Source organism: Legionella drozanskii LLAP-1 (assembly GCF_001467585.1).
In the GTDB taxonomy this organism is placed as follows: domain Bacteria; phylum Pseudomonadota; class Gammaproteobacteria; order Legionellales; family Legionellaceae; genus Tatlockia; species Tatlockia drozanskii.
Genome location: NZ_LNXY01000027.1, coordinates 1 through 57,671, shown reverse-complemented (window position 1 = coordinate 57,671; position 57,671 = coordinate 1). Strand labels below are relative to the sequence as shown.

The window sequence follows — 57,671 nt, the reverse complement described above, 5'->3', positions numbered from 1 at the left end:
CAATGTTGTTGGCTTTACCAATATTATCGAAGCCTGCCGTCACCATCAAATCGAACACTTGATCTATGCTTCAACGAGCTCGGTTTATGGAGCAAATGGCTCGCAGCCTTATCGAGAAGAGGACTCTGTGAATCATCCTCTGACAATCTATGCTGCAACTAAAAAAACCAATGAACTCATTGCACACGCTTATTCACATCTCTACCAATTAGCAACCACTGGTCTGCGTTTTTTTACCGTCTATGGCCCTTGGGGTAGACCCGATATGGCTTTTTTCTCTTTTACTCGCGATATTCTCGCAGGTAAAACGATTAATGTTTACAACCACGGTCAGATGGAACGGGATTTTACCTACATTGACGATATCGTTGCCGGTATTTCTTTAGCGATTGATCAAATAGCGACAGCCAATCCCGAATGGTCAGCTTTAGAGCCTGATGCTGGAAGCAGCAATGCGCCTTATCGAATTTATAATCTAGGCTGCGGCAAGCCAGTCAATTTGCTGGATTATATTCAAGCAATCGAAGAAGCAACCGGCAAAAAAGCGAGCAAAGAATTCTTAGCCATGCAGCCAGGGGATGTGCTATCGACTCATGCCTCGACGCAGCGTTTGCAGGCAGATTTCGGTTATGTGCCAAAAATTGGTTTTCGCGAAGGCATAGGGCGTTTTGTTAGCTGGTATCTCGGTTTTTATTCTTAGTCTTTATTTATTTGTCAATCTGTCCAAGAAAATGACAAACTATCCTTGCTAATGATATAATCCGCCACTTTCACTTAATCACTTCGTTAAACGTTATTCGGAGAAATTCCATGCCAGCACAAGTTAAACTAATTAACTCTGGGAATCGACTTTTGGGTAACAAAGGAATGTCCTTACAACTTAATAAAAAGGGAATTTGTGCTGGTTTAGCTAGCCTTTATATTAAATACTTTTTAGAGGGAAGAGCCCCCGAATTTTTCCGTTTATCTAAATTATTAGCGTCCCCACCAAAAGATTATAAAATAGGTCAAGATGAAAATTTTGATAAGTTTATCCAAGAAGTTGAGATCACATTTAACCCCAATCGTTATAATAAAAATACCGCTCAAGGGGATTTAGAAAAAACGATAACAATTGACGGTAATTTTGTTAAAAATGAATATAATCTTGGCTTAGTGGATAATGAAATTGAATGGGCAAAAATTCTGGAGCAAATTCGTAATAATGGACGTGCTTGCTACGTTGGCTCAAACAACCACGCGGTAGGATTATCTTTTGAAAATGACCAATATATCATCTTTGATCCGAACTATGATGAAGATGAAAAAACAGGTGAAAAAGAATTAAAACTTAATATTAAAGAATTCAATTCTGCCGCAGATGCAATTGCAGAGTTAACGAATTGTTTTTCATATCAAAGAAGCGATCTTGGATTAATAATACGTGTATTTGCTAAACCCAATGCCAAGACCGATCATAAATACCCTGATAAACCAACAATTTGGTCAGCTAGACTTAAAGATCGGACTGATTTTGACAGAAAAATTGCTGAAAAAGAGACTCCATTTAATTCAACAATCTTCGCTATTTGTGCAAATGACACTGAGACTTTGCAATATTTATTAAATCAAAATCAAATAAAACCCGAAGAAATTTTGAGCGCAATTCAATTCCATCGTGATGAAATCGTCTGGAAATACTACCTTAATTTAAATGATTTTGAACAAAAACTGACTCTCCTTAGTCACGCAGCAATTAGTGGATCAACTAGTTTGCTGAATAGAATGTTAGTTAATTTCGAAGATAGTATTAAGACTGGTACGATTTCGGAAGAAGGGTTTAAATCAGCAATTAATACTATCGAACCCTCGTTATTTGAGAATGCAGCCTTATCAGGTAATCTAGGCAATGTAATAGCTGTTACTCAATTATATACAAAATACTCATTAAAGCCCGAATCTCCTGGTTTGGCTGAACGATTGTTTACAGCTATCACAGAAACAGGAAGCGAGGAAATTTTATCCTTCCTCACTAAAACAACGTCCGTTTTAAAGATTAGCTACGATCGGGCGCTGACAATGGTTGGAGAAGCAGCTAAATGGGGTAATGTCAGTAGTTTGCAGTTTTGGTTAAAAGCGGTAGCGGAACTAGAAGCAAAATCAGAAGCAGCGATTGAAACCCAGGACAGGCTGCCCGCTGGAAGTAAGCAGAAGAAAGCGGCTGTTCTTAGTCCTGAAATAATGGCAACCATTACGCCTTACAATCTAAAGAAAATAATACAAGCTGAAATACCGATTAAACCAGGGCTACTTCATGCCGCTTTAGAAAATCCAAACGTAGATATTTTTCAAATCGCCTTGCAAGAACAAGAGGATAATGAATGGACTCGATTTTTAAAAGCGGTTGTTGAGGACGAAGCTCTTAATGGATTTACACAATGTGCTTCTTTATTTGATGAGCATGAAGGAATAAATGCATTTGAGGTTTTAGCTCGTTTTGGCAAATTTGCCCAAATTCGAGACAATTGGCCAGAAGATTTGAATCCTGAAGCAAAAGAAAAGGCTTTAAAATTTGCTTGTAGAAACAGCAGCGCAGAGCTAGTTCGCTTTTTAGTTAATATGGGCTGTGAAGTTTCGGAAGAATTTAAAATCGCAGAATTGAAGTTAGCTGCAGCTAATGGAGATAAGCAAAGAGTCGATGCTATTCTAGCTACCAAAATCAGTATAGAAACGATTTTTCCAAAAACCGCTAAAGGTGGTAAGGTCGAGGTTGAGCTACTTAGTAATCTCATTAACTTAAATAAACACCGTTTTATTACCGACCGCTGGTCTTCGTTAGATACCAAACAGCAGAAATTCTGTTTAAAGGCAGCATTGGTACTCGGTCATCATGAATTAATTGAGAATATTTTTAATCAGATAAATCAATCATCTAATAAAACGCTTTGCCATAAAACCATTTTAGAGCACTTGAAGTTTGCTTATAAATATAAACAACCTTCCTATTTAGCCGAAATTACTCCCCTTATTAAACTGCTTAATAAAGTGGATTTAGTGATTTTTTGGAGAAGAGTAGCTGGAATTAAGGCATATAAAGCTAACCCAACTGAATATACAAAGCTTATTGGGTTTATCTTAAGATATGCAGTTTTAAATCATAATTTTGAACTGGCTGAAAGAACTGCTGAATGCGTTCAGCTCTCCCAGGAGCAATGCTATGACCTATTCGTAGAAGCCTCTAGAACTAAAAATCAAAGAGCTCTTGATTTTTTAACGACACACTATGCGTTCCATCTTACTAATCCTAAAACGTATAAACGCCTAAACATAGAAGGGCATCTCGATTTACTCGAAGTAGCCCTTGCACAAAGTAGTCAACTCCCTAGTCGAGAAATTTGTTTTGAACTATTGGCTAATGCGGTAGAAAAGCATAATAGAAAAATTATTTCTCGCTTGAAATCGTTTATTAATGACTATTATAGAGTAACTGCTGCCCCCCTTAATAAAGCCTTAGATGAAAAAAATGAAGTTGGCGTGCAATTATTACTAGCTCACGGTGCTAGTCTTAGCGAGCGTAACTTCCCGGCTAGAGTTTTTTCACTAGCTTTAGCAACTAATTCAGAAGAATTATTCTTAACAGCATTAGAGAATAAGGAGTTTAAAGCTTATTTTTCCGCTGATCTTAATGAGAAAATTAAAGAGATTTTAGCAAAAGGGCGTCCTAATTTAGTTTATGCCCTCGCTCTCAAGATATCGCTTAATGATAATTATGAGCAATTTATGGCCTATGCAATTCGACATAATGACAGCCGCTTATTCCAGATTCTGCGGCAGATGGATCAATATGTTGAGCAGGATAAAACTAAACTATTTCTTAGAGCCTGTGTCCATCAAAGTGTCGATATAGCGAATGAGGTATTACGAGATCCAATCGATTTGGATGATGTTGAAAAGCAACAAGAATTTGCGGAAGAATTATCGCAAAAACTTCCGTTTAAAAAAACAATACAGCATGAGGCTTTAGGCGCTTTATTTGGTCAACGTTCGGCCCACGAAATTTATGATCTAGTCTATAAAAGTGCTTTAAATCGTCTTTATCTCTATGTAAAAGAACATAATTTTCCGAGCGCTTTATCTTCAATTTATCGTTCTGTTGATGAGTTAATTTTTGATCCAGGTTTGATGAGAAAATCACAAACTAACTCCGAATTAAGAGATAGATTAATCATTCGCGCGCTGGGCGAAGGTAATACCCAAATCTTAACAAAATTAATACAAAGCGAAAAACCTTCATTATCAAACGGCGGATTAGAATTATTTACCGATTCTATTGATCAACCCTTAGTTAGAAAAATATTGCTTGAACATTATAATTTGCTCAATGTCATTAAGGCAGCAGTTGATGCTAAAGAATGGCAAACGGTTTTGGCTTTAATCATTGATCGAAAAAAAGATGAATTAGATGAAGAACTCTTCTCTTCACTCTCTGAATTTGACACAGAACTGATGGAAGCTTTAGCCGTTCATGCACAAAGAGAATTAGCTAATGATCCACGTCAGAAACTTAATGGGCTATTACTTTCTGACAGTACTGAAGTACTTGCTGCTATTTTGCAGAGTAAGAAAGATGAAATTAGTTCCTTAATTATGTCGGTCCAAGAGCAAATGGTTGAAGCAAAAATTGATCTAAAGCGACAGTTTTACGAATTTGACCTTTATCATCAATTTATTAGAGAGGAAGAAGCTTTAGAAGCAATCAGACCTAGAGTAACTGACTTCTTTTCAAAAAAACTGTCTCTAGAAACGATCTTAGAGGATAAGGGATCACTTATTGAAATTAGAGAAATAAAAACAGCTATTGAGAAAAATAATTTAGTGCCTGGCTATTTTGAGGAAAGGGATAGTCTCGTAGAACTATTTGATAAGCTTGATCGAATTGAAGAGGTAGATCGTAAACATTTAGAAATTGAAAAGCGTAGGGAAGAAGGCGAGCGCAAGCGTCAAGAACAGGAGGAAGAGCGAAAGCGTTTAGAAGCCGAAAAGCACAAAGAAGTAGAGCGTATGCGCCAAGAGCAAGAGAAAGAACGTAAACAGGTAGAGGATGAAAAGCGTAGGGAAGAGCAACGCCTGTTACAAGAACAAGAAGAAGAACGTAAGCGCCTTGAGGATGAAAAGCGTAGGGAAGAAGAGCAACGCCTGCGTCAAGAACAAGAGAAAGAGCGTAAGAGGTTAGGGGATGAAATGAAATGCAAACCTCAGGAACAAGAGGGAGAAATACAGGAGTTAAATAAGCATTTTCGCCTATATCAAAATGGTTTGTCATCAATTATAGAGAATTTGAGAAATCCAACTCATTTAGCAGAAATACGTCGGCAACAACAGGTTGAGAAATATCACCTAGAGCCTATTGCATTACTTAAGAAAGAGATAGAAAACTATATGCGCCAACGTGAAAACGAGCCTGAGGTTTGGTTTAGCTTTTTCCAATATACTCAGAAAGAAAAATTGGGTGCAGCTACCCATTTTATTAATGCATTACTAAACACTAATCGATTTATCTCAGAGGAAGATCGAGGTGCACTTAATAATCGTCGACTTTCTGAAAAGATTGAGCAATTTCTTCAACTACATGGGAACCAGCTTCAAGCTGCTTTGGGTGCTACTAAGAAATTCAATTCGGTAGATGATCTAATCGATTTTCTGAATCAACGAGATCCTCTTAATACACTAATTTGGATTCTTCATAAATATGAAAAAAAGCGATCCAAAGGCTATGGGTGGTCTATATTCGACCAATATACTAGGGATGATAAAGTGGGTGGGGCAAAAAATTTAATTAGTCTTCTTTGCCAAGCTAAAGGCTCATTGAAAGAAGCTATGAGTGCTTTGATGCCAGGATCTCGGGCTTTGGGGGCCTTGCAGGAAGGGTCTTTGGGAGATTCTATTCAAGCTTATATCGATAAATATGGTGCTTCACTAGCAGCAGAATTAGGGATAAACCATAAAATTCACAATGTGGAAGAGTTAGTTAATGCTTGTATTTCCTTGAATGCACAGAGCTTTGAAATGGTATAATGAATAATGCCATTCTCGCCCACACTACTGCGAATCCCCGTGGCTTGACCGCGGGGGTCCAAACAGTGGTCCTGCCAGAAAGCCTTGAGTCAGTTGCTACAATCTCCCTGCCTTAGGCTTTGAAGGTACTAACCCTTCAAACTAGCGATTAAATTATCTTTTTCGTGCCAATTACCATTTAGCCAATTCCTAAATTCTAACTGAGTCTCGTCATCCTCGATTAAATTTGAATGCGCAAATTGAGACGGGATGGGTAATTGCCGAATATGTACTTTAATTGACTCGACTCTTCGACAAAGAAAATCCCAGAGTGAATGTTGTTTTCCCGAGTAAATAATGGTCACGTCGAGTAAACTATTAAATTGTTGCCCCATGGCAGAGATAACAAAGCTAATTCCTCCTGCTTTGGGTTTGAGCAAATGTTGATAGGGCGATTGTTGGTGTTGGTTTTTTTGCTGACTATAGCGAGTGCCTTCAACAAAACTCATAATTGTCGCTGGGGAATGTTTAAATCGCTCAATTGCTTTACGTGTGGCTTTTAAATCTTTACCTTTTTTATGTGGTTTTTTTAAAAGATAGTCTTTCGAATAACGCTTCATAAAAGGACAACCCATAGCCCACCAAGAAAAACCCAGCAATGGAATCCATTTTAGCTGATCTTTAATGAAAAATTTCAGTGTTGGTATTTTTCGATTAAAAAGACGCTGCAAAACAACAATATCAAGCCAGCTTTGGTGATTAGCTATAACTAAATACGAATTTTTAAGATTTAAATTTTCTAAGCCACTCACCTGCCACTTGATTTGCTGGGCACGTCCAATATAAGCATTGTTCGAATCGCACCAGAGGGTCGCTATTGTATCAACGAGTCGGGTGCAAATTGCTTGCCAACGACGATTGGGAATTAATTTTAATAAGCCAATAAAAAGAATTGGAATAAAACAGAGGCTAGTTACTGTGATTAGAAACATTAATGCGGCCAAACCATGAAGCTGGCCACCTGATTTTCTTTCTGTGGACATAAATTAACTCCTGATGACTAGTCTAAAGCGTAATTTAAATCAGCGATGAGATCATCGATATGCTCGATTCCCACCGATAACCTAACAAAACCGTCCTCAATGCCAAGCTCTCTACGTGTTTCCGCAGGGATAGAAGCATGAGTCATTATTGCGGGATGCTCAATCAGACTTTCAACTCCACCTAAACTTTCGGCTAAGGTGAATAATTCACAACGAGATAAAAAGCGAGTCGTAGTAGCCAAATCACCTTTGATTATTATCGATATCATGCCACCAAAATCATGCATTTGCTCTTTGGCAAGATGATGTTGTGAATGGCTGGCAAGCCCAGGGTAGATAACTTTTGCAACTTTGGGATGTTTTTCTAACCAACTGGCTAATTGCCCTGCATTTTCACAATGACGTTGCATACGCAGAGGGAGGGTTTTCAAACTGCGAAGCACCATAAAACTATCAAAAGGACCAGCGATCCCACCACAGGAATTGTGTAGGAAAGCTAATTTTTCGGCTAATTCTGGTTTGTCACCAATAACCACTACACCGCTAATTACATCCGAATGACCATTTAAATATTTAGTGGCAGAATGTAAAACAATATCAAAGCCCAACTCCAAAGGTCTTTGAATCCACGGTGTGGCAAAGGTATTATCCACAACGGTAAGTAATTTATAACGTTTCGCTAATGCAGCAATGCCGCTTAAGTTAGCGAGTTTTAACATGGGATTTGAAGGGGTTTCAACCCATAGCATGCGAGTTTTGGAGGTAATTGCAGCTTCAATATTCCGAACATCAGTCATATCGACAAAAGAAAAAGAGAGATTTGATGTTCTGGTTTTTACTTTGTCAAATAATCTAAAACTACCCCCGTATAAGTCATCCATAGCAATGACATGATCACCTGCATCAAGAAGGTCGATAACCGTATTGATTGCTGCCATCCCGGATGCAAAGGCAAATCCACGCTGGCCTGATTCAAGGCTTGCTATACAGCCTTCGTAAGCAGCGCGAGTGGGGTTATGAGTTCGTGAATATTCGTAACCTTGATGCACTCCAGGTGCTGATTGACGATAAGTGGATGTTGCGTAAATTGGTGTCATAACAGCGCCAGTACTGGGATCGGGTTGTTGCCCGGCGTGAATTGCTCTAGTATTGAAATGAGTTTTGTCCATTGTCGTGTTCCTTATTTGAAAAAGCCTACCAGGCAAAAGTCCTAGGAGCAGTATATAATAATCTTAATGAGTCTTAGATGCATAAGTTGGGTAAAAAAATAAATTGCTTCATAGGGAAGTCAATTTTAGTGAGGGACCAATGAGTAGGCAAGAAATTGATTACGAAAAAGTTGCCTCAGCAGCTGAATCTGTAAAAAAAGTGGCAAGGAGCCTTCAATAACAAACGTTTGCGAAGAATTAGGAATTATCTCCTTTACACCTGAATTATCCACATTGCTCGAAAAATGGTATCACAATCAACCTGAATTTCAGCGCTTGAACAACGCCCCACTTTCTGAAAATATTAAGATAGAAACCGACATACTTGAAAAAAATACTGAACTTGAGAAATCCTTATCGCTACTGCGTGCGACCTTAGAGTCTACTGCGGATGGAATAATGATGGTCAATGGCAAAGGTCAAGTAGTTGACTGGAATCAAAAATTTGTGGAGATGTGGCGTATTCCTTCCCACATGCTTGAATCAGGCACAGAAAGTATTGGTTTTGAATATATTTTGGAACAATTAAGTAATCCTGCCGCTGTTATAGCCGATGTGCAATATCTTTATGAAAATCCAGATTGGCAAGGTGAATTGCCTTTATTGCATTTTAAAGATGGTCGTATTTTTGAACGATTTACTCAACCACAGCGAGTTGGCAATGAAATTGTAGGTCGAGTTTACAGTTTTCGCGATGTAACCAGGCGTTTGATGTCTGAAGATGAGCTTCGTATTCGTGAAAGAGCGATTGAAGCAAGCACTCATGGTATCGCAATAGTTGATATTACCAAGCCCCATCAGCCGATCATTTATGTGAATAAAGCATTTAAGCGAATAACAGGATACACCGAGCAACTGGCTATTGGTCAAAATTTAGCACATTTACAAGGTTCTAAGACTGACCAAGTGAACCAAAAACGTATTTTATTAGCGATTAGAGAACAGCGAGAAGAAACCGTTGAACTTGAAAGCTTTAGACGTAATGGAGAATTGTTTTGGTGTGAGCTCAGCGTAGCACCAGTTAGCGATTCGTTTAATAAAGTCAGGCATTATATTTGTATTGTTAACGACATCACGCAGCGAAGAGAAATGGAGAAGCAACTCGTTCGCCAAGCAACGCATGATTCGCTAACTGAACTCCCCAATCGTGTTTTGCTCATGGATAGGGTGGAGCAGGCGATTTTACAAGCGAAGAAAAAAAATACTCTTCTTGCTTTTCTTTTCTTGGATTTAGATCGTTTCAAAATGACAAATGATACCCTGGGCCACAGCGTCGGTGATAAGCTATTGCAAGCGGTTTCAAATCGTCTACTCATTGCTACTAATGATTTTGATACTGTGGCAAGGCTTGGTGGTGATGAATTTGTGATTCTACTTCCTGAATTAAATAGCGAACAACAGGCTCAGCAGATGGCCCAAGAAATTTTACATCTCATTGAAAAGCCATTTCAAGTTGATCAACATAGTTTAAAAATTACCGGAAGTATTGGTATTAGTTTTTATCCCAAAGATGGTCTTGATTATGAATCCTTGATGAAAAGTGCTGACTTATCGATGTATCACGCAAAAGATAGTGGGCGTAATAATTATCGTGTTTTCGAACAAGAAATGAATAGACGCGTTATTAACCATATGCAACTTGATAACGCCTTGCGTGACGCACTAAAGAAAAAGGAATTTTATCTTGTTTACCAGCCACTTATTGATTTAAAGAAAAATTGCATCATTGGTTTTGAGGCTTTAATACGATGGAATAGTCATTTATTAGGCCAAGTATCGCCCATGGAATTCATTGGTATGGCTGAGGAAAATGGATTAATTATAAGCATTGGTAAGTGGGTGTTGGAACAAGCCTGCACTCAAGCAATGCGCTGGCATAAAGAAGGTTATAAAGATTTAAGTATTGCTGTGAATATTTCAGGCCGACAATTCCGGCAAACTGATCTTCCTGAAGTGATCACTGAGGTGTTGAAAAATTCTGGGCTAGCAGCGAAATTTTTAGAACTAGAACTAACAGAGAGTTTACTGGTAGACGATTTAGATCATGCTGTTGAAACAATGTATAAATTAAAGGACATGGGTATCAAGTTAGTGATCGATGATTTTGGTACAGGTTATTCAAGTTTGTCTTACTTAAAACAATTCCCAGTCGATAAATTGAAAATCGATCGCTCTTTCATTAATGAATTAGTCAATAAAGAAAATGATGCGGCAATCGCGCGTGCAATTATTAATCTAGGCCATAGTTTAAATCTAGAAGTATTGGCAGAAGGGGTTGAAACCGAATTACAAAAAGATTTTATCATTGCTCATGGCTGCGACTACGCTCAGGGTTATTATTTTAAACCTCCGAATGTACCTGAAGAGCTACGGGATTATTTGCTTAATTTTCCCGCACCTGGTTCTAGCTAGCATGGTCAAGCGACGTGGATTCGCCTGATTGTAAGGGTAAACTTGGTGAGTTGGGGGCCAAGTCCCCTGAGGTATTGTCACTTTTTTTTGAATAATATTTCGAGCCAAATCCAGTGTTTTACTGAACCGTTCAGCCTGAGGAGGAGCGCCAGCACGTCTCGAAGGCCTGTCCTGAGGCACCTCGAAGGGGCTTTGCACCAAGGCTTCGAGACAGCGCTACACGCTTCCTCAGCCCGAACGGGTCGAGCTGCTGATAGGAGCAACACCTATTTTTGTTCAAAAAAAAAGTGAAGATACCTCAGGCCAAGGCCCAACCGTTATTTAGTCTTCGCAACCAATTTTACATCAACATTCCCATGTATTGCCTTTGAATAAGGGCAAACAGTGTGTGCTGTGTCAACTAATTCCTGAGCAGTCTGCTTATCTACCCCCTCAACTTCGACTTCTAAGAGAACAGAAAGAAAAAATCCTTTTTCATCCGTTGAATTAAGATTAACGGTTGAAACGACAGAGGATCCTGAAATAGGAATTTTTTTATTTCTAGCAACCAGACGTAGTGCACTCTCGAAACAAGCAGCATAACCTGTAGCAAAAAGTTGTTCAGGATTAGTTGCACCACCTTGGCCTCCAAGCTCTTTTGGCGGAGTTAACTTAAGATCCAAGATCCCATCAGCCGATTTAGCATGACCTTCACGACCCCCAGTCACAAAAACTTTAGTTGAATAAAGCACGCCCATTGTAATCCTCCTTGTCAGTACGCTTCTAACATAAATTTTCAGCCCCTATCTTGTCAACTTATTAAGGAAATTTCGCAGACGGGTATGATTTATGCTGAGAGAATTATAAGAATGTATATTAATTAGGTGGTTTTAAGTAAAAAAATTTAACCCACATAATTGCCAATGAAAATTTTAGGGATAGCTCATCTTAGCAAGCTAGGTTAGTGATCGCACTAATTGGTTTGGTTGAGATGAAAGGCAAGGGAGATAAATGATGAAAACTGTAACCATTATTGGTTCTGGTTTAGCAGGAGCTTTGTTATCGCTCTACTTGGCTAGACGTGGCTACCAAGTGGAGCTATTTGAAGCTAGGCCTGATATGAGAATTAAGGAGATCAATCAAGGACGCTCTATTAATCTTGCTTTGTCCTGTCGTGGAATTACGGGCTTAGCCGGAGTGGATTTGATGCGAGAAGTGAAAGACATCATAGTCCCCATGCGGGCTAGAGCCATTCATTTACAAAATGGTGAAATAAAGTATCAAGCATTTGGGCGTCATAAGGAAGAATATATTAACGCGATTTTACGTAATGAACTCAATGAGTTACTACTGAATAAAGCAGAAATGGAAGCGGGAATACGATTGCACTTTAATATGAAACTAGTAGGAATTGACGTGCATAATAAAGTAATTAATTTTGAAGACAAGGATGGCAACCCTATAAACAAGGCTTATCAATTATTGATTGGCGCGGACGGTGCTGCCTCAATTGTTCGAGAAACCCTAGTCGACGAGCAATTAATTCATGCGAAGCGTGAATTTCTTCCGCATGGCTACAAAGAATTATCTATCTCTAAAAATCATACAAAAGATTTTGTTCCAGAACATCTGCATCTTTGGCCAAGAGATTCATTTATGTTATTGGGCAACCCTAACCGCGATCGGTCGATTACGGGTTCGCTATTCTTACCCAAAGAAGGTAAAAACAGTTTTGCTCAACTTGAGGACGAAGATAGCATCCATGCCTTTTTTAAAGAGAAATTTACAGATGCCTATCACGCGATGCCGAATTTAATTCAGGAGTTCACAGAACATCCGATGGGCCATTTGAGTACTATTAAATGCTCCCCTTGGTATTTCGAAGATTCTTGCTTGCTTATTGGTGATGCCGCGCATGGATTAGTGCCTTTTTTTGGGCAAGGGATGAATAGTGCTTTTGAAGATTGCCGTATGTTAAATGAGTTTTTAGATCGCTATCATGATGATTGGCAGCAAGCGATTCCTGCATTTTATGCGTCGCGTAAACTTAATACTGATGCCGTAGCTGAAATGTCGATGGATAACTATCAGGAGATTCAATCGAATATACGTGATGAGAAATTCAATTTAAAAAAACAAACAGAGCAAGAGTTGATGCGTCGGTATCCTCAAAGATATGTTTCTAAGCATGTATTAGTCATGTTTACTAACACGCCTTATGCAAAAGCAAAGGCTCATGGGGTCTTGCAAACTGAGTTATTAAACGAAATTTGTACGAAAGTGAGGTCTGTAGATGAGATAAATTGGAATGAAGTGGATAAATTAATGAAATCATATGACAAAAAATTGGCGAATTTAGGTTAGTTTTTGCAGAATTCGTTAGAATTGAAAAGGTTCGTGGTCATTTTTTTGTCAAAAAAACCGAAATCGGAGCCATTTTTTTGGCGCTATCCGAGCTGTTATGATGTAAAAAACCAAGGAAAATCACAAAAAGTGGGGTGTTTTGAGGCGGCATTGACTAAAAAATTGGCACAATGGGTGCAATACCTAAAGTGTCCTGTCAATTTTTGAAGCCTCGGAGGCTACTATGAAAACTATACAAGCATACATCGACTCAAAACAACAAGAGTTTATGAATCATCCTTTTTTTGAAGTTCTCACTCATTTAGATAGTTTAGAAGAAATTAGTTATTTTGTTCCTGAATTAACCTTTTGGGCAATGACTTTCCAAGACATCTTGCGCCTCAACGAAGAAAGAGTTACCAATCCTTATTTGAAAAAAGTTGCACGTCACCATCGTCTTGAAGATGCTGGCCATGAAAAATGGTTTTTACATGATAAAAAATACATGGGTGGCTTATGTAATGACAAATCATGTGATAAAGATGACGTAGCTTGGCTTTATAGCAAAGAATCACAACTCACACGAGATGCAGCTTATTCAATCATGTCTGAGATTTATAAAACCGATGACGAGATATTAAATATAGCTCTATTACTTACCCTTGAATCTTCAGGCCATGTGTTCTTTGAGAAAGTCGCTAAGCAAGTCAAAAAAGCGGGTGAGGATCAAAATCTCAAATATTTCTCATCTAATCATCTTGATGTTGAACTTGCTCACGCATTATTTGAAGGTGAAATGGAAAGCAAATTATTCGCAATGCAGGTGCCTATCAATGTAAGGCGTGAGGCTTTAAAGATGATAGACCGTTGCTATGATGCATTCAACAAGATGTTTGATGGATTACTTCTTGCATGTAATCGTCGATTGGAGTTAGCAAAACAAAGGACTCAAAATGCAGCAAACGCCTTGGAGTATGCAGCAAATAAAGCAGTGTGAAAAAGAAACAGGACAAGCGATGCTCAGCGATGAGCATACGCTTGTTTTTTATGCCCAAGATTTTGGAAAGCTGCTGCAATCTAGACCTGCGGCTGTATGCACCCCACCCTCAGTAGAAAAAATTCAATCGGTTGTTCATTATGCGAATCAGCATAAACTTCCTATAACCGTCAGAGGAAATGGTTTGAGTCAAAGTGGTCAAGCTCTTTCTAGCAATGGCTTAACCCTACATTTGGAGCAATTAACCGAGGTGCTTGATAAAGAAACTGAGGCAATTTGGGTTGAAGCCAATACGAGTTGGGCTGATTTATTAGAAGTTTCTTTAAAATCATCACAAATCCCCTATGTGCTTCCCTATAATTGCAATTTATCCATTGCGGGTGTGCTTTCCGCCGGTGGAGTAGGGGCATCATCTTTCAAATATGGTTCTATTACAGCGCATGTAGAAGCGCTTGAAGTGGTGCTGGCTAACGGTGAGATTCGCATCGTTGATTCAAGCTCCCGATTATTTCAAGCCTGTCTTTCGGGGCAAGGACAATTTGCCGTTATTACTAAAGCATGCATCAAACTGCGACCCTGCCAAAAACAAGTAAGAACCTTTTTCTTAACTTACTTGGATAAAGAACAATGGCTGCATGACCTAGCTGAAGTAAAGGCAAAAGCTGATTACATCGAGACCTTTTGTTCGCCTTCTATACAAGGCGCTAAATTAGTTTCAGGAAGACGGGTGCCTTTTGCGCAATGGCTTTTTGCGATTCATGTTTCTATAGAATATGAAAAGGAGGCGCCTGAATTTACAAGTTTTTCTAAAAATCTGAAACCCTGGCAGTTACTGCACAAACAAGATGAGTCCATCCACTCCTATCTTCATCGCCATGATCCGCGTTTTGAAATCATGAAACTGACTGGTCAATGGGATTTATTTCATCCCTGGTACGAATGTTTTATACCTGGTAATATTTTAGCGAATACCCTTGATGAATTATTGGCCGAATTGCCATTACATTATGCGACTGTAGTGCAAATAGTGCCGCTGGCAAACCAGCACCAAACAGGCTTTTTGATGCTGCCAAAGACAAAAGACTTTTTTGCTCTCATGATTTTAAACCCTGGAGTGAATTCCGTATTGCTGCCAAGTTGTTTACAAGCAATAGAAACATTAGATGCACGATTCTTGAAGCAGGGAGGAAAACGTTATCTTTCCGGATATTTAGGCCGCGATTTACCACAAAGTTATTGGGATAATCATTTTGGATCTCTTTATAAAGATTGGATAGCTTTGAAAAAAGAGTTTGACACCCATCATGTTTTTAGTTCATTACTGTACTGTTTTTAATAAGGTTGGCGTCATTGCGAGTATCAGCAACTCAGAGCAGAGTTCTAACAAAGCATCAATCTGGGTTGCTTCACCTTGTTCGCAATAACGAATTAGACACGATATTATTTCTTAGGCTCAAAAGCCATCAAAGTAAAAAGCGTGTTCGTTTTATAACTATCCACATAACGAAACCCCGAAGGTTCGATTGATTTTTGCCATTCACCAATCGTTCGCTGCCGTCCTCCTAGAAGAACCATCATCACAATATCCATGGTTTTATTAGGATGCGGAAGCTCATGATCAGGCAAAACTTGTTCAGCGATAAAAAGGGTTGAATTGCGAGGCATTTGCTTATGGCAATTACTCAAAATATGGTGCATAAATTTGTCATTAAAATCGTGCAGAACTCCTTTAAAAAGGTAAGCATCTGCTTGAGGCACATGAGCAAGAAAATCGCCTGCAGCTAACTCTACATTTGCGGGAAAATCATTCTGATTAAGTTGTTCAATCACAGCGGGTGTGTCAAATAGGGTTAGCTGTAAATCTGGATAGTTATGCGCAAGGGCTTTGATTAATCCTCCGCGCCCGCCTCCCATATCAATGACCTTTGAAAATTGAGAGAAGGGATAGACTTGCGCAATTGCATTGTCGTCAAAGGTGGATAATTTAGCCATTCCTTTGTCAAAATTACTTTGTTTTTCTGGATGTTTGCTTAAATAGCTGAAAAAATCATCGCCATGCTCAAGCGTAAACGCCGAAATACCTGTTTTCAAATTTGCGTCAAGCGAGGAGAATGCTCGCCACCAGCTATCATCGACCATACATAAAACATCGCGAATCGAATTGGCTGCATCGTCACGCAGAGGCATTGACAATTCAGTGAGCGCATAAGCATCATTTTCACGTTTAAAAAGATTATAAGCACTGAGAAATTTTAATAAACGCTCTAATAATTCAGAGTTAGTGCTTGTCATTTCAGCCAAATCGTTTATTTTTGTTGGTTGCAATGACATGTGGTTAGCAAGGCCAAGCTTTGCTACAGTATGGATTGCTCGAGAGACAACGTACCAACGTGACATGATCGCTAGTTGTATATGAGGTTGTTCTTGGTTTACTTGCATGTTGTTTCCTCGAATTGATTGTTATACTCAAGCAGCCTAAGTATTAAGTTGTAGGCAAAAATCATGCTAACTTGAATATTGGAACAATGAAACAGACAAAATTTTTTCTATTAGATTTTAACGAACCCAAAAAATTGGCTGCAAGTCTCGTTTTTTTGTTAGCTTTTTTTGCTTTTATCTGGGAAATTATTTATGGGTTTCGCTCTACTGAACAAGCAAAAATCACCAATCAACCTGCAAAAATCGTCACTCCACAAAATTTAATTCAGCCTAATTCGCCTCTTTTTACTGGCGCGTTATTTGGTGATTATGTGCCAGCGAATTTATCCGATGCTGAGATAAAACAATCCATGCTTGATGTGCAAGTGGTTGGGATCATGTTTTCTGATAAAGAAGAGAATTCACAGGTTATTATTCGAACAAATAACGGAGAAGAAAAATATTACGTTGTGGGTGATACCCTACCTGGGGGGGCTTTAATTAAACATATTTCTGCTCAAGGTGTCGTTGTTTTACATAATGGTGCTCTTGAGAGTTTAAGTTTGCCCAAAAATGAATTAATCTTCGATGGTCCGGCGAAGCCTTTGATTGGGGAATAAAATCTATGCGTTTTGTGTTGCAGCTGGCTTTGTTGTTATGTCTGACCTTGCCCGAAGTGGCTTGTGTGATGAGAATTAGAGATTCCAATTTTAGACAGGGTATAGAATGCTTTCGCGTGCAAAACTATCGAGAGGCTTTTATTCATTTAAAGCCAGAAGCAGATAGAGGGCAGCCCGATGCACAATATGCAATAGGCTATATGTATTATTATGGTCAAGGAGTTATCGAAAACAGAGAGCAGGCTTGGCTTTGGATCAAGCGCGCTGCCAAAGCCGGACAGCCCGATGCAATTAAAGCAGTTAAAATTTTAAGACATCCACCACCACGCAACGTTTCAAAAGATCCTTTGGATGCCTTAATTTATCAAGATGTTCCTGGCGAATATTAAAATTTGGTAATTGCTCAGGTTTCCTAGATTGATATTTATTCGTATCAAATACGGCCTACCCTCGTTAGGAGCTGGATGCACTGATAAGCAATGAGAGCATATAGCAGCAGTAGACGAGAACTAAAACCCCTCCATGCCAACGCGAGATTTTTTGCTTATTGTGATAATTGATCCATAAAAGCACCAAAGTGGTAATAAACATTGCGGGTATATCGCGCCATAAGACAGCGTGACTAATAGCTGCGGGATGAATAAGACTTGGAAAGATCATTACCGCAAGTAAGTTAAACATATTCGAGCCAAGAATATTTCCAACGGCAATGTCGTCAGCGCCTTTCGCGGCAGCTACAATCGAAGTGACCAGTTCAGGTAAACAAGTACCAATAGCGACCACCGTTAACCCCATAAATAAATCACTGACGCCAAGCCAATGACCTAATGCGACGCAACTATTAACTAGATATCGAGAACTAATTGGCAAAACAATGATACCAACAATAAGACTAGTGAGATGAAGCCTAAAAGAACGTTTGCGTAGATTAGCGTTTTTAAACTCCACCGCTAATTGTTTTTGCGGACGATGTTGCCGAGTGAGAAAAATAAAATAAAGAATTAAAGCAATGCATGCTAGCAAAAACAAACAACCATCCAAAACATTAAGATAGCCATTGAGCATTATCGAATAAGTAAAAAGCATCACCAAAAAAAGCAAAGGAAATTCACGGTGAAATAGCGATGATTGTATTTTTAGCGGTTTTAAAAGCGCGGTTAAGCCTAGCACTAAGCCAATATTAGCAATGTTAGTTCCGATTGCATTACCAATAGCAATATCGGTATAACCCTCAATAGATGCACTAATAGCCACCATAATCTCGGGTGCAGAAGTGCCTAAAGCGACCAAAGTTAAGCCTACTAACAAAGGCGGAAGATTGTAATACAGGCCAACACCTGAAGCACCGGAGACAAGATGATTCGCTGACCATAATAAGGCAATAAGACTTAATACAAGGGTTACTATAATCATAATGCCGTATCTCAATAATTATTAGCAGTAGGATAATACTGGATTTAGCTTTTAATACAATAACAAAGCAAGGTTTTTTAGTGTTCAAAATATTTTCATATTGTTGGCTATGTGATATGATGTGAGCATCACAAGATGGAGTCTAGAGATGAATTTTTTCTATTTTAAGCCCGGTTTATTGCCTTCTATGACCAAAATATCAGAGACCCAGGCGTCTAATTCACTTTCCCTTATCTAGTTTAGTATCGCGTCATTACCCATCGCTTTGCTAAATAACTTTTAAGATGATTTATTATGTTTAGCAAACAATACGACCTTTTTCGACATGCCGCATTTAGACACTTCACACTAAGCTGTGCTTTGGCCATGTTTGGTAATGGTCTTACTTACATTATTATGATTTGGGCATTGATGCGCTTTGATGCCTCAGTAGTTTCCACAGCTATTTTAATGGCTTGTTTTTGGCTGCCAAATGTTCTACTTGGTCCATTTCTAGGCGTAATTGCTGATCGCTGGAATCGCAAATTATTATTACTGGTTACAAATGGCTTGCGGGCAATCTGTTTATTTAGTTTCGCCTTTATTGCTTATCAAAATCAAATAAGTCCTTTCGCTATTTATTGCTTGGCCACTGTACTCGGGACTTTATTGGCTGCTTATATTCCAGCAGCGATGACGTTTGTGCGCGAAATTGTTAATACAGAAGATGATTTGCTTTATGCGAATGCTATGGTGGATACGGCTTATGAAATAGGGGCTGTATTAGGAATGGGAGGAGCAGGGTTAATTCTTGCTGGAACTTCTTTTGCCACTTGTTTTGCTTTAAACGGATTAACCTATTTATTTGCTACGCTTTTCCTTTGGCGAATTTCTTATCGAGCGGATAAACAAGAAGAGCAGCGCGAATCTTTTTTCCAACAGTTCTTACAAGGCGGACGTTACATTTTCGAGCGTGTTCCTGTGCTGTTAATTTATTTAATTCAAGGGTTATTCTTTATTTGCTATATGACAGCACCCGTACTGCTCGCTCCTTTCGCAAAATCAGTGCTACACAGTTCTGTAGTGCAATTTGGTTGGCTAGAGGCTATGCTTTCTGCTGGAATTGTAGTGGGTGGATTTTTGAGTCCATGGCTAGCAAGTGTTTTTTCTCTTTTAAGGGTCATTTTTGCTCAAGTTTTAATAGGAATTGTTGCGTTTTACTTATTTAGCCACACTCAGAGTGTATCCTGGGCCATTTTTTATCATTTCTTCATTGGATTTGCCTTTTCTTCTTGGGCATTATTGACAACTCTTGCCCAAGAAATGACGGAGCTTGATTACCAAGGTAGAGTGCAATCATTGTTCAACTCTATGTCGGGAGCGATAATCATTATGTTCTATTATATTTTGGCTCAATGGAAAAATGCGCCTGTGACTCAATTGTATGTAGGTGAGATTTGTTTATTACTCATAGCAGGTGCATTGTTGATAGTCATGGCCATGAATAACCGTCGTGAAGAGGATGAATTAGAGAGCGTGGAGCTATCGTAGCAACTATCTTTGAAAGTCAGTTGCTTGCTTTGATTCAATCATGCAACGTCCAATCTTCAAAAAATTTTTTAAAGACTAAAAAAATGCTTGATGATACTACTCACCGGTTTAGAAAGCCCTAACTCACCAATTTCCGCAGCGGCAAACCATTTACCTGGCTGCTCAGCTATAAGGTTGCTATTGCAGACTGTTTGAAAAGCTAATGCTTTAATGTCTAAGTGAAAATGACTGAAAGTATGTCTCATAGTAAGCAACTCTTGTGCGCCTAGACTATGCACTGCATAATTTTTTTCAATATAATCTTTGGGGCAAGCTTCAACATCTATAGCCGGCAGACACCAAAGTCCGCCCCAAATGCCAGTAGGTGGTCTTTTTTCAAGGTAAATTTGATTTTCCACATTGTGTAACAGCAAAAATTGTTGTTGCTTTATTGGTATGGTTTTTTTTATTTTTTTATGTGGATAGAGCATGACCTTATCTTGGAGTTTGGCTAAACAGGTTTTTTGCAAGGGGCATTGAGTGCAGTTGGGATTTCTAGTTGTACAACAAGTAGCCCCTAGATCCATAATTGCTTGCGTATAATCAGCACAGCGTTCTGTCCTCATACATTGTTCAGCGAAGCGCCACAATTTTTGCTTCACTGCACTCTGTTCGGGCCAACCATCGACTAGGAAATAACGACAGAGTACACGTTTAACATTCCCATCTAATATAGGAGTAGGTTGCTCAAAAGCTTGTGAAGTGATCGCTGCAGCGGTTGATGGGCCAATTCCTGGTAAGAGTAAAAGGGTTGGTAAATGAGTGGGAAATTCGCCTTGATAATTTTCACAAATAATTCTAGCTGTCTTATGGATATTACGAGCCCGACTATAATATCCAAGTCCAGACCATAGCGCTAAAACCCTATCTTCATCAGTATTCGCAAGCTGTTCTATATCAGGAAAATTGCTTATAAATCGATTAAAATAAGGGATGACCGTTTTAACTTGAGTTTGTTGCAACATAATTTCAGAAATCCACACTCGATATGCTGTGCGGGGATGTTGCCAGGGTAAATCTTTGCGACCATAATGATCAAACCAGTTAAGTAAAGGGATTGTGAATTGCTCTTCCAGCATTAATTATTCCTAGACGTTATTTTTATTCGGTATAGGGTTGGGGCTTGGCCTCAGGTATCTTCATTTTTTTTGAACAAAAATAGGTGTTGCTCCAATCAGTAGCTCGATCCGTTCGGGCTGAGTCCTTCGAGAGCCTCAGGACAGGCCTTCGAGACGTCGCTGGCGCTCCTCCTCAGGCTGAACGGTTCAGTAAAACACTGGATTTGCTCGAAATATTATTCCAAAAAAGTGACGATACCTCAGGGCTTAGCCCAACCAGAATTAATAGGATACACCTCATTAGGCAGCAGAGACTTTGTTGGGGTGATGATTGTCTTTATCGTTTTTTCAATTGTTTTCACAGGCTTAGTGAGGGTATTTGCGAACCAAGCTTTGTTAAGTAAAGGGTTAATTTTTTGAAGATCAGGTGAGACCGTTGGTTCGGTTAATGTGCCTTTAACCAGAATCGGGAAATTACCACCTAGCATTAGTTGAATTTTCTCTATTTGGCTATCTTGAGTGATAACTTTTGCAAATAAACGACTATCCAAATTCTCATCTTTTAAATTTAAGTATCCTTCACCTTTTAACTGTAATTTATCAGTTTGTAGAACTAACGAATTACTTTCCAATTTTGAATTTTGTAAAAGATATTGAAAGGTCAGTAAATTAAAACGTGTGCCACCTTTAAAAAACTCGGGATTATTAAATTGCCCTAACTCTAAAACATGCTGCATGTCCGCTTCGTTGGTAGCCAGTAAATTGGCTATCTTATTGTTGGTTTCTTCGATAACTTTATCCAAATTAATGGCTTCAATAATTCCATCTTTAATGGTTAAACTACCGTTTCCAGTGAGGTGATCTAGCCAATCTGGATGTTGTAAATTTGCTTGGGCATGGATTGAAAAATCAAGGCTACCTTTAAATAAGATTTTATTGAATAAATCTTTAATAAGTTTGGAACTTTCTAAATTTGTAGCCGTTTGATTTAGAATAAGTTTTTTACTAGCAAATTCATAATGAAGATCACCAACGGATTCACCATTGTATAAATTAAAAGTTAATGGGTTTAACAATAATACGCCAGGTTTCGTTCTAGTACGCGCGCTAATTTTAGCTATTTTAAAATGCTTTAACCTAGTATTTTGCAAAGATAATTGCCCATCTAAAGGAGTATTTTGCAGCGACATTAGTGGATTAGAGAATAAACTAAGCGATAGACTGGTACTTCCTTTAAAATTAATTTGTGTTTTTAATACCTTTTCTTGCGATTCGGTAATTTCGAGATTGGTTTTAAATTGCAAGGGAAAAGTGGTGTGTTGAAAGTTGAATTGTTCTGCACCAATCTGTAATCCTGAGAGGGTAGTTATTTTTTGATTTTGCTGAATAACCACTTGCCCATGACTTAACATGAAACGCTCTATAGCAAACTGCTCGGCAAGACTATTTTTTACTTCACCACTATTCTCTTTGGGCTTTATAGTTTTGACTGCGGATGAGGTTGCTTCTGGATTGACATAGATTTTAAACCCATCTACATTTAGCTCGTTAAATACCAGTTTTCCACGCAATAAAGGGGTAATTTTTAAGTTAAATAATAAATTTTCTAATTTTGCTGAATAGCTAGTTTGATCCTGCTCGTTTCCAATTAATACTTGGGTGATTTTGATTCCAGGACGCGGAAATACTTGCCAGGATATTTCACCCTCAACCTTAGTTTCTTGCTGGGTTAAGCTACTTAACTGAGAGCTAACATAATTCTTTATAATGTCTGGACTTACGGTCTTTGCGAGAGCCCAAAGAGCAATCATAGTGACTACTAGGAGGGTCAGAAGGCCAACAAGAAGTTTCTTCAGGACTTTCATGATTTGGATAACAACAGGTAAAACGCACAAGCATATAGATAACTAACAGTATGTCAAGTTGTCTGCAAATGAATGGACGTACTCGGTTCTCGCAATCTTCTAGTATACTCAGTTCGCATCTTCTTTATAACTTCAGAAAAAAGCCCTCTCTCACACCGCATTCCCGAATCCTCCAATGGTCGCAGGACCGGTTCTAAATGAAAGAAAATCTTAGGTATAGGAAATAATGTTAGTTTTTTTTGTCAAGTTATTTATCTAAATAAAAAATAAAAAAAGTATCTTGCCATTGTTTTTGGAGAGAGTTAATCTGATAGCCTTCCCTCGAAAAAGTTGGGGAGAAAAGACGTTGATTTTACTTTTCAGTTGTACTCAGGATGAGTCAATAAGATCAAGGAGCGCGTCATGCAATCGAGTCAATGGGAAATTATAATTCTCAAGCCTACCCGTGTTTTTTTGTCTTTTCTTGCAGCGCAATTACCCGACGTTGTATTGCCAGAATTACGTCTGTTACAAATTGATAATACTGCATATGTTATTGCCAAACACAATAATGACGAAGATACACTAAATGAAATTGAGAATCATTTTACCACAATGTTTCGCTATGAAATCAGTCGCTGGTTAGGAGAAGACGCTCGTAATGATATTGAAGGGAGTTTTCTTGATTTTCTATGCTGTTTTAAATTTGAACTACATTCTCACATTGTCTTAATGGAGCCGGCATTAGCTCGGGGACGACAATTATTACGAGTTAAGCCTCGTTCTGTTTTACTGAAATGGCTAAAATCAGCCGTTGAAGAGCAAGTTGATTTTGCAGACGTGTTAGAACGTATTAATTTATCCCATTTGGCTGAAAATGCGACTGTAGTCATAAAAAACTTTAGCAATTTGATGGATATAGAACCCTTTCTTAAGACTAACTATCGACCAATATTTGAAGCCGAAATGCAGCGTATGTGTGATAGAGCTGAGGAATGGCCTATGGTGGATTCTTATCAAACATTTAAACGTTATTTTTCAATAGAAACTCATACTCAATTAGTTCATTTGCACTGAGGATTGGCTTAGCTAATCCATAGTGCTGTTTTTTATCAAAAATTCAGACAGTTAGGCATATTTACTCGCCTTGCTGGCCTGATAAATAGTCCGTTTAATTTCGTACTTCAAATAATTGTACAATTTTTATGTGTCTATTTTGGTTCACTTAAGGCATAATTCATCCAGTTGAGCCATTGTGTGTTCGCAATGATTTTTTCGTGAGCGTTATTTTGCAAAAATAATGTGCGGGAATATAATTGATTGCTTTTTTGTAAAATTGCTAGAATTACTTGTTTATAATCACTTTTTTAGTTTCACTGCAATAAAGCATTATGATTTTAGGTATGGAGTTTCACATGAAATTTAAAGGGTTAGTGTCATTTTTAGTTTGCTGCGCGAGTTTTGTTGCAACGTCTTCTTACAGTGCGACAGTTGATGAATTATTACCTAATGAAAGAAATACAATTGAAATTTTTCAAAAATTTTCTCCCAAAGTCGTTTATGTTCACCGGTTAACAACGGTTATTAATCATTCTTTAGAGCGCACGCAAGTACCAGCAGGTGCGGGCTCAGGAATTATTTGGGATGATCAAGGTCATATAGTAACTAATTTTCATGTGATAAATGGTGCTGATAATTTAGCAATTAGTATTGGAAATATGACAGTACCCGCTAAGGTTATTGGTTCCGAGCCTCGTAAAGATATTGCAATTTTAAAAATCAAATCACCCAAAGCCTTGGGGCTTCTTAAGTCTTTTGTCCCATTTGAATTGGCACGCACTAATGAATTGTTAGTTGGACAAAAAACAATTGCAATTGGTAATCCATTTGGTCTTGATCATAGTTTATCAGTAGGTGTTATTTCAGCATTAGGGCGTCAAGTTCCAGGCGCAGGTGGGGTAGCGATACGAGATATGATTCAGACAGACACTTCTATCAATCCGGGTAATTCCGGAGGTCCTTTATTAGATAGTAAAGGGCGATTAATCGGAATGAATACAGCGATTTATTCTAATTCTGGTTCTTCAGCAGGAGTTGGCTTTGCAGTACCTGCGGATGATATTGCTCGCATCGTCCCGCAAATTATTAAAAACGGTAGGGTAGTGTTATCAGGGATTGGTATACAGTGGGTTGGGCCTAGTATTTCAAAACGTTTTGGGATTGATAAAGGAATTTTAATCGCCGATGTTATACCTAATACACCTGCAGCGCGAATTGGTTTGCGAGGGACTCATCGGGATAGCTGGGGAAGAATACATTTAGGTGACATTATTACCGCTTTGAATGGTCATCCAGTTAAAAACTACGATGCTCTTTATAATTTACTGTCTAATATTAGAGTTGGTGAAGCGATTACTCTGACTGTATTAAGAGATAATAAAGAAACAAATTATAAGATAAAAACGATTGATATTGCTGCCTATTAAGATGAGGTTAATGGGGAACTCTGCCTCATACTAAGTGCTAAGCTAGCTAGGTTGGGCCAAGGCTCAACCTAGCCATCAGCAGAACAAATCTAACAACCATATTCCTTCTGATAAGCGAGCAAGCGCTCAACGTCCTGAAACTGTTCATTTTTTTTCAGATATTCAATCAAATCAAAAAGCGTAATAATTGACAATACTCGAATACCCTGTGCTTCAATCTCCTTGAGGGTGGATTGATTGGTTTGACCGCGTTCACAGCGATCGAGAGCAATCACTACACATTCAAGCTGACCTCCCTGTTCTTTAATCAAGGATTGAGCCTCACGAAAAGCGGTTCCGGCAGTAATGACGTCGTCAATAATGACCGTTTTGCCATGCAGGGGAGCGCCGATGAGTTTTCCACCCTCGCCATGATCTTTTGTCTCTTTGCGATTGAAGGTTACTGTGGTGTTAATGCCTGATTCCGCTAGAGCGACTGCGGTTGCAGTAGCTAAAGGTAGTCCTTTATAGGCGGGTCCGAATAAATGCTCAAAACGAATATTGTTAGTGATTAACGTTTTCGCGTAAAAATATCCCAGCTGTCGTAAAGCTTCTCCTTGATAAAAAAGACCGGCATTAAAAAAATAGGGGCTTTTCCGACCCGATTTTAAAGTAAATTCGCCAAATTTTAAGACTTGGCAATCTAAGGAAAGGCGAATAAACGCTTCTTTAGAAGTATCCATCTAAGCTCCCCAAAAATAATTGAAATCGCTGAGTGCTTAACGATTTTAAAAAAAAATCGTTAACAATCAACAAAAAACTGTTATGCTAATCACATGCTTGGTTGATTCCGGCATTGTGAGGTATCCATTGTAGCGCAAATTTAGCTATGTTTGCGGTACTCTGTTATCAGTTGTCCGCGATTTGAACTAGAATGGATGCTGGAAATGTTCGCTCTACTATTGTAGATGATAGAAGTGTTCGTAAAGGGGATAGTGAATGTCGCAAAGAGAAACTGGCCACGTAAAGTGGTTCAATGAAAAAAAAGGATTTGGATTTATCGTTAATCAACAAGGTGACGATATATTTGTTCATTATAAGGACATACAGGGTGTTGGTTTTAAGACATTACACGAAAATGATCCAGTAACTTTTATCCTCGATAAAGGTCCTAAAGGGTTCAAAGCACAAGATGTTGTTGTCGTTGCTGATGAACAATAATACCTTGTGAAAGTCAGGCATCCCGCCTGACTTCGTGCTTCTATTTTTCTTGACCACCGACTAGCAGAATCGTTATCATCCACTCGTCTTATTCCAGTGTCTTGCTCGAATAGACCACTGGCTCTCGCATAAGTACATCATTTATGAAGAACCCACACATTAGTGATATCAATTTTATATCCAAGCGATTTTATTGTAGCTAGGGTAGGTATCGAATTTAGGTTATTTTCGGGGGAGGTTGGGATGGATTCTAGTCAACGCGTTGCAGTGATCACAGGCGCTGCAAGCGGTATTGGTTTAGCTTTATCTCAGATTTGTTTACAACAAGGTATTCATGTCGTTATGGCCGATAATGCCGTGACCGCGCTTTGCGATAAAGTCGAACAATTGAGTGACCAAGCTAGAGCGGAGGTTTTAGGCGTCGTTTGTGATGTTACTAAACCGGAAAGTCTGAGGCATTTAGCAAAACAAACCTACGAACGGTTTAATCGGGTTGACTGGTTATTTAATAATGCAGGAATTAGTGGGCATCTTGCGCCGATATGGGAATTAACCAGCGAACATATTCGTAGAGTCATGGACATTAATTTGCATGGAGCAATTCATGGTTTGCAAGCGTTCCTGCCCTTAATGTTTAAACAAACACATCGTTCTCATGTGATCAACATGGCCAGTTTTTATGGCTTATGCAGTGGCTCGCAAATGGCAGCTTATGCAATGTCTAAACATGCGCTGGTTGCACTTTCTGAATCGCTTTATTTTGATTTACAGCGTTTAAACAAACCGGTTGATGTGTCAGTAGTTTGTCCTTCTTTTGCCAATACATCTTTGCTTACCAACTCTACTCCTTTACACACCGATAAATTGCATCATATGGTTGCTGAATTGGTAGCGCGTAGCCGCCCTGCGCTTGATGTAGCTGAGCATATCATTCGTGAAGTGAAGAATAATACTTTTTACATCTTACCGGACAGAGAAGTCAAAGATTATTGCGAGCAGCGTGCTAAGGCTATCATCGAGCAGACTGAACCGCATCGACATAGCCTGGAAAAAATTATTGCTTCATTGAGCAAAAGGGCTGTAGAGGATAAAGCGGAGCAGGTTTCCTAATTTGTTCCCCCGCGATGATTGCTAAGCGTAGTCGAACTAGTCGGTGGCGCATCTGGATGACGTGCTCTTGACCCTGAGAAAAAACTGCCATTAGGCACGGGTGCTATTGGGCCTTGAGTCACTTCTTTAGAACCTATTCCCGGATTGACAGATTGTGCTGCTTGCTTTTTCTCTTTCTCCACAAACCTATTTTTTAAATCTCTGTTCAACCTGTTTTGTAAATTTCCTGTTTCCTTTTTTTCCCTCGCCTCATGCTTTTCTTTTTTGTTTTTTTCTTTCCTTCTATCTTTCCCTTTCCCTTTTTCTTGCTCTTTTTCTTTACCCTTATCTTTTTCTTTTTCTTTGCGGTGGAGAGGGTGAAAGATTGAATTTAATATACCTTTCTTTGGTGAAACAGCAGTTGGTGAGGAAGCAGCGGGTAAGGGTAATGAGGCGGGAGCTAGTCTTTTAAACTTTTCGGTTGGCTCGGGTAAGGATTTAGGCTCCTTGCCGAACACATAATCGCGCACAAAATTCATGGTTGAAGTTAGAGTAAAACCACCTCGTTTTGCTTGTTCATAATTTCTTACTTGATTGGCATCCTGATCAGTAGGATCTGACTCTTGGAATTTTTTTGATTCGATGCATACGGCAGCCATCGTTTTTATCATTTGACGATAATCAAACCGAATTTCACCTTCACCGGCTATAGGAGCATAGGAAATATAATCGTCTTGCTCTTCCTTTTTATCAGTGAGCGAAGGAGGGCTTTCGTTTTCTATGACAGTTAAAAACTCACTCTCCTTTTCTTTGTCTTCCAAGCCATCCGCTTTGTTCTGCAAGCTATTATCAGGTTCCTTTCTTATTGAAGGGTGGGGAATCAAATAAAATTCTTCTAGGTTATATGGAAGTAGTTTACGATTTTCTTTAATAGCGAAAAAAGCAGCTAATCCATCCAAAATATCCTTCCTATCATCAAGAAAATAAAAGTGGAACTTATCTTCTGGGTGTTCTGAAGCCATTAGGTGTACTTGTGCAAGAAGAATTGAGAGTTTGCTGCTATCATGTAACCAATCCGGAGGATTTGTCGCGCGAACTCGCTCTTGCACATAGTCTTTTTGGCTTTGATCTAAAAGCGTGAGGGCTTGTTTAAAGGTTTCTCCATCTTCCAAATCATTATAAATATCTGTCAATAAGAGAGGGTGAAACGTAGCTCCTATTTCCTTGCTTAATTCTTGAATTCTTGGATAACAAGAACCATTTTTATTCGCGCCTGAGTTTGCATTGTCGTCCCGGACGGATTGGCGATTTGAATTGATAAAAACATGGGTTTCTTTGTAACGAGGATTGCTGTCTTTTATTCCTTTTATCAAAAGAATGTTCTCAGGGACAGCAAAAATATCATCACAGCCTCCGGGAGCCGTGCTTCCATCCCAGTCAAATGAAAAACCGCGACGTAACGCCATAAAAATCTCAGCTAGTAATTAAGATGCCTCAGTGTATGATAGTTTTGCATATATTTAAAGCAATTTATCTGCTTTTTGTATCATCTGTCTACCTTAGACATTTAACAGGAGTTCGCTAATTGCGCTGAAATTATTTATCAGAGAATTTGACTTCAATCGGCTTTCTGATTACCTTTGCTGGTAAACAAATCAGGAGTTTCATTTTTAATGGCAAGTCTTGCAATATATCTGTTGAATAAGAGAACATTTTTACCCTTATTTTTGACTCAATTTTTTAGCGCTTTTAATGATAATGCGTTTAAATTATCCATGCTAACGTTGATCAGTTATCATTTGAGTACTTCGCAAGGGCAATCAGAATATTATCAAGCTATCGCTGCCGCTTTATTTACTTTGCCTTTTTTTCTATTTTCAGCCACGGCAGGTCAATTAGCAGATAAGTATGACAAAGCGTTGATGACTAAATTAATTAAGTTATTCGAAGTTCTGTTGATGGTTGTTGGCGGTTTTGCACTGAGTCGGGGAAGTATCAGCTTGCTACTGCTTTGTTTAACGGGAATGGGTATTCATTCGACTTTTTTTGGGCCGATAAAATATGCTATTTTGCCAGATCATTTATCTCGAGATCAGTTGCTAGGCGCAACGGCATTAGTTGAGGCAAGTACCTTTTTGGCAATACTTTTGGGCACCACCTTGGGCGCTCTCGCGATTGGGACAACGATAAGCCATGTTAGTTATGCTATTTTGATTACCAATTTAATTGCCCTATTAGGCTTTATGACAAGTTGCTATATTCCTGCGGCTTCATCAAAGAGCAAAAACTTGCAAATAGATTGGAAAATTTGGCGAGCAACTCAAGTGATGTTAAAGGATGTACTAAAGAATGACCGCTTACTTCCAGCCATCTTAGCTATTTCTTGGTTCTGGTTGATAGGTGCAGTAATGTTGACCAAGTTGCCTGATTATACTCGCTATGTATTGGGCGCAGATACTTCAGTATTTGCCGTATTTCTTTCTTTATTTTCCTCGGGTATTGCCTTAGGGGCACTTTCAATTGGTTATTTCTTAGGCAGTAGAATCACTTTACGTTATGTTCCCCTTGCAATGTTGATGTGCTCCTTATTCGCCATTGATTTGTATTTAGCTTCTCCTGTGCTCACTGAAGAAATGCCCCTGCAGACTTTTGGGCAATTTTTCCTAAAGCTATCAAGCCTGCGAATCATATTCGATTTTTTCTTTTTTTCTTTTTGTGCTGGATTGTTTGTAGTACCACTTTATACTTATTTACAAATAAGTAGCGATGAAGGGGCACGGGCACGGACAATTGCCGCTAATAACATTGTCAACGCGTTGTTTATGGTTTGTGGGACTTTTATCGTGGTATTGCTGCTGCATTTAAATGTGGGAATTGCGATGGTTTTCTTTATTTTGGCGGTATTAAATGCAGTTGCCGCGCTAATGTTATGGCTATTATTGACGATGCAAGCCAGAGCTCAATTGGCGTAAGCGTTCGAGTTCCATTAACCCAGGCTTATTTGCACATTTTGCGCGAAAAAAAACTTCGGAAGCCTCGCATACTAACTTATGCTAGGTTTCCGATTTACGCATACTCTCTGAACGGTTATCAATTGGCTAATCGTTCAACCAATCTCTGGGAGGAAGAAAATCAGTATATAAACTTTCTTCTATACTCTCTTTTTCAGGATGCCAATTGTATTCCCAATGAACTTCAGGAGGTAATGACATTAAAATAGATTCTGTCCGCCCCCCTGATTGCAAGCCAAAAAGTGTTCCCCGATCGTAAACTAAATTAAACTCCACATAGCGTCCCCGTCTATAAAGCTGAAACATTTTTTCTCTAGGGCCGTAAGCTAGTTCTTTGCGCTTGATAACGATTGGTTCATAAGCTTTGCTAAAATGGTCACCGATACTTTTCATAAAACCAAAACTGTTAATGAAGCCTTCCTCGTTAAAATCATCAAAAAATAAGCCCCCAATTCCACGGGCCTCTTGTCGATGTTTTAAATAAAAATAATCGTCAGCCCAGGCTTTAAAGCGAGGGTAGAGATCTTTGCCGAAAGGTTCACAGGCTTGATGAGCTACTTGATGCCAGTGTTTACAATCTTCGCGAAAACCATAATAAGGGGTCAAATCAAAACCGCCACCAAACCACCAAATAGGTGGAGTGTTTTCTTTTTCGGCAATAAAAAAGCGCACATTGGCATGAGCGGTGGGAATATAAGGATTTTCAGGATGGATGACAATTGACACGCCTAAAGCACTAAAACGACAACCTGCTAATTCAGTACGATGAGCGGTAGCTGAAGAAGGTAATTGCTCGCCTGATACCTGCGAAAAATTGACACCGGCCTTGGCAAATATTTTTCCCTCATTTAAAATGCGGGTAATGCCGCCACCGCCAAGGGGTCTCGTCCAGCTTTCTTCGCTAAATTGACCTTGGCCATCAATTGTCGATAAAGATTTACAAAGCGTGTCCTGAAGATTGAGAAGATAAGCTTTAACTTGTTCGATGGCATTGTCGGGTAAATCAGTTATTTCTTTTTCCATTACATCCCCCAATCATTGAATCAAAAGGCTAAATCAAGGTTTGGGTGCTATTTTAGCTCAGATTTGTTAATAATAGTAAGAATTATTGTTGTATGGTTGAATTGTGGATCCAAGGCTCATCCTGCAATTACGCCATTAATGATAAATATTGTGAAATATTTAAAATTTCCAAACAATTGGCACAACATTTGCTTTGTTGCAAAGGTCGTTTAAACAGGGAGTAAAAATGGCTTTCGATTTAGATAGTTATCTTGGTATTCATGCTAAAGCATTAATTTTGCGCGATCAGCGTACCTCGCAGCTTGCAAATAATTTGGCAAACCTCGATACGCCGAATTATAAGGCAAGAGATATTGATTTTAATGAGGTGCTAGGGCAGGCCATGTCCTCTTCTTCCCAGCAGTTAGCTACCGATACTCCTAATCATATTAATGGCCAAAGCAATTTTGAAGGTCAACTTAAATATCGTATGCCTAGTCATATGACACTTGATGGAAATACAGTGGATAAAGATCTAGAAACAACTGCCTTTACTAAGAATGCTGTTGCTTATCAGGCTAGCCTAACTTTTCTAGATAATAAAATTAAATCAATGATGACTGCTCTGAAAGGTGAATAAAAATGTCATTAAATAATATATTCGATATTTCTGGTTCAGCTCTTGTCGCTGAAACTGCACGATTAAAAACTAGTGCTTCTAATATGAGTAACGCCGATGTGGTTACTGGCAGCGCTGATGAGGTTTATCGCGCACAATATCCTATTTTTACTGCAGTACAAGAAGAAGCTCAGCAATGGATGGATAGCCAAACAAAAGCTGGTGTTGCTTTATCCGGTGTTTATGAAAGTAATACGGATGCTGTTAAGCGTTTTGAACCTAATCATCCTCTAGCTGATAAAGAGGGTTTTGTTTATGCGCCAAACATTAATTCAGTAGAGGAAATGGCTAACATCATCTCTTCTTCTAGAGCGTATGAGATGGGTGTTAGTGTGCTTAATACCACAAAACAATTAATACAAAGAACACTTCAGTTAGGTGAGTAAGGAGCAAATTATGGCAGTGGATGCAGTCAGTAATGCTAATTCAACTTTAGGACAAATGGGGGCTGGCCAATCTAAAAGTTTGGGGCAGAAAGATTTTTTAAAACTAATGGTTGCTCAAGCACAAAATCTAGATCCCTTGGAACCTAAAGCGAATGGTGATTTTTTAGGGCAGTTAGCACAATTTAGTACGAATGATGGGATTACTAAAATGCAAGAATCCATCCAACAACTCGCTTCTTCTTTACAATCTAACCAAGCATTACAAGCCTCTTCTCTAGTAGGCCGCAAAGTGTTAGTAGATAGTGACAGTTTCAATCTCGAACAAGGCGAAGCTAAGGCTGCAGTTGAACTGCCGGCGTCTGTAGATAATTTAATGGCTTCGATTTATTCAGACTCAGGGGCCTTGGTTCGCAAAATTCCTCTTGGTCAGCATGGCGCAGGTTTTCATACTTTTTCCTGGGATGGTTTAAATCAAAAAGGTGAACATATGCCGGGCGGGAAGTATTCAATCAAAGTAAGTGGTATCTATTCTGGAAAAGAAGTGGCCTTGAAAGCAATGACTGCAGCTAATGTGGATAGTGTTAGCCTAGGTCAAAATGGGGAAGGTGTTAAATTAAATGTAGCAGGAGTAGGTACTGTATCACTCAACGATGTTAAACAGATTACCAACTAGCGATTTCTCTGTTAGCGAAAAATAATAAGCTAATAGAACTTTATTAATGCAGGAGGCAACATGACTATATTTGGTACAGGACTTAGTGGACTGCAAGCTGCAACCAGTGATTTAGGTGTGGTGGGTAATAATATCGCCAACTCTTCTACAACTGGTTTTAAAAGTTCACGAGCATTGTTTGCAGATGTCTATGCCAATAGTTTTTTTGGTAGCACCAATACCATTGGGAATGGGGTTAATCTGGCCGGTGTGCAGCAGTCTTTAAGTCAAGGTAATTTAAGCTTTACTAATAATAGTCTGGATCTTGCGATTAATGGTTCTGGATTTTTTGTTTTGAGTGATAATGGAGCTCCTGTTTACACGAGAGCCGGTGCGTTCTCTATTGATAATCAAGGATTTCTTGTTAATAGTTTTAATCAAAATTTAACGGGTTTACTAGCGAACGCTGATGGAACTTTGGGCAGTGTCACTGGTAATTTACAACTTAATACTGCGAATATTAACCCACTTGCCACTTCAACGGTAACCACTGGGGTAAATTTATACGCCAACTCTACTCCACCCACTGTGGCTTGGACAGGTGGTGCTACTCCTGCAAGTGATACTTATAATAACGTAACTTCCTCCACTATCTACGATAGCTTAGGTAACTCTCATGTGTTATCCACTTATTTTATTCGCGCTGATGCCACTGCGGCCGCAGGAGCACCCAACGCGTCTGCACCTGCTGGTACGCAGAACCAATGGTATGTAGCTTTCCAAATTGACAATCAAAATGTCCCTGCTAACGTAGGTACGACAAACAGTGCCAATCTATATCGTATTAATTTTAATAGCGATGGAAGTTTCTCAGGTGCTGCGGATACAACGAATACGCCGTTGGCTAATAATGCAATTCCCTTAACATTGGCCTTAACAAATGGTGCAAATCCATTGAATTTTACTGCCGATTTATCAAACAGTACTCAATTCGGTAGCCCTTTTGCAGTGCAATCAAGTACGCAAAATGGTTTTACTACAGGGCAATTAAATAGTGTATCTATCGATCAAGATGGGGTATTGTTCGGTCGTTATACTAATGGACAATCTCAAATCATGGGGCAGGTGCAGCTCGCCAATTTCCCCAATCTCAATGGGCTGCAACCTCTAGGAAATACGACCTGGGGCGAGACTTCTGCCTCAGGGCAAGCTTTGGTAGGTAATCCAGGCACTGCAAGTCTGGGATTGATTCAGTCGGGTGCACTTGAAGAATCAAACGTTGATTTGACAAGTGAATTAGTCAATCTCATTACAGCCCAGCGTTATTTTCAGGCTAATGCTCAAACGATTAGAGCCGGTGATACAGTCACTCAAACTATTATAAACATTAGCTAATGAGTTAGGAGTTTAAAAATGGATCCAGTTTTATATAATTCAATGAATGCTTCGCAACTTGACTTTTATCGTCAAAACGTACTTGGCCATAATATGGCTAATATTAATTCACCCGGATTCAAAGCCGACTTATTTCAAGCTCAATCTTTATATGTCACTGGATCCGTACAATCGAGCGAGGCGTTTGCCGTAAATCAACCAACAGGTACGGATTTTTCTGATGGCCCGCTGCTGACGACTGGCAGAGATTTAGATGTGGCTGTATTGGGGAATGGCTGGTTTGTAGTTCAAGATACCAAGGGTAAAGAGGCTTTTACCAAAGCAGGGGATTTTCGTGTCACCGAAAATGGAATGTTAGTTACCGGATCAAATAGACCCGTTATAGGGGATGGCGGTCCGATTTCTATACCTCCAGCACAGCGAATAGAGATTGGAACCGATGGGACAATCTCAATAGTTCCATTTGATGGACCTCCCAGCGAGGTAGTTGTATTAGATCGTCTAAAGCTGGTTAAATTAAAACATGAACAGATTCATAAAGATGTGGATGGTTTGATGAAATTAAATCGAGCTGGAACCGTAGACTCCGACGCTTCAATTACGATTGTTAAAGGTGCCTTAGAAGGTTCTAACGTAAATCCTGTAGAACAAATGATATCTATGATAAATTCAGGTCAGGATTTTAATTCGCGAATGAGAGTGATAGGGGCTGTCGATAGCAACGCGCAAAAATTGGCACAGCTTTTGCAGCTATGAGTTTCCATTTTTAATTAGGGATAAGGAAAGCTATGGAACCAGCGTTATGGGTTAGTAAAACGGGATTGGATGCACAAGATAAACAAATTGCAAATATTGCAAACAATTTGGCTAACGTAAACACTACGGGATTCAAGAAATCACGAGCCACCTTTGAAGATTTGATTTATCAAAATTTAACTCAAGCCGGAGCCCAAGCGACTCAGACTACCGAAATACCCACTGGAATAAACATGGGTAGCGGGGTACATCTGGTTTCAACACAGAAGGTATTTAGCGAGGGGGGTATACTCAATACTCAAAACCCACTTGATGTAGCCATCCAAGGAACCGGTTTTTTTCAGGTATTACTACCTGATGGAACTCAAGCCTATACAAGAGATGGTACTTTTCAGCTCAACTCTCAAGGTCAATTGGTTACTCCGGGCGGTTTTGTGGTCCAGCCCCCCATTACTATCCCGCAACAAGCGCTCAATATTACTATTGGCCAAGATGGCACAGTTAACGTGTTAACGGCCGGAAATAATACACCAGCGCAGTTAGGAGTAATTCAGCTTAATACCTTTATTAACCCTGCGGGACTGCAACCAATGGGGCAAAATTTATTTCTCCAAACCGTCGCAAGTGGGCCGGTTCAAACCGATAACCCTGGTAACATAGGTTTAGGTACACTTTTGCAAGGTTCATTAGAAGCTTCTAACGTTAATGTTGTTGAAGAATTGGTCAATATGATTCAAGCTCAGCGTAGTTATGAAATCAATGCCAAAGGAATACAGACGGTAGATAACATGTTGCAATATCTAAACCAAACTTTGTAATTGAGTGAGCCAATGACTAATTTTCGCCGTGTATTGGGTGTATGTATTATTTCAACATTAACTGGTTGCGATGCCTTGAATCCTCCATTTCCAGGTACACATCCAGAATATGGCCCTACATATCCCACCTCCCCTGATCCTAAACAAATACGCCATGTCAATGGCGCTATTTATGATGCTGAAACAGCTTTGCCTCTTTTCGAAACACCAAGGGCGAGACATGTGGGCGATATAATCACGGTGATCTTACTTGAAAAAACAGATGCACAAAAGAAAGCAAGTACTCGAGGCCAAAAAAATGACATGATCCAAATGAAGAATAAAACCTTCTTTGGTCGACCTATATCCATATTTGGAGGTTATAGCTTTGATTTTGATATGAATTCAATGCGTCAATTTGATGGCACAGGACAAGAAATTCAAAATAATAAATTATTCGGTAGCATCTCGCTCACTGTTTCTAAAGTTTTGTCTAATGGCAATATGATGGTTCAAGGTGAGAAGTGGTACAAAATCAATCAGGGCGATGAATACATAAGGCTTTCAGGAATTATTAGACCTCAAGATATTAAGCCGGATAATACAATCGTCTCCGATCGAATTGCGAATGCAAGGATTGCTTATGGCGGGGTTGGTGAATTGAACAATATGAATGCTCAGGGATGGTTCTCTCGCTTTATCTGGGGACCAATATACCCAACCTAATCTATGGATAAATTAATGCGTAAAATTTTTTTGGCCCTTATTGCTATTCTTATCAGCACATTGACTTCGTCATTGTGGGCTGAACGCATTAAAGATTTAGCCACCCTCGCTGGCGTAAGAACTAACCAATTGGTGGGCTATGGATTAATGGTAGGCCTTGATGGGACTGGAGATAGAACGGGAACTCGCTTTACCGAAGAAAGTTTTGCCAATATGTTGATTCAAATGGGGATTAATATTCCGCCGGGAACGAAGCTTAATTCAAAAAATATTGCTGCAGTGATGGTAACCGCCAATTTGAGTTCTTTTATGAAAAAAGGGCAGACAATGGATGTGAATGTCTCCTCCATTGGCGACTCAAAAAGCTTAAGAGGCGGCACTTTATTAATGACTCCTTTAAAAGGAGCCGACGGTCGCGTCTATGCCATGGCTCAAGGAAATATTATCGTTGATGCGCTTTCAGTATCAGGCCAGGATGGTTCGAACGTTACTGTGAACGTTCCTAGTGGTGGAAGAATTCCCAATGGAGCGACAGTCGAAGCGGATATTCCTAACCCATTTTATATGTCGCGAAATCTTGTTTACAATTTACATGCTCCCGATTTTACAACAGCAAGACGTATGATGGATGCAATTAATGAAATGATGGGGCCAGGGACCGCGAGAGCGATTGATGCGACCTCAGTCCGGGTAACTGCCCCCAAATTAATGTCCAACCGCGTGGAATATGTCTCTGTCTTGGAAAATATTGAATTTACTCCTGGAGAGGCTGAAGCTAAGATAATTATCAATCCCAGGACAGGGACTATCGTTATAGGACAGCTGGTTCATGTGAAACCTACAGCAGTATCCCACGGTAATTTGATCGTTTCGATCAGTGAAAACCCGCAAGTTTCTCAACCGAATCCCTTTGCTAATGGAAGAACGGTGGTTGTTCCCGATAGTCAAATACAGGTTCAGGAAAAGGCGCATCATACCTTTGTGTTTGCCCCTAAGCCCTCATTAAAAGATATTGTCCGAGCAATTAATGCGGTGGGTGCCACTCCCGCAGATTTGGTCGCTATACTTGAAGCTTTGAAGCAAGCGGGTGCATTGAATGCAACGATTATCATTATTTAATAGGTAAATAAAATGGCAATTGAAGGAATAGCCCTAAGTGATTTTCAAGGCTTGAGTGATTTAAAAACGAAAGCTCAAAAAGACCCTAATAAGGCTTTGCCGGAGGTTTCTAAGCAATTTGAAGCGATTTTTTTGCAATCGATGTTGAAAAGTATGCGCATGGGGCAACATTTTCTTGAAGAGACGAGCCTTTTTCGGGGGCGCAGTGAAGAAACCTTCCAAGAGATGCTCGATGCGCAGTATGCGACTAATATTACTCAAGGTAAGGGGATTGGTTTAGCAACGATGTTGGCAAAGCAATTAGCTAAGCCAGAAACTCAAGCTACAGCGTCCCCTACTGAGTTTAATCTTAAGCCAACAGTTAAGCCGTTGAATGAGTTGGATGCGTCTAAACCGAAACTAGAGCAATCACTTCTAGCGGCAAGAACTGCTGCAAGAGAGTCTATATCGGTCAAAGAAACGGCTCCAAATCCTAAGATTGATGATTTTGTGCGCTCAGCCTGGCCCTATGCGAGACAAGCAGCCAATATCTTAGGTTTAGACCCTAAAATTCTACTTGCCCAAGCAGCTTTGGAAACAGGATGGGGACACTTTATTACTAAAGATGCTGACGGCAGTAGTTCAAACAATCTTTTTAATATAAAAGCGACTAATAATTCAGCGGATGCAGTACAAGTAAAAACGACGGAGTATATTGCTAATACGCCAATCAAGATGAATGCCTCATTTAGGAAATATCCTTCTATTGAAAATAGCTTTAATGATTATGTATCGTTGATTAAAGAGAGCGGTCGCTATGAAGATGCTTTAGCGAATACAAAAAACCCAGAGCGTTATGTCGATGAATTATATCGTGCGGGTTATGCAACAGATCCGCAATACGCATCTAAAATATTAGCGATCTACCACGGCGATGAATTACAACAAGCTTTGCAAAGAAATGGTTTATCTGAATTGCCGGCATAAACGTTCAATGAATTCTTTGAGCGCAGAGCGGCCAAGGACTAAGCTACGCTCAACTTGAATTCATTATAAATAAAGAGAGGGAGCAGGGAGCATGGTAGGAATTTTAAATATTGCTGCAACAAGTCTTAATGCATTTCAACGAGCGCTTGCTGTAACAGGAAATAATATTGCGAATTCAAGTAACAGGGCTTATACCCGCCAAACTGTGCAATTTTCACCACTGCCATCTCAACGCTATGGCAGCAATTCCTATATTGGAAGTGGGGTTATCATTTCTGATGTAAGACGTAATAGCGATCAGTTTGCGACGGAGCAAGTACGAGAAACACTAACCCTCAAGTCTGAATATGACTGCTTTTATCAACAGGCTATTCAAATTGATAAATTGCTTTCAGAAAAAGGGACAAGCCTTTCGTCTAGTATGCAAACTTTTTTTAATGCCCTGGGTCAACTAAACGAAACGCCCGATAATTTGGCGTCTCGCTCTCTGATGTTGCAGCAAAGTCAATTATTAACCGATCAATTTAGTTCGTTACAGCTTCGTTTGGATGAATATCAGCGCAATAACAGTCTCCAGATTGCAGAAGCGGTGGAGCAAGTGAATCAAATCACTGCAAATATTGCTCAAATTAATCAACAACTCACCGCATCACCCGGTGCCCCTGAATTACTTGATACTCGCGATGATTTATTGCGGCAATTAGCAAAATACACAGAAGTGACAGTTATCGATCAAGGCGATGCAGGGGTGAACGTAGCGATTGGTAATGGAGAAATGTTGGTAATTGGCGGAGAGCAGCGTGATTTAGCAGTGAATATCAATGCAACAGGCCAATTGGGTACTCATATTTATCTAGCGAATGGGCAGGGACAAATTGATATTAGCGCGAATCTTCATTCCGGTATGATTGGTGGTTTATTGGATTTTGAAGACAATGTACTCGGTTATGCGAGTCAGGTAATAGGTCAATTAGCTATTGGTTTTGCGACAGGCTTTAACACTCAGCATGAGTTGGGTGTTGATATGAATGGCCAAATTGGTAAAGCTTATTTTACAGATTATAACCAAGCCAGTTTGCAGATAGCTCGAGCCTTATCTTCCAGCACGAATACAGGTACTGCTGTTTTATCCGTGGCCATTTCCGATGTTAGCCAAACTATGATAAGCGATTATCAGCTTTTGGTGAGTGACACGGCAACTAACGAAATAAGAATCATCCGCCAATCGGATGGTCAATCAACGACTTTAAACTGGACAAGCTCACCGCCGGCCCCACCTGCGGGTCAAATCGTTGTGGATGGTATGACTATCACCGTTGATAACTTAGCGAATCTAGCCGATAGCGATAGTTTTACTTTAATGCCAACGCGTGGTGCTGGGCGAGATCTGCAATTAAATATTAGTGACCCGCTCGAAATTGCTTTAGCTTTTCCCGTGCGAACGGAAACTTCCCTGAATAATACGGGCACAGGTTCTATTGCTTTAGGAGATATATTTAATACCAATACGCCGATAGGGAAGGAATATAGTATTCAATTTATTTCGCCCACCCAATATAACTTGGTTAATGTAACTGACTCAGTAACTACTGGCCCTTTTACATTTACTCCTAATACAGACAATACCCTGATGATTCCTGATTCGATAAATCCATCTTATTCAGTAATTTTGTCAGGTATCCCCAAAACGGGAGATAGTTTTTCTGCTTCTTATAATACCGGTGGCATTGGCGATAACCGCAATGGTTTGCTCTTAGCCGCATTGCAGCAAGATAAAATTTTTAATAGTGGAACAGAAAGTTTATTTGATAAGCATACAGATTTAATAACTGGCATTGGAGGCCTCACTTATCAAGGAAAAATTCGCAGCGACGCTGCTGACATTCTTCATCAACAAGCGGTTGATTTTCGAGAAAGTAAAAGCGGTGTAAATTTGGATGAAGAGGCGAGTAATTTATTACGCTTCGAACAAGCTTATCAAGCGGCGAGCCGGGTCATGGCGGTTTCAAGCCAAATAATGGATGTTTTATTTGCTGCAATGGGGTGATAAATGCGAATTTCAACAACGCAAATTTTTTTGCAAGGTTTAAATGGAGTGTTGAATCAGCAAGTGGAAACGCTGAAGTTGCAACAGCAACTTTCTTCACAAAAAAAAATCCAGTCGCCTTCTGATGATCCAGTGAGTGCAGCGCAAATTGAATTGATGAAACAACGTATCGATTCAACAGAAAATTTGCAAAAAAATCGCGAGTCAGCGGTTGGAGCACTGAGTTTTGAAGAGAGTATAATGAGTAATGTGATTAATGTTCTTCAAAGACTGCGTGAATTACAAGTTCAGTCCGGAAATACGGCCTTATCAGAAACAGATCGTAATGCCATGTCAGAAGAAGCGCAAAATCTTCTTAATCAATTATTAGATTTGGGCAATGCTCAGGATAGTAAGGGTTATTACCTATTTAGTGGCAGTAAAACATCGACACAGCCGTTCACTTTAAATGCTGGGCAGTACTTATATAATGGTGATCAAACACAACGATTTCAAATGATAAGTAGCGGTTTAGAAGTACCGGTGAATGACAATGGCAGCGATATTTTTATGCGCATTGTGAACGGGAATGGTACTTTTACTGTCAATCAAACGGCGACTCCTAACACAGGAACAGCAACTGCCACTACCGGCTCCGTAGTGAACCCCGCCGCTTATGTTGCTGATAATTATACAGTGAATTTCGTTTTAAACAGTTTAAATCAGATGGTGGTCATGGTAACCGGTGCAAGCACTGGTCCCGTTATTCCGCCTACTGGCCTTCCTGATGACGCACCGCTTTATCTAGAAGGAGGGACAATAAATTTTAATGGGATTCAAGTGACCTTTGATGGAATGCCACAAGCGGGTGATGCTTTTTCGATAGATCCCTCCAAAAATGAGTCCATTTTTTCCACCGGTGCGCGAATGGTTGCTAATTTTAATAAATCCTTTTCAACTGCTGCGGATAAAGCGGCTGTTTTCACAGAGAACAATCAGCTCCTAGACCAATTAGATAGTGCGTTAAATAATATCCTTGCTTTTCGCGCCCAAGTCGGTGCTCGTTTAAACCAATTGGATGTGGCGGATCAAATTAATGGCGATGTGATCGAAATTAGTCGAGAAACTTTATCAACTCTAGAAGATGTCAATTTGGCGGAGGCAGCAGTCAAATTGAATCTTCAGCAGGTTTATTTACAGGCAGCACAACAGAGTTTCGCCCGGATCCAGGGTTTGACAGTGTTTAACTACATTTAATCAAATTCAAGTGAGGCAGGGTCGCTTCACTTCGTTCGCAATGACGGATGTGTAAACCTAGCTCTGTGAAGAATGACTCATGCTATAACGCCTCAATTCACATTAAAAGCTTTCAGTTTAAGCTCATATTGATTAGTCTATTCTAAATGAGCAAGGTTAATAACTTTAAATGCCCACAGCGCTTATTATTCTTTTAATTACTTTAGTGACGATCGCATTTCGCCGTGGGGGAAAAATGATTATTCCCATTTGGCTTATTATGGCCACTGGTGCTATTGCTGTTCTGTTGCTGCAACAAATAACTCCATTACAGGCAATTTTGGCCATTGAACCTGAGGTGATGATTTATTTATTAGGTGTTTTTTTTATTGCACAAGCGGCTGAGGAAAGTGGTTATTTAGAGCATTTAACTCATAGGCTTTTTTATTACACCCACACAGGTAAACAAGCCCTAGTCATTATTATTTTTGTACTGGGTATCAGCGCCGCTTTGTTAATGAATGATACGATTGCTATCATTGGAACGCCCATTATTTTGCAATTATGCAAATCACATCGACCTTTAATCAAACCGTTGCTCTTTGCCTTAGCTTTCTCGATTACTATTGGTAGTGCAATGAGCCCAGTGGGGAATCCTCAAAATTTACTCATAGCAGTTAAAGGTGGGATGAGTTCTCCCTTTCTTGATTTTATTCGACCGCTGATTATTCCAACGCTGTTAAATCTTTCCGTTTGTTATTTTCTTATTTATCTAGTGTATAAAGAAATTCTAGACGCGCCTATTGAAAAAGTGACTCCAACTCAGATCAGTGATTATCGAACTGTTTTTCTGGTGAGAATAAGTTTAGTAGTTATGACTTTTTTAGTAATTACTAAAATAGTGTTGGATTCTACCCATTCGCCGTTGAGAATTAATTTTAGTTATATTGCAATCCTAGCTGCATTACCGCTTTTATTGAGCAGTCAAAAATGGGTTTTCATAAAAAAACTTGATTGGGGAACTCTAATCTTTTTTGGCAGTACTTTTGTTCTTATGCAAAGTGTATGGAATAGTGGATTTTTTCAAACCAATATTAATCACTTCCATATAGCTTTTATGAATCCTGTCTTCATCCTGTTAATCAGCCTCATACTTAGTCAATTTATTTCTAATGTTCCTTTGGTGGCATTGTATTTACCGCTATTGATGCACCATTCCTACGACAATTCTCAATTATTAACACTCGCAGTAGGTAGCACTATTGCAGGAAACTTATCGATCTTAGGTGCTGCGAGCAATATTATTATTATCCAAAACAGCGAAAGTCGCGGTGTCAAAGGATTTGGATTTTTTGAATTTATCAAATTAGGAGCGCCATTAACTCTAATAACTATTTTAATTTATAGCTATTGTCTTTAAGAGTTATCAAACATCGGAAAAAAACTGTGAGGAAGTATACATTGAGTGAGGATCTAGAGTTGGATAACATAAGTTCTTTTTAAAAAAGGTAAAGACTATGTGGTTGTTCAATGAAGATGGTTCGAGCGAATTAGCTCTCGAATTAATCCAAGCTATTTTTTGCTATGTCTCCATTGAAGATTTGGCACGACTCGCTTTAGTTTGCCAGTGGTTTAATTTTTATTCCAAGGACAATGTTCAATGGCAATTGCGACTCGGAGACTATGATCCTGAAGCTTACCAGTATTTAGTTACAAGGAAGGCTGTGGATTATAAAGCTGAATTGCGAAAATTAGCTTTGTTTCGTTTTTTTCCTATTCCTATGAACGGAGACCCAAAGGAAACTGGAAAAAGAGCATCACAAAGAGCTGATGATTTACCTTTAGAGAATTTATCCTACTTGGCGTCATTGGGGGGAAGAATAGGTGCAGCAGAGTTTCGTGGCCTTACCTATCCAAAATTAGGTCGTGTTAGCGTGGGTGTTTTCCATAGTGCGCATTTGTCTGAAATTTCGTCAGTAAAACATGGGGAATGTTTAGCTTCTACGGTAGAGCTGCTGCAGGATTGCATCCATCGGTTAAGGATGGATCTTCATAGTGCAGCTAGTTTATGTGGTGTAACCTTGGTTGGTAGGGATGTTCATACCGTTAATTTGGGGGATTGTTTTGCTATTGCTGTTGTATTAAATGAAGATAATAAACTAAGCCGATTTTTGATTTTGAACAGTTTTCGCCATAGAGCTGCTGAAGAAAGCGAGAAAAAAAGAATTACAAAAGCTGGTGGCTATGTAAGTGGAACTGGGTGGATACAAAATAGCAGAGGGGATTCATGCAATCTTAGCCGTGGTCTAGGTGGAACCTCGTTTAAAGGGTTTAGTCATGAGCCAAATACTTATTCCCATCATATTGACGTGAATGAAAACAATAAAGCCTTTGTCATTCTTGGGTCTAGACGTTTAATGGGTGAAAACGCTCTAACAGAAAAGAGGATTACAGCACTATTCGAAGAGCATCATGGAAAATCACCCCGTCAAATAGCAGCGATTTTAGCCAGTGAAGTGATTGCAGAAAACTCTAATGCTAGCGCCAGCATCCTTGTTTCGACTCTAGATACCAGTGCGAGGCGAGCAAAGCATATGGTTGTTTTTGAAGCCTTAACTGATATAGAAGTGGCTAAAACAGCAAGCCAACTATTTCGACCAGTACTTGAAATAAAGCTTCAATGCGCTATTCTTTGCAATTATTTTGGGCAAGAGATAATCGAGGAGTTAACCCAAAAGGTCGACTTTGCCTGCTCTTATCTCTATACAATTTTTGATGAGCGTAAGGGTCGTCGTTTAAGAAATACTATTCCAACATTTCTTCACCAGGCATACAGCAACTATGCGCAGTTAATAGGTGATTTAGTGGATGCTCTGGCTCAGCAGGATGCTAGTAAAGTTGAAGATTGTTTTGCACGAGTCGATACTTATTCAGATATTTTATTATTACCTACCCGACTAGAATATCTTCAAATGACTTATATTCCTAGGGATTGTGTGTTCCCGGGGGGGAGGAGCTACTTAAGACATCCGCCGAATTTTATCAATGCTTTAAAAGAGTCTGTGCTAGAGGTCAATAAAGAGAATATTTTAAGAATTCATACAAAATTAGACTCTATCGTGAAAGATCTAAATTTTCTCTATCAGGCTGCTGGGGTGGTTTTGTCCATTAGAGAAAAATATGACTCATTTATGCCATTTGAATTTAAACGCGGTGAGGATTATAACAGTTCTCAAAAAGTTTGGATTCATAAACTAAAATCTGCAGTAGATTTTATCTTTACTAATTATCAAAAACTAAAAACAAGCGTGTTAGTTGAGATGTTATTAGAAACCTTAAAAAGTAAAGATCAAATGCTTAATGATACGCCAATCATCGGTTTTGCCCTGCAGTTTTTTTCAGGAGATGATCGGTTAAAATGGTGTTTAGCTAAGGCTATTAGTGAATTAGAAGAAATCCAGGTCAATCTGAGCCTCCACGAATCAACCATAGAAATAGAAGAATTACCTTGTTCGGATCCTAGCCCGGCGCTTGGGTAGAATGGTCTACGCACTGCTGATAGAGCGGGCCGTGCTATTTTATAATTTGCAGGAAGAAATCAAATTGACTTTCTGAAAATACTGGCTTTGACTACGATTCCTTATGCACTTAATTTTTCTTTTCAGCGTCAGAATGGAAATTAGGGTGCGCCTTCTTTTTAACGTTAGTTTTTTTATTGTCTGTGCGATCTGGTTTAATCCCATATTTTTCGCTATCCGAATGTAAAGAGGGATGAGCTTTTTTACCGGTAGCTAATTTACGACGATTGGCATTCTCATTTTCCATTTTAATATCCTTTTAAACTAATATATAAATATAATTATAACTTATAGCGATAATTAAGGATTTAAATAATCGGTAAATGTAAACAAAATGTTCTATTGTCAAAGTGATATTTTGAGGTTTTGTTATGCGAAACAAGGAAGCAGATTTTTTTGAGGCCATGTATAAAAAAGATCCTGACCCTTGGAAATTTGCATCAAGCGAATACGAACTTAATCGTTATAAACAGATCTATAATGCTTTGAACTATAAGTATTATGATCTCATTTTAGAACCTGCCTGTTCTATTGGCGTTTTAACTGAACAACTTTCTACGCTAGCTAATTCGGTTAAAGCATTTGATATTTCTTCTCGGGCCGTAAGCCTTGCCACTAAGCGATGCGCTCATCTGAGCAATGTCTCCATAAGTTGTAACTCGATAGAAGATTACTCGATCGAAAGAAATGCTGATTTAATAATTTTGAGTGAAATAGGATATTATTTTGACTCTAAAAGGTGGAGAAAAATTGTAACCCATCTTATTGAAAAATCTCCAAAATCAACCATTTTTTTGGCCTCACATTGGCTGGGTTATTCTCAAGATCATAATATAAGTGGGGATGAAGTGCATTTAATTATTCATTCTATCAATGAATTATCTTTTGAATATGGTGAAAGAAATGCTAATTTTCGTATCGATAGATGGAAAAAAAAATGATCGCAAGATCAAGGAAATACACACCATTTATGCTTACTCTTTTAAGGAAAAAAATGAATAAATTCAAATCTCAGGTAAGAGAAATAGTTAAAAAAAATCTCCCTTTGCTATCTAAAGCCCAGTATGGAGAACGACTGCAACGATTATTTGAAGTTGGTCGTTTAGACCTTTCCATAGCAAAACTGGCTGAGGCGCATTGGGATGCAATTGCAATTTTAGCTGAAAATGGAAAAAAACCCGTTAAAAATGCATTATATGCCGTCTGGGCATCTGAAATTCCAGGTAAAAAAATGCAAATTAAACATGATGTTACCTGGTCTTTAACAGGGGCCAAAATGTTTTGTAGTGGTGCAGGAATAGTTGATCGAGCTCTTATAACAGCAGAAGATTTCCTTATTGATTTGGATCTTATTAATCTTTCCTCAGAACAGATCCAAATTTCTCCTGAACCTTGGGCTACCTTAGCCTTTAAAGAAACCCAAACATCAACCATTCATTTCAAGCATGCCATTTTCAATCAAGACAATATATTAGGTGAAAAAGGTTGGTATTTACATAGAAAGGGATTTTGGCCTGGGGCCTTAGGGCCAGCAGCTTGTTGGGGAGGAGGGGCGGCTGGATTAGTAGACTACGCTCTACTTAACACACGAAAGGATGCTCATACACTAGCCCATTTAGCCGCGATGGAAGCTAATATATGGGGTATACAATCTCTATTACAAACTGCGGGTAATGAAATTAATTTAAATTCTAATACAACGATTGAATATCAAAGGATTGCCCTTAAAACCAGGCACCTGGTTGAACAATTATGTACTGACACTTTAAGGCGATTTGCCCGCGCTTATGGCCCTTTTCCATTAGCTTGTGAGGCTAATCTCATCCGTCGTTATCAAGAGCTCGATTTATTTCTACGCCAAAATCATGGGGAAAGAGATTTAGAAAAATTAGGTATACTATTAAAAGAAGAGAACTGATAAAAGAAGAGAACTGAGCCAAATTATCCAAATTATTATAGTGGAATATCATGAAAGAGAATCTTTGGAAAAAATTATGCTACCTATATATTTAGATATAAAAAAATATTAAATAGTGATGATATTTCTGCTTTAATAGTTTTTAACTCTCTTAATTGCATACACCATGAATAAATCCAAATGAATACTTCCTCTTCACAGAGCTTATTCGCCTTAAGTTTAATGATTTTTCTTATTTCAGATGTGCAGGGGGGAATTGGGCCCTTCCTTTCAATCTACTTAAGTTCAAGTTTAGGTTGGGATACAAGTCAAGTAGGTATTGCTATAGCTACGATAGGACTTGGAGGTTTATTTTTTCAAATGCCTAGCGGACTAGTTGTCGATATCGTTCGACCTAAACGCTTAATTATTGCCATATCCTGTTTTTTGATTTTTCTCGGTTGTTATCTGATTGTTAATCAGAAAAATCTTTCTATAGTTATCTTAGCGCAAATATTAATAAGTATTGCTTTTAGCTTAATTCCCCCCTCCATTGCAGCCATAACTTTGGGGATAGTCGGTAGAAAAAAATTTCCTAAAAGAGTGAGCATTAATGAATCGCTAATTCATTTAGGGACAGTATTCACAATATTAACAATAAGCGTAGTAGCGCATATCTACGGTCATGCTTGGATAATATACGCTACAATGTTATTTGCTGGTTTGGCTTTAATTCCTTTATATTTTATTAACCCAGGAAAAATTAACTATTCCGCTGCTCGCGAGTTACCAAGTGATGCGCATCCCATTTCTTTTATACGGCTGTTTCGATCAAAAAACTTATGGATTTTTTTTAGTGCGGTTATCATTTTTCATTTTTCAAATGCTGCCCAGGTTATACTTGTTGGGCAAGAGTTAGCTAAAATTAGCCCTGACAAAGATACTTTCTATATGGGGCTCTGTATTATCTTAGGGCAATTGGTCATGGTTTTTGTTGCCTATTCATTAGGTTTTTGTATTAATCAAATAAATCGAAAACCTATTTTTTTATTTGCTTTTATTTTCTTAATTATCCGGTCTGCATTGTTTATTTTTATTAAAAATCCTATTTATCTTGTTCTAATTCAATTAATTGACGGCATCAGTGCAGGTATATTTGGAGTCGTAGCTACAATAATGGTTTCAGATTTAGCTGCAAATACTGGTAGATTCAATTTCTTACTAGGAACATTAGGAATGTGCGTTGGTTTAGGTTCATCGATGAGTAATCTATTAGGTGGTTTTTTAGCAAAATCTTATGGTTTTAGTATTGGTTTTTTTAGTTTATGCCTGATAGCTTTTTTAGGTTTTAATATCTACTTGTTCTTATTGAAAGAAACAAAAAAACTTGATTAAGCGATAAAATATTGGGTTAAATTAAAATTTCACTAAAAACTCTCTTTCATCTGCTATATTAAAAATAATATCATTAGTAAAAAATTATTAATTTTTATTCATACAATTACTTTAAATAATTAATGGGCAAATTATGACGCCGATTATTGCAGAAAAAAAATGGCTTAACTATCTAAAAAGATTGCCATTTTTGATCCCTAAAACCAATTTCAAAGCAATTATATTATCACCCCACCCCGATGATGAAACATTAGGAGCAGGTGGATTGATTGTGGATTTAATAAGAAGAAATATTGATGTTAAAATTATTGCCATCACCGATGGTGAAAATGCTTATAAAAATATAAAAGATCTGCGAGAAATTCGAAAAAAAGAACAAGAAAATGCCTTGAAAAAATTAGGAGTCTCAAAAAATAAAATTATTAGACTTATGCTGGAGGATAGCTCCGTTCATTTAGCAGAAAATAAGTTAGAACATTTAATTTTACCTTTTATTGATAAAAATATTACTCTTATTGCGCCTTGGATTGGCGATTTCCATCCCGACCATGAAGCTGTTGGCAGAGTCGCAGTAAAAATTGCAAGCAACTTAAAGATCAATTTAATATTTTATTTTTTTTGGACCTGGCATCACTCCACAATTTCAGAAATCAGACATCTACCTTTAAGTATTTATCCACTTGGCGCCAATACACTGAATTTAAAACAAAGGGCAATTACCTGCTATCGTTCGCAACAGGTCCTCCCTGAGAGTGAATCAATTTTAACCAATGAACTATTAAAACCAGCCCAGCGACAATTTGAAGTATTTTTAAATTATAAAACTTGAGGATAAGTTATTAACTGCATGGAAGAAAAAATGATAAACACGAATTGGCATATTTCAGTCTTAATTCCTGCACGCAATGAAGAAGAACTTCTTCCTCGGTGCTTAAATTCAATTCTAAAAGCAAAAGCTGAACTTCCTCCTTATTGTACTGTTGATATTATCTTAGCTGTCAATGCTTCTAGCGATCAAACGTTGACGATTGGCAAATCTATTTTAGGCTCTAAAGGGGAGGTTTTATGTTTACCTATCCCTAATGTGGGACATGCTAGGAAAATGGCAGCTAAAACCGCTTTAGAGCGCTATAAAGGCGCGTTAAAACATTGTTGGTTGGCGAATACCGACTCGGATTGCGAAGTGCCTCGAAATTGGCTTGTTCATCAATTAATCAGGGCTCATTCTGGCATACAAGGCATGGCAGGGATTGTGAAGGTGGATTCTTTTGGTGAGCATGACATAATGGTCCCTGCACAATTTTTAAATAGCTATGTGATCTTCTCAGATGGAACTCATCCACATATTCATGGAGCCAATTTAGGTGTTCGTGCGGATGCTTATGAGCGCGTAGGAGGATGGAAAGAATTAACTACTGCTGAAGATCACGATTTATGGAACCGAATGAGCTCTTTAAAAATACCTAAAATTTCAGATGCAAATTTATTTGTTTATACAAGTGGTCGACGAAAAGGGCGTGCACCTCATGGTTTTGCAGGAACTTTGGCTGCTTTCAATAAAGATATTAATCAAACTGATGCTTTTTAGCTTTTAATGAGGATAAATAGTTTTCCTTAAAATATTTTTAATATAATCGATGGTTTGATGGTTATTTTTATGGTTAAGGGATTGGAATTTTTTAAAGTATTTTTTTGCTAGCTCTTTTCCTAACTCAACCCCCCACTGATCAAAAGGATTAATATCCCAAATAATACTTTGTACAAAGACTTTGTGCTCATAAAAAGCTAATAATTCTCCTAGCGTTTTTGGAGATAAACCTTCTAAAAATATCATTGTTGACGGACGATTACCTGGATAAATTCGATGAGGCAATAAACGATGTATCTCTTCTAATGAAAAATTTTCGTTGAGCATCTGTTGGTATACTTCCTCTCTCGTTTTACCTTGCATTAAAGCTTGAGCCTGGGCTAGAGCATTCGCTAAAACATATTGAGTGTGGGTACAATTCTGTTGTTCGAGACATATTGGAACTATAAAATCGATAGGAACAAATAATTTACCTTGATGCAATAATTGAAAAAATGCATGCTGGCCATTAGAACCAAGGTCTCCCCAAATAATGTTTCCAGTCGGATGTTTGATTATCTGAGCATCTTTGTTAATTGATTTTCCTAGACTCTCCATACTTAATTGTTGCAAATAAGCAGGAAGATGTTGTAAATAACTATGATAAGGGAGAATCGCTCTTGTTTGAGTATTCCAGAACTCAATATAAAATAAGTCAATTAAAGCTAATAAGAATGGGATATTTTCTTTCAACTCTGTGTTTTTAAAGTGTTCGTCAACAGCGCTTCCTCCGTACAGAAATTGCTGAAAATTATCGAATCCTATGGCTAATGCGGATGCTAACCCTGCTGCAGACCAAACCGAATACCTTCCTCCTACAAAATCCCAAAATAGAAATTGATTTTCTTTAGGAATATGAAAAGCATCCATTGCATCTATATTTGCAGAAACTCCAATCACATGATTTGCAAAGGGTGAATGAGCAGTGTTATTTAAAAACCATTTAATTAAGCTATTAGCATTACTTAAAGTTTCTTGAGTGGTAAATGTTTTTGATACAATAATAAGCAGTGTAGTTTCTGGATTTAAGGTGTTCATTAATTCATTAGCTTGCATGCCATCTCCATTCGATACAAAATGCACCTTGAGATGAGTTCGATAATTTGTTAAAGCTTCGGTTAATAATAAAGGGCCAAGGTCGGAACCACCAATACCAATATTAATGACATCCGTGATGGCTTTATCTGAAAAACCTCGCCAAAATCCGTCAATAACTTGATGTACAAAAATATTCATTCGCTCAAGCTCATATTTAATATCTTCCATGACATCATGACCATCAACCATAATTTTTTTATTTCCATGATAGCGTAAGGCGGTATGAAGACTTATAAACTCTCCTCCATACTGTGCCTTGCCTTTATATAAATCATTTATTCTCTGAGAAACATGATAAATTTCCCCCAAGCTGGTGAACACATCGATCGTGGAAGAGGTTAGAAAATTTTTTGAAAAATCGAACAAAAGTTTTTCATGTTGAAAACTGAGTTGTTCAAAACGAGAAGAATTTGATTGAAACAAATCGCTGAGATGTATTTTTTTTAACAAATCAGCTTGATGTTCTAATTCATTCCAAATTTCTTTCTTGAACTTGTTCACATAGTGCTCCTATATTGTCCTTTAATTTTTTTTCAATCCCCTGGTTTCTATTACAGTTAAGGTTTATCGTTTTGTGCAGACCCAAATCAATAGGCTCATTGTTGAATATAATCAATGCATTATCCTGTCTTTTTTCTAGTAGCTTCAGATGAAAAACATCTTTGAATATTTCGATCTGATATAAATTCTGATTAAAAATAAATTTAAAATTCAAACGACAAATCCAAGAGGGTAGATGAGGATTTAAATATAACTGTTTATTCTGAACTTTTATTCCTGCAAAGGTTTTAAAAAGCACGGAAGTTGTCCCTACCATGACGCCAAGATGAATACCTTCCTCTGTAGTTCCCCCTTGAGTATCTTGAATATCGCTGACTAAAGCTTCTTGAAACAATTGTTTACTTGTATCTGGAGCTATTTGCGAAAGAATGTCAGAAAAAGTTATTTTACTTAAGGTTGATCCGTGAGATGTTCTTGCTAAATAATAAGCAATTGTATTTTCTTGTATAGTTGAATTATAAGAATAATTTAACTGGGTTAAAAGCCGCTCAATTTCACTGGATTCTAATAGATAAAAAAGCATTAAAACATCGGGTTGTTTAGCAATTTTAAATTCATTGGGATTTTTATTTTCAGCTTTTAAAATCCTATCTAGACGCTCAATGTGGCCATATTTCTCTTTGTAAAATTCCCAATCAAATTCTTTTAATTCCTCGAAATTCTCAAATTGGCTTAAAATTCCATTATAAAAAGGGACAAACATTTGATGGGTAATGTCTTTCCACCGATTGATTTCATCTATGTCAATATCAAGCGTTTCGAAAAAATATTGCAGTTTTGTGGAGTCTAAAATTACAGTCAGTTGCAGTGCTTTTTCTAAGACCCAAACAGCCAAGATATTTGTATACGCATTATTATTTATACCGGGTTGGGATGAGCCAGGATAACTTTCATGGTACTCATCAGGGCCCATTACATTTTTAATTTCATAACGCTTTTTATGATCATTAAATGAAGCTAAGCTGGAAATAAATTTTGCAATTTCCAATAATATCTCAGCGCCATATTCTTTTAAAAAATGAAAATCATTTGTCGTTTCGTAATAATTCCAAACATTATATGCAATAGCTAAATTAACATGTCTCTGATATCGACTATTGTCTGGGCCCCACTTTGAAGACTGAGGATTTAAATGGTATTTTTGGGTTTCTTCCTCACCATTACTTCCGCTTTGCCAAGGAAACATCGCGCCTCTATAACCATTTTCTTTGGCCAAGTTACGAGCAGTATCTAGACGATGATAACGATACATTAACATCGCCCTAGCAATATCAGGGAAATGAAAAATAAAAAATGGAAGAATAAAAATTTCATCCCAAAAAACATGACCGCGATACGCCTCACCATGTAATCCTCTAGCAGGAATGCCGTAATCAATATTGATGCTATGTTTTGATAGGGTCTGCAGCGAGTGAAAAAGGTGTAACCTTATTAATTTTTGAGCCTCACCAACTGTATCAATTTCCATATCTGAGAGGTGCCAAAGGTACTTCCAGGCCGACATATGTTTTTTCAATAATTCATGCAGGTTATTCTGATTTTTGATGGCTTCTTTGGCATCGTATAGATTTTCAAATACCGCTGTATCTTTTGAAGTAAACAAACTTATTATTTTGTTAATTCTAATTTTTTCACATTTTCTAATTGTGAGGTAGAATTCTTGATGTATATTTTCATCTTCATCAATAATTGATTGAGTGAATTTAAGGTTTTTTTTAGAAGAAACTTGTGTTTTAACAGCCTCTGCTATCACAATATGAGAGGACTTTGTTCTAACTTGCATATATAAGCAATCGTTAACAGCTCCTTTTTTTAGAATTTCAATATGACAATTGCTTAAATCTTTATATCTTGGAACCCCCTTATTTAAGACATTCCCCATAATAGAAGAGCGTAAAGTAATTTTCCCTTCCCAATTAGTCGAAATAATCGAATAAGTTAAACCTCCAAAATGGGGATTGTGTTGACTTACAAATCGTAAAGAACTGAGAATAAATATTCGTCCTTTAGGGTCCATAAATTTTAAAGTTCGTTTAATTACCCCCTTTTTTAGATGCAACAGAGAACAGTAACTTATAATTTTCACTTTGGTAATATCAAACCACTCTTCTTCTATTTTAAAGCTGATTGGTAGCCAGTTCGGCAAATTAACTAAGTCTTCATTTATTAATTTTTTATCGTTGATAGTGCTTGAAAGACGATTATAAACACCAGCCGAATAAGTTCCTGGATAGTGAATTGAAGAAATGCCATCTTCATGAGCTCCTCTCGTTGCAAAGTAGCCATTCCCTAACGTAAAAATCGTTTCTCTTAGTTTTTGCAAGGAAGGATCAAAATCTTTATAAGATATTATCCAATTATTCATTTTTTTCCTTAAATCGATTTAGTTGATCTAAAAACAACCTCACCTCGTTAGGTGACTCTAAAAAATAATGTGCATGAGTACTAGAATTCTGACCAACTTTTATGGTAATTCCATTTACATTAAATAGCTGGAATGCATCCTCATCTGTAAGGTCATCACCAATATAAATTGGGATTACATTTGAATTGTCTTTTTTCATATTTTTTAAAAGGTTTATAGAAAATATCCCTTTGTTCCAAGGGATATTTGGGCGAATTTCAATTACTTTTTTCCCGGCATGTCGAGATAGTTTTGGATAAGATGGTAAAAGGAAATCTATTGTCGAATAAATTAGCTCATAATTGGTTTCATGAACCAAACGATAATGAATTGATAAAGTAAATTTTTTATTTTCAATAATACAGCCTTTTACGTCCTTCAGAATAGAATATATTTTTTTGAAAATTGACTGAATATCTTCAATATACTCTTTGCCTATTTCGTAAGAAAAATTAAAATTTTTTGGACTTTCAAATTCAAAGCCGTGATTTCCCGCATAAAATAAGGTTTCAACTCCAACTTTTTCTTTTAAATTAGATAATTCTCTACCACTGATAATAATTGTTAAATAATTTTTACAAAGCTGGAGGATAGATTCCTTCATTACAGACGATAAGTGCGCATCTTGTGGTCTGTCTACAATAGGTGTCAAAGTCCCATCATAATCTAAAAAAACGACTATTTCCTTTTGCTGAATTAGAGCAGAGGAAAGGATAGGTAGTGCATTGAGTGCCGGGGCTGCTTTGGAACTATCAAAAGTTTTATAGAGGTTGACTTGATTTTTAGAGAGATCTGTTAAAATATAATCAGGGTCGTATTGTTTAAATTCATTAAAAAGTTTATTTTTACGATCAAGTGCTACGACAAGTCCAAATTGTCCCTGTTTGGCAGCACTAACACCAGCTAATGCATCTTCAATAACCATACATTGTTCAGGTAATAACTGTAATTGCTTTGCTGCCTCTAAAAAAATCCCTGGATGGGGTTTACCTGGAATATTTTTTCTTTCAGCCGACTCACCGTCAATACAAATTGAAAATAAATTAATTATTCCAGCTTTATTTAATATTATTTGGCAGTTCTTACTCGACGAAATTATTGCAACTTTATAATCTAAAGCTAATAAATACTTGATAAACTCTAGGGCATCGGGAAATACTTTAACTTTGTTTTCATCAATCATTGAAAGAAATAAATTATTCTTTGTTTTACATATTTCTTCGACAGCCTTCTTAAGGGATCCATATTTATTGGTAATTTTATTGCCATCTATTTTGCAAGAGTTTAGAAAATTTATTACGCCATCAATCCTTGGGATACCATCAAAATAATACAAATAATCTTTTAGAGTAAAATAATAATCTTTCTCTTTAATTTGACGAAAAAATTGATTAAAAACAACCTTCCATGCCTTGCAATGTAAGTCCGCAGTTTGTGTTACAACACCATCCATATCAAATATAATTCCCTTTATTTTCATGCTGTTCCCTTTATCGAAGAACTTAGTATAAGCTTAGTCTATTTAATTAAATTTTTCATTTAATGCATATTCTATAAATTAATAGGAAATATTGAGGTTAATAATTATGATATTGAATAAAAACGAGGGAATAATATTAAAAATATAGTAGGCCTGAAGAGTGGGAGGAGTGGTTTGGGAGTGCATTTTTTAAATTACAAAATAATAAAAATTAATAAATAAAATGGATCAATGTATTAAGTTGACCATACATGTTTTATTTATTTAGTTATCTATCTTTAAAAATATATATCCGACCCGTTAAAAAAGGCTAGTAAAAAAATACCTCAAGATTGTTCATATATTGAACTAAAGGGATTTTTTAAAACCTTATCAAGATAAAAAAATAGATTTTTTATCTAATTTGTACTTAAATATAATTGTTCCAAGCCAAAGGAACTAACAATTCACTAAAAGGAATTTATCATGAATAAAATAATTATGGGAATTTGTTTGGGATTATTAACTTCGCTAAGTTTTGCTACATCTTCTGCAACAGACCTTAATCAGGCGCAATGGACTTGTTCTACAAATGCAAGCTCTGCTAGTACAGATACTGATAAAGCTGCTGACAATAAAATGTCCCAAAATAAAACATCTGCATCAAATGCATTTAGTTTTGCTGCACAAAATTGTAGAGATTGCACCAAAATTACTTGTGAAGCTTCACAGTAATGGAATTAAAAGAGCTTGCTCATTTAAGCAAGCTCTACAATCAAATCCTTGGACTTAATGCTAACCTCTATGCCTGACTTGTCACATACAATAACAAAAAAGTTCAGGTAGTCTGTAATATATGTGTAAAAAGTTACCATCAAGTATTGATATTGCCCTGAAGAGTGTAGAATAATAATTAAGAGAATTAGTAGGGCTTACACAACTTACAATCTCAGAAGGGAGGCCGGTCCTAATATGCTGTGTGCCAGCTTCAATCGAATGAAGACGCCTAACGTTTATTATAAGGTTTCCACTTGTTCATAAGAGTTTGGTCGTAAGCCCGCTAATTCTTATCCTTTAAAAAAGACAGGTTCATAACAACTTCTTAAAATCTCATCTTGATCCTTCCTCGAAAACCCGTACACCAACATTAAGCCACTAACCCAAACTCAGTCGGTGTTTGATATCCGAG

At 38.1% G+C, this 57,671-nt stretch carries 46 protein-coding genes and 1 pseudogene (1 of these 47 running past the window's edge); 33 read left to right on the top strand and 14 right to left on the bottom strand.

Annotated features, from left to right (window positions below; translation table 11 throughout):
* A protein-coding gene (locus tag Ldro_RS09550) for an NAD-dependent epimerase (protein ID WP_058496198.1) crosses the window boundary here: on the top strand, positions 1–700 show its 3' portion. 305 nt of this gene lie to the left of the window's left edge; 700 of the gene's 1,005 nt are visible here — the last part of the coding sequence; the start codon falls outside the window, past its left edge; the stop codon is at positions 698–700.
* 110 nt (positions 701–810) lie between these two features.
* Complete coding sequence (locus Ldro_RS09545) at positions 811–6,054, top strand: hypothetical protein (RefSeq protein WP_058496197.1); 5,244 nt, start codon at positions 811–813, stop codon at positions 6,052–6,054.
* A 128-nt stretch (positions 6,055–6,182) separates the two neighbouring features.
* Here Ldro_RS09545 and Ldro_RS09540 read toward each other — a convergent pair whose 3' ends face one another.
* Entirely contained in the window at positions 6,183–7,076 is an 894-nt protein-coding gene (locus tag Ldro_RS09540) for an acyltransferase (protein ID WP_058496196.1), read from the bottom strand.
* A gap of 17 nt (positions 7,077–7,093) precedes the next feature.
* On the bottom strand, positions 7,094–8,245 hold the full coding sequence (locus Ldro_RS09535) for a trans-sulfuration enzyme family protein (protein ID WP_058496195.1): 1,152 nt from the start codon (positions 8,243–8,245) through the stop codon (positions 7,094–7,096).
* A 139-nt stretch (positions 8,246–8,384) separates the two neighbouring features.
* On the opposite strand from Ldro_RS09535, the pseudogene Ldro_RS09530 reads away from it, so the two are divergent.
* Positions 8,385–10,696, top strand: a pseudogene (locus Ldro_RS09530) (EAL domain-containing protein).
* A gap of 317 nt (positions 10,697–11,013) precedes the next feature.
* On the opposite strand, the gene Ldro_RS09525 reads toward Ldro_RS09530, so the two are convergent.
* Positions 11,014–11,433, bottom strand: a complete 420-nt coding sequence (locus Ldro_RS09525; RefSeq protein WP_058496194.1) for an organic hydroperoxide resistance protein — start codon at positions 11,431–11,433, stop codon at positions 11,014–11,016.
* Positions 11,434–11,689: 256 nt separating this feature from the next.
* On the opposite strand from Ldro_RS09525, the gene Ldro_RS09520 reads away from it, so the two are divergent.
* From Ldro_RS09520 to Ldro_RS09510, 3 genes are all read left to right on the top strand, one after another.
* The gene (locus tag Ldro_RS09520; protein ID WP_058496193.1) at positions 11,690–13,039 is read left to right on the top strand and encodes an FAD-dependent oxidoreductase; all 1,350 of its coding nucleotides are present in this window, start codon (positions 11,690–11,692) and stop codon (positions 13,037–13,039) included.
* A gap of 223 nt (positions 13,040–13,262) precedes the next feature.
* Positions 13,263–14,015 carry a hypothetical protein gene (locus Ldro_RS09515; RefSeq protein WP_058496192.1) on the top strand — a complete coding sequence of 251 codons (753 nt, stop codon included), beginning with the start codon at positions 13,263–13,265 and terminating at the stop codon, positions 14,013–14,015.
* Positions 13,972–15,351, top strand: coding sequence for an FAD-binding oxidoreductase (locus Ldro_RS09510; protein ID WP_058496191.1), 1,380 nt, complete (start codon positions 13,972–13,974; stop codon positions 15,349–15,351). Before Ldro_RS09515 ends, Ldro_RS09510 begins: the two co-directional genes overlap by 44 nt.
* Positions 15,352–15,455: 104 nt before the next feature.
* On the opposite strand, the gene Ldro_RS09505 is transcribed toward Ldro_RS09510, so the two are convergent.
* Positions 15,456–16,454 (bottom strand): methyltransferase, encoded by a 999-nt coding sequence (locus tag Ldro_RS09505; RefSeq protein WP_058496190.1) that lies wholly within the window; start codon positions 16,452–16,454, stop codon positions 15,456–15,458.
* Positions 16,455–16,540: 86 nt separating this feature from the next.
* On the opposite strand from Ldro_RS09505, the gene Ldro_RS09500 reads away from it, so the two are divergent.
* Positions 16,541–17,053, top strand: coding sequence for a type II secretion system protein N (locus Ldro_RS09500; RefSeq protein ID WP_058496189.1), 513 nt, complete (start codon positions 16,541–16,543; stop codon positions 17,051–17,053).
* 68 nt (positions 17,054–17,121) lie between these two features.
* Complete coding sequence (locus Ldro_RS09495; protein WP_338011195.1) at positions 17,122–17,442, top strand: tetratricopeptide repeat protein; 321 nt, start codon at positions 17,122–17,124, stop codon at positions 17,440–17,442.
* 64 nt (positions 17,443–17,506) lie between these two features.
* Here the strand turns inward: Ldro_RS09495 and Ldro_RS09490 are convergent, their stop codons facing one another.
* Complete coding sequence (locus Ldro_RS09490) at positions 17,507–18,466, bottom strand: calcium/sodium antiporter (protein ID WP_058496188.1); 960 nt, start codon at positions 18,464–18,466, stop codon at positions 17,507–17,509.
* 294 nt (positions 18,467–18,760) lie between these two features.
* On the opposite strand from Ldro_RS09490, the gene Ldro_RS09485 reads away from it, so the two are divergent.
* A complete protein-coding gene (locus tag Ldro_RS09485) occupies positions 18,761–19,996 on the top strand; it encodes an MFS transporter (RefSeq protein WP_058496187.1) in 1,236 nt (411 codons plus the stop codon).
* Positions 19,997–20,064: 68 nt separating this feature from the next.
* Here the strand turns inward: Ldro_RS09485 and mutY are convergent, their stop codons facing one another.
* The gene (gene mutY, locus Ldro_RS09480; RefSeq protein WP_058496186.1) at positions 20,065–21,114 is read right to left on the bottom strand and encodes an A/G-specific adenine glycosylase; all 1,050 of its coding nucleotides are present in this window, start codon (positions 21,112–21,114) and stop codon (positions 20,065–20,067) included.
* Between the two features lie 239 nt (positions 21,115–21,353).
* Positions 21,354–22,958 carry an AsmA family protein gene (locus Ldro_RS09475; RefSeq protein WP_083497948.1) on the bottom strand — a complete coding sequence of 535 codons (1,605 nt, stop codon included), beginning with the start codon at positions 22,956–22,958 and terminating at the stop codon, positions 21,354–21,356.
* Positions 22,959–23,360: 402 nt separating this feature from the next.
* Between Ldro_RS09475 and Ldro_RS09470 the strand changes: the two genes are divergently transcribed.
* Positions 23,361–24,014 (top strand): hypothetical protein, encoded by a 654-nt coding sequence (locus Ldro_RS09470; protein WP_058496184.1) that lies wholly within the window; start codon positions 23,361–23,363, stop codon positions 24,012–24,014.
* A 338-nt stretch (positions 24,015–24,352) separates the two neighbouring features.
* Positions 24,353–25,423: a S1C family serine protease gene (locus tag Ldro_RS09465; protein WP_131764302.1), complete on the top strand. Its 1,071-nt coding sequence runs from the start codon at positions 24,353–24,355 to the stop codon at positions 25,421–25,423.
* An 89-nt stretch (positions 25,424–25,512) separates the two neighbouring features.
* On the opposite strand, the gene pyrE is transcribed toward Ldro_RS09465, so the two are convergent.
* Complete coding sequence (pyrE, locus tag Ldro_RS09460; RefSeq protein WP_058496182.1) at positions 25,513–26,145, bottom strand: orotate phosphoribosyltransferase; 633 nt, start codon at positions 26,143–26,145, stop codon at positions 25,513–25,515.
* Positions 26,146–26,401: 256 nt separating this feature from the next.
* On the opposite strand from pyrE, the gene Ldro_RS09455 reads away from it, so the two are divergent.
* Together Ldro_RS09455 and Ldro_RS09450 are read left to right on the top strand one after the other, a co-directional pair.
* The gene (locus Ldro_RS09455; protein WP_058496181.1) at positions 26,402–26,623 is read left to right on the top strand and encodes a cold-shock protein; all 222 of its coding nucleotides are present in this window, start codon (positions 26,402–26,404) and stop codon (positions 26,621–26,623) included.
* Positions 26,624–26,866: 243 nt separating this feature from the next.
* Positions 26,867–27,733 (top strand): SDR family NAD(P)-dependent oxidoreductase, encoded by an 867-nt coding sequence (locus Ldro_RS09450; protein ID WP_058496180.1) that lies wholly within the window; start codon positions 26,867–26,869, stop codon positions 27,731–27,733.
* On the opposite strand, the gene Ldro_RS09445 is transcribed toward Ldro_RS09450, so the two are convergent.
* Positions 27,730–29,178, bottom strand: coding sequence for a hypothetical protein (locus Ldro_RS09445; protein ID WP_058496179.1), 1,449 nt, complete (start codon positions 29,176–29,178; stop codon positions 27,730–27,732). The two genes, Ldro_RS09450 and Ldro_RS09445, sit on opposite strands and share 4 nt — an antisense overlap.
* A 207-nt stretch (positions 29,179–29,385) precedes the next feature.
* Between Ldro_RS09445 and Ldro_RS09440 the strand changes: the two genes are divergently transcribed.
* On the top strand, positions 29,386–30,684 hold the full coding sequence (locus Ldro_RS09440; RefSeq protein WP_058496178.1) for an MFS transporter: 1,299 nt from the start codon (positions 29,386–29,388) through the stop codon (positions 30,682–30,684).
* 126 nt (positions 30,685–30,810) lie between these two features.
* Here the strand turns inward: Ldro_RS09440 and hemF are convergent, their stop codons facing one another.
* A complete protein-coding gene (hemF, locus tag Ldro_RS09435; RefSeq protein ID WP_058496177.1) occupies positions 30,811–31,746 on the bottom strand; it encodes an oxygen-dependent coproporphyrinogen oxidase in 936 nt (311 codons plus the stop codon).
* 226 nt (positions 31,747–31,972) lie between these two features.
* On the opposite strand from hemF, the gene flgB reads away from it, so the two are divergent.
* From flgB to Ldro_RS09370, 13 genes are all read left to right on the top strand, one after another.
* Positions 31,973–32,365 (top strand): flagellar basal body rod protein FlgB, encoded by a 393-nt coding sequence (gene flgB / locus Ldro_RS09430; RefSeq protein WP_058496176.1) that lies wholly within the window; start codon positions 31,973–31,975, stop codon positions 32,363–32,365.
* Between the two features lie 2 nt (positions 32,366–32,367).
* On the top strand, positions 32,368–32,790 hold the full coding sequence (flgC, locus tag Ldro_RS09425; protein WP_058496175.1) for a flagellar basal body rod protein FlgC: 423 nt from the start codon (positions 32,368–32,370) through the stop codon (positions 32,788–32,790).
* A 10-nt stretch (positions 32,791–32,800) separates the two neighbouring features.
* On the top strand, positions 32,801–33,463 hold the full coding sequence (locus tag Ldro_RS09420; protein WP_058496174.1) for a flagellar hook assembly protein FlgD: 663 nt from the start codon (positions 32,801–32,803) through the stop codon (positions 33,461–33,463).
* A gap of 60 nt (positions 33,464–33,523) precedes the next feature.
* Positions 33,524–34,837 carry a flagellar hook protein FlgE gene (gene flgE, locus Ldro_RS09415; RefSeq protein WP_058496173.1) on the top strand — a complete coding sequence of 438 codons (1,314 nt, stop codon included), beginning with the start codon at positions 33,524–33,526 and terminating at the stop codon, positions 34,835–34,837.
* Between the two features lie 18 nt (positions 34,838–34,855).
* A complete protein-coding gene (locus Ldro_RS09410) occupies positions 34,856–35,593 on the top strand; it encodes a flagellar basal body rod protein FlgF (RefSeq protein ID WP_058496172.1) in 738 nt (245 codons plus the stop codon).
* Positions 35,594–35,625: 32 nt separating this feature from the next.
* Positions 35,626–36,411: a flagellar basal-body rod protein FlgG gene (gene flgG, locus Ldro_RS09405; protein ID WP_058496171.1), complete on the top strand. Its 786-nt coding sequence runs from the start codon at positions 35,626–35,628 to the stop codon at positions 36,409–36,411.
* A gap of 12 nt (positions 36,412–36,423) precedes the next feature.
* A complete protein-coding gene (locus Ldro_RS09400; RefSeq protein WP_058496170.1) occupies positions 36,424–37,116 on the top strand; it encodes a flagellar basal body L-ring protein FlgH in 693 nt (230 codons plus the stop codon).
* Between the two features lie 15 nt (positions 37,117–37,131).
* Positions 37,132–38,235 (top strand): flagellar basal body P-ring protein FlgI, encoded by a 1,104-nt coding sequence (locus Ldro_RS09395; protein ID WP_058496169.1) that lies wholly within the window; start codon positions 37,132–37,134, stop codon positions 38,233–38,235.
* Between the two features lie 12 nt (positions 38,236–38,247).
* A complete protein-coding gene (gene flgJ, locus Ldro_RS09390) occupies positions 38,248–39,201 on the top strand; it encodes a flagellar assembly peptidoglycan hydrolase FlgJ (protein WP_058496168.1) in 954 nt (317 codons plus the stop codon).
* 91 nt (positions 39,202–39,292) lie between these two features.
* The gene (gene flgK / locus Ldro_RS09385; protein ID WP_058496167.1) at positions 39,293–41,248 is read left to right on the top strand and encodes a flagellar hook-associated protein FlgK; all 1,956 of its coding nucleotides are present in this window, start codon (positions 39,293–39,295) and stop codon (positions 41,246–41,248) included.
* A gap of 3 nt (positions 41,249–41,251) precedes the next feature.
* On the top strand, positions 41,252–42,484 hold the full coding sequence (gene flgL / locus Ldro_RS09380) for a flagellar hook-associated protein FlgL (RefSeq protein WP_058496166.1): 1,233 nt from the start codon (positions 41,252–41,254) through the stop codon (positions 42,482–42,484).
* A gap of 169 nt (positions 42,485–42,653) precedes the next feature.
* Complete coding sequence (locus Ldro_RS09375) at positions 42,654–43,883, top strand: SLC13 family permease (RefSeq protein ID WP_058496165.1); 1,230 nt, start codon at positions 42,654–42,656, stop codon at positions 43,881–43,883.
* A 97-nt stretch (positions 43,884–43,980) separates the two neighbouring features.
* Positions 43,981–46,002 (top strand): hypothetical protein, encoded by a 2,022-nt coding sequence (locus tag Ldro_RS09370; protein ID WP_058496164.1) that lies wholly within the window; start codon positions 43,981–43,983, stop codon positions 46,000–46,002.
* A 109-nt stretch (positions 46,003–46,111) separates the two neighbouring features.
* Here the strand turns inward: Ldro_RS09370 and Ldro_RS16335 are convergent, their stop codons facing one another.
* Complete coding sequence (locus tag Ldro_RS16335) at positions 46,112–46,288, bottom strand: hypothetical protein (protein WP_157066484.1); 177 nt, start codon at positions 46,286–46,288, stop codon at positions 46,112–46,114.
* Positions 46,289–46,445: 157 nt separating this feature from the next.
* Here Ldro_RS16335 and Ldro_RS09365 point away from each other — a divergent pair, with 157 nt between their 5' ends.
* From Ldro_RS09365 to Ldro_RS09345, 5 genes are all read left to right on the top strand, one after another.
* Positions 46,446–46,982: an SAM-dependent methyltransferase gene (locus Ldro_RS09365; protein ID WP_238584003.1), complete on the top strand. Its 537-nt coding sequence runs from the start codon at positions 46,446–46,448 to the stop codon at positions 46,980–46,982.
* 53 nt (positions 46,983–47,035) lie between these two features.
* Complete coding sequence (locus Ldro_RS09360) at positions 47,036–47,959, top strand: acyl-CoA/acyl-ACP dehydrogenase (RefSeq protein ID WP_058496162.1); 924 nt, start codon at positions 47,036–47,038, stop codon at positions 47,957–47,959.
* Between the two features lie 180 nt (positions 47,960–48,139).
* A complete protein-coding gene (locus tag Ldro_RS09355) occupies positions 48,140–49,333 on the top strand; it encodes an MFS transporter (protein WP_058496161.1) in 1,194 nt (397 codons plus the stop codon).
* Positions 49,334–49,466: 133 nt separating this feature from the next.
* Complete coding sequence (locus tag Ldro_RS09350; protein WP_058496160.1) at positions 49,467–50,162, top strand: PIG-L deacetylase family protein; 696 nt, start codon at positions 49,467–49,469, stop codon at positions 50,160–50,162.
* A gap of 30 nt (positions 50,163–50,192) precedes the next feature.
* Positions 50,193–50,921 carry a glycosyltransferase family 2 protein gene (locus Ldro_RS09345; RefSeq protein ID WP_058496745.1) on the top strand — a complete coding sequence of 243 codons (729 nt, stop codon included), beginning with the start codon at positions 50,193–50,195 and terminating at the stop codon, positions 50,919–50,921.
* Between the two features lie 3 nt (positions 50,922–50,924).
* On the opposite strand, the gene pgi is transcribed toward Ldro_RS09345, so the two are convergent.
* Genes pgi through otsB form a run of 3 tightly spaced genes read right to left on the bottom strand, consistent with a single transcriptional unit; the run spans position 50,925 to position 56,503 of the window.
* A complete protein-coding gene (gene pgi / locus Ldro_RS09340) occupies positions 50,925–52,559 on the bottom strand; it encodes a glucose-6-phosphate isomerase (protein ID WP_058496159.1) in 1,635 nt (544 codons plus the stop codon).
* Positions 52,528–54,984, bottom strand: a complete 2,457-nt coding sequence (locus Ldro_RS09335) for a glycoside hydrolase family 65 protein (RefSeq protein WP_058496158.1) — start codon at positions 54,982–54,984, stop codon at positions 52,528–52,530. The genes pgi and Ldro_RS09335 overlap by 32 nt, the downstream gene beginning before the upstream one ends.
* A complete protein-coding gene (gene otsB, locus Ldro_RS09330; RefSeq protein WP_058496157.1) occupies positions 54,977–56,503 on the bottom strand; it encodes a trehalose-phosphatase in 1,527 nt (508 codons plus the stop codon). The genes Ldro_RS09335 and otsB overlap by 8 nt, the downstream gene beginning before the upstream one ends.
* A gap of 465 nt (positions 56,504–56,968) precedes the next feature.
* On the opposite strand from otsB, the gene Ldro_RS09325 reads away from it, so the two are divergent.
* Positions 56,969–57,217, top strand: a complete 249-nt coding sequence (locus Ldro_RS09325) for a hypothetical protein (protein ID WP_058496156.1) — start codon at positions 56,969–56,971, stop codon at positions 57,215–57,217.
* The last annotated feature ends 454 nt before the right edge of the window (positions 57,218–57,671 follow it).

What these genes read in the sequence shown, in the direction of transcription:
- Ldro_RS09545 (WP_058496197.1), top strand. Translation starts at nt 811, where the DNA reads ATGCCAGCACAAGTTAAACTAATTAACTCTGGGAATCGACTTTTGGGT.
- Ldro_RS09540 (WP_058496196.1), bottom strand. Translation starts at nt 7,076, where the DNA reads ATGTCCACAGAAAGAAAATCAGGTGGCCAGCTTCATGGTTTGGCCGCA.
- Ldro_RS09535 (WP_058496195.1), bottom strand. Translation starts at nt 8,245, where the DNA reads ATGGACAAAACTCATTTCAATACTAGAGCAATTCACGCCGGGCAACAA.
- Ldro_RS09525 (WP_058496194.1), bottom strand. Translation starts at nt 11,433, where the DNA reads ATGGGCGTGCTTTATTCAACTAAAGTTTTTGTGACTGGGGGTCGTGAA.
- Ldro_RS09520 (WP_058496193.1), top strand. Translation starts at nt 11,690, where the DNA reads ATGAAAACTGTAACCATTATTGGTTCTGGTTTAGCAGGAGCTTTGTTA.
- Ldro_RS09515 (WP_058496192.1), top strand. Translation starts at nt 13,263, where the DNA reads ATGAAAACTATACAAGCATACATCGACTCAAAACAACAAGAGTTTATG.
- Ldro_RS09510 (WP_058496191.1), top strand. Translation starts at nt 13,972, where the DNA reads ATGCAGCAAACGCCTTGGAGTATGCAGCAAATAAAGCAGTGTGAAAAA.
- Ldro_RS09505 (WP_058496190.1), bottom strand. Translation starts at nt 16,454, where the DNA reads ATGCAAGTAAACCAAGAACAACCTCATATACAACTAGCGATCATGTCA.
- Ldro_RS09500 (WP_058496189.1), top strand. Translation starts at nt 16,541, where the DNA reads ATGAAACAGACAAAATTTTTTCTATTAGATTTTAACGAACCCAAAAAA.
- Ldro_RS09495 (WP_338011195.1), top strand. Translation starts at nt 17,122, where the DNA reads ATGAGAATTAGAGATTCCAATTTTAGACAGGGTATAGAATGCTTTCGC.
- Ldro_RS09490 (WP_058496188.1), bottom strand. Translation starts at nt 18,466, where the DNA reads ATGATTATAGTAACCCTTGTATTAAGTCTTATTGCCTTATTATGGTCA.
- Ldro_RS09485 (WP_058496187.1), top strand. Translation starts at nt 18,761, where the DNA reads ATGTTTAGCAAACAATACGACCTTTTTCGACATGCCGCATTTAGACAC.
- mutY (WP_058496186.1), bottom strand. Translation starts at nt 21,114, where the DNA reads ATGCTGGAAGAGCAATTCACAATCCCTTTACTTAACTGGTTTGATCAT.
- Ldro_RS09475 (WP_083497948.1), bottom strand. Translation starts at nt 22,958, where the DNA reads ATGAAAGTCCTGAAGAAACTTCTTGTTGGCCTTCTGACCCTCCTAGTA.
- Ldro_RS09470 (WP_058496184.1), top strand. Translation starts at nt 23,361, where the DNA reads ATGCAATCGAGTCAATGGGAAATTATAATTCTCAAGCCTACCCGTGTT.
- Ldro_RS09465 (WP_131764302.1), top strand. Translation starts at nt 24,353, where the DNA reads ATGAAATTTAAAGGGTTAGTGTCATTTTTAGTTTGCTGCGCGAGTTTT.
- pyrE (WP_058496182.1), bottom strand. Translation starts at nt 26,145, where the DNA reads ATGGATACTTCTAAAGAAGCGTTTATTCGCCTTTCCTTAGATTGCCAA.
- Ldro_RS09455 (WP_058496181.1), top strand. Translation starts at nt 26,402, where the DNA reads ATGTCGCAAAGAGAAACTGGCCACGTAAAGTGGTTCAATGAAAAAAAA.
- Ldro_RS09450 (WP_058496180.1), top strand. Translation starts at nt 26,867, where the DNA reads ATGGATTCTAGTCAACGCGTTGCAGTGATCACAGGCGCTGCAAGCGGT.
- Ldro_RS09445 (WP_058496179.1), bottom strand. Translation starts at nt 29,178, where the DNA reads ATGGCGTTACGTCGCGGTTTTTCATTTGACTGGGATGGAAGCACGGCT.
- Ldro_RS09440 (WP_058496178.1), top strand. Translation starts at nt 29,386, where the DNA reads ATGGCAAGTCTTGCAATATATCTGTTGAATAAGAGAACATTTTTACCC.
- hemF (WP_058496177.1), bottom strand. Translation starts at nt 31,746, where the DNA reads ATGGAAAAAGAAATAACTGATTTACCCGACAATGCCATCGAACAAGTT.
- flgB (WP_058496176.1), top strand. Translation starts at nt 31,973, where the DNA reads ATGGCTTTCGATTTAGATAGTTATCTTGGTATTCATGCTAAAGCATTA.
- flgC (WP_058496175.1), top strand. Translation starts at nt 32,368, where the DNA reads ATGTCATTAAATAATATATTCGATATTTCTGGTTCAGCTCTTGTCGCT.
- Ldro_RS09420 (WP_058496174.1), top strand. Translation starts at nt 32,801, where the DNA reads ATGGCAGTGGATGCAGTCAGTAATGCTAATTCAACTTTAGGACAAATG.
- flgE (WP_058496173.1), top strand. Translation starts at nt 33,524, where the DNA reads ATGACTATATTTGGTACAGGACTTAGTGGACTGCAAGCTGCAACCAGT.
- Ldro_RS09410 (WP_058496172.1), top strand. Translation starts at nt 34,856, where the DNA reads ATGGATCCAGTTTTATATAATTCAATGAATGCTTCGCAACTTGACTTT.
- flgG (WP_058496171.1), top strand. Translation starts at nt 35,626, where the DNA reads ATGGAACCAGCGTTATGGGTTAGTAAAACGGGATTGGATGCACAAGAT.
- Ldro_RS09400 (WP_058496170.1), top strand. Translation starts at nt 36,424, where the DNA reads ATGACTAATTTTCGCCGTGTATTGGGTGTATGTATTATTTCAACATTA.
- Ldro_RS09395 (WP_058496169.1), top strand. Translation starts at nt 37,132, where the DNA reads ATGCGTAAAATTTTTTTGGCCCTTATTGCTATTCTTATCAGCACATTG.
- flgJ (WP_058496168.1), top strand. Translation starts at nt 38,248, where the DNA reads ATGGCAATTGAAGGAATAGCCCTAAGTGATTTTCAAGGCTTGAGTGAT.
- flgK (WP_058496167.1), top strand. Translation starts at nt 39,293, where the DNA reads ATGGTAGGAATTTTAAATATTGCTGCAACAAGTCTTAATGCATTTCAA.
- flgL (WP_058496166.1), top strand. Translation starts at nt 41,252, where the DNA reads ATGCGAATTTCAACAACGCAAATTTTTTTGCAAGGTTTAAATGGAGTG.
- Ldro_RS09375 (WP_058496165.1), top strand. Translation starts at nt 42,654, where the DNA reads ATGCCCACAGCGCTTATTATTCTTTTAATTACTTTAGTGACGATCGCA.
- Ldro_RS09370 (WP_058496164.1), top strand. Translation starts at nt 43,981, where the DNA reads ATGTGGTTGTTCAATGAAGATGGTTCGAGCGAATTAGCTCTCGAATTA.
- Ldro_RS16335 (WP_157066484.1), bottom strand. Translation starts at nt 46,288, where the DNA reads ATGGAAAATGAGAATGCCAATCGTCGTAAATTAGCTACCGGTAAAAAA.
- Ldro_RS09365 (WP_238584003.1), top strand. Translation starts at nt 46,446, where the DNA reads ATGTATAAAAAAGATCCTGACCCTTGGAAATTTGCATCAAGCGAATAC.
- Ldro_RS09360 (WP_058496162.1), top strand. Translation starts at nt 47,036, where the DNA reads ATGAATAAATTCAAATCTCAGGTAAGAGAAATAGTTAAAAAAAATCTC.
- Ldro_RS09355 (WP_058496161.1), top strand. Translation starts at nt 48,140, where the DNA reads ATGAATACTTCCTCTTCACAGAGCTTATTCGCCTTAAGTTTAATGATT.
- Ldro_RS09350 (WP_058496160.1), top strand. Translation starts at nt 49,467, where the DNA reads ATGACGCCGATTATTGCAGAAAAAAAATGGCTTAACTATCTAAAAAGA.
- Ldro_RS09345 (WP_058496745.1), top strand. Translation starts at nt 50,193, where the DNA reads ATGATAAACACGAATTGGCATATTTCAGTCTTAATTCCTGCACGCAAT.
- Ldro_RS09335 (WP_058496158.1), bottom strand. Translation starts at nt 54,984, where the DNA reads ATGAATAATTGGATAATATCTTATAAAGATTTTGATCCTTCCTTGCAA.
- otsB (WP_058496157.1), bottom strand. Translation starts at nt 56,503, where the DNA reads ATGAAAATAAAGGGAATTATATTTGATATGGATGGTGTTGTAACACAA.
- Ldro_RS09325 (WP_058496156.1), top strand. Translation starts at nt 56,969, where the DNA reads ATGAATAAAATAATTATGGGAATTTGTTTGGGATTATTAACTTCGCTA.